Genomic DNA, 55,744 nt, shown 5'->3' on the forward strand with positions numbered 1-55,744 from the left:
TGTACGTGCGCAAGGAAGCCAGGGGGCTCGGCCCGGCTTCGCAGGTCGAGGGATTGCTGGCCACGGGCGACCGCGTGCTGCTGGTCGACGACATGATGGCGGCGGCCCGCTCCAAGCGCATCTTCTGCGCGGCGCTTGGCGCCGCCGGCGCCACCGTGAAGGATATCTTTGTGCTGTTCGACTACGGCACCTTCCCCACCGCGCAGGCGCTCGCGCCCTGGCAGGTGACGGTGCACGCGCTCGCGGGCTGGCGCGACATCCTCGACGCCGCACAGGCCTCAGGCCATGTCGGCCAGCGCAGCCTCGACGAGCTGCGCCGCTTCCTCGACGACCCCGTGCGCTGGTCGCAGGACCACGGCGGCATCGGCACGCCGCCGACCTAGCCTCGCCTTTCGCCCCGCAGAGCAATCATCCGGCCGCCCGCCGCAGCAGGCGGGCGGCGGGGCCCCTTTTGCCGTCAGCCGGCGGGCAGGGCACGGACAAACGCCGGCGGCCAGGCAAGCCAGGACAACAAGCAAGAGCCGCAAGCAAGAGACACACACAAGAGCCACACACAAGAGCCACACACAAGAGCCACACGCAAAGACAACAACGACGAGGAGGAAACACATGCGGAAGATCGCGAAGAGAACGTCAATGGCCAGGAGCAAGGCAGCGCTGCTGCTGTTCGGCACGCTGTGCGTGGCCGGCACAGGGCACGCGCAGTCCGGCGTCACGCTCTACGGGCAGGTGGACAGCTTTGTCGGCAGCAACCGCGCCGCCGGCGGCGACCGCGCCTACGTGCTCGGCGCCGGCGGCATGCAGACTTCGTACTGGGGCATGCGCGGCAGCGAGGAACTCGGCGGCGGCCTCAAGGCGATCTTCGATCTCAACGGCTTCCTGCGCGTCGATGCGGGCAAGTCGGGCCGCTCCGATACCGATCCGATGTTCACGCGCAACGCCTTCGCAGGCCTGCAGAGCAACAGCTATGGCACGCTCAAGCTGGGCCGCAACACCACGCCGTACTTTCTCTCCACCATCCTGTTCAACCCGCTGGTGGACTCGTACAACTTCGCGCCGTCGATCTTCCAGACCTACAAGACGGCGGGCAGCGGCGCGCTCTATGATCCCGGCATCATCGGCGACTCCGGCTGGAGCAACTCGGTGGTCTACTCTACCCCGGTGCTGGCCGGGCTGACGGTCAACCTGATCTATGCCTTCGGCGAGCAGCCCGGCAGCGGCGGCCAGAACAAGTGGGGCGGCAACGTCCTGTACTTCAACGGGCCGTTCGCGGCGACGGTGGCGTTCCAGCAGGCGAAGTTCAACGGCGCGCCAGGCGATGTCAACGCGCCGGCGGCGCTGGCCGGCTTCGGCAGGCAAAATGCGGTGCAGGGCGGGCTGAGCTACGATTTCAAGGTGGTCAAGCTGTTCGCGCAGGGCCAGTACATCAAGACCGGCGTCGACAGCGCCAGCGGCGATATCCGGCACGCCAACGGGCAGTTCGGCGTGTCGGTCCCGCTCGGCGCCGGCAGCATGCTGGTGTCGTATGCCCACGCCAGGACCAGCAGCAATGCGGGCGAATTCCGCCGCAACACGGCCGGGCTGGCGTATGACTACAACCTGTCGAAACGCACCGACGTGTACGCCGCGTACTTCTATGACGGGCTGACGGCGCAAGCGCACGCGGACACCCTCGGGGTGGGCGTGCGCCACCGCTTCTGAACGCGAACGGTGGGGAGGCCGGCGCGCGGCCGACTTACTTCAGGTCGTCACTTCAGGTCGCGGAACGACTTGCCCTGCGCCACCAGGTCTTCGAGCAGCCTGGCGGGCTTGAAATCCGCACCGAAGCTGGCCTCGAAGCGCTTCATGGCCGCCAGCACCTTGTCCAGCCCGATGGTGTCGGCATAGCACATCGGGCCACCGCGATAGACCGGCCAGCCATAACCGTTCACCCACACCACGTCGATGTCGGAGGCGCGGATGGCCTTGCCTTCCTGCAGGATCTTGGCGCCTTCATTGATCATCGGGTAGATGCAGCGCTCCAGGATCTCCTGCCGGGACACCTCGCGGCTGGTCTTGCCCTGCTGCGCGGCGAAGGCGCGGATGATCTGCTCGACCTTGGGCGAGGGCACGGCGTTGCGCTTCTCGTCGTAGTCGTAGTAGCCGGCGCCGGTCTTCTGGCCGCGCCGGTCCATCTCGCACAGGATCTCGCGCAGCGTGGAGCTGCTCGATGCCTCGCGGCTCCAGCCCAGGTCCAGGCCGGCCAGGTCGCTCATGGCGAACGGGCCCATCGGGAAACCGAAGTCGTAGAGCACGCGGTCCACATCCCACGGCAGCGCGCCTTCCAGCACCAGCTTCTGTGCCTCGCGCTGGCGCTGGGCCAGCATGCGGTTGCCGACAAAGCCCGGGCATACGCCCACCAGCGCGGCGACCTTGCCGATCTTGCGGGCAAGCTCCATCGCGGTGCGGATGACGGGCTTGGCCGTCTTCTCCCCGCGCACGACCTCGAGCAGCTTCATCACGTTGGCGGGTGAGAAGAAGTGCAGGCCGATCACGCTCTCGGGGCGCGCGGTGGCGCCGGCGATCTCGTCGACGTCCAGCGCCGAGGTGTTCGTCGCCAGGATGGCTCCCTGCTTTGCGATCTTGTCGAGCTTGCCGAAGATGTCCTTCTTCACCTCCATGTTCTCGAACACGGCTTCGATGATGAGGTCGGCGTCGGCGAGCTGGCCAAGGTCCAGCGACGGCGTCAGCAGCGCCATGCGCTTGTCGACGTCGGCGGCGGTGATGCGGCCTTTCTTCGCGGTGTTGTCGTAGTTGGCGCGGATGGTGCGCAGGCCGCGGTCCAGTGCTTCCTGCGCGGTTTCCACGATGGTGACGGGGTAGCCGGCGTTGAGGAAGTTCATGGCGATGCCGCCGCCCATGGTGCCCGCGCCGATGATGCCGATCTTCCTGACCGGGATCAGCGGCGTGTCGGCCGGCACGTCAGGCAGGTTCCATACCTGGCGCGAGGCGAAGAAATAGTAGCGCTGCGCGGCCGATTGGGTGCCGCCCATCAGCTCCAGGAAGAGCTTGCGCTCCACCTTCATGCCTTCGTCGAACGGCAGGTTGACAGCCGCCTCGATGCAGCGGATGTTGTACTCGGGCGCGTCGAAGCCGCGGAAGCGGCGCGCATTGGCCTTGCGGAATTCGGCGAACAGCTCCGGCTGGCCGCGCGCGGCCTGCACCTTCTCGTCGAGGTCGCGCACCTTGCGCAGCGCACGTCCCTCGGCGATCACGCGGCGGGTGAAGGCGATGGCGTCCTGGCGCAGCGTGGCGTCGTCGGTCACCAGGTCGAACAGGCCCATTTCGGCGGCCTCGGCCGCGCCGATGTGCGCGCCGGAGGTCACCATCTCGAGCGCCTTGGCGGCGCCCACGATGCGCGGCAGGCGCTGCGTGCCGCCCGCGCCGGGCAGCAGCCCGAGGTTGACTTCGGGCAGGCCGCATTTTGCGGTCCTGGCCGCCACGCGATAGTGGCACACCAGCGCAGTTTCGAGCCCGCCGCCCAGGGCGGTGCCATGGATGGCGGCCACGACGGGCTTGGGCGCGTCCTCGATGGCGGCCTGCACTTCGGCGAGCGCCGGGCCCGACGGCGGCTTGCCGAACTCGGTGATGTCGGCGCCGGCGATAAAGGTCTTGCCTGCACAGATCAGCACGATGCCCTTGACCGCGGCGTTGGCCACGGCCTGCGCGATGCCGTCGCGCAGCCCCGCGCGCACCGCCGCGGACAGGGCGTTGACGGGGGGCGAGTCGAGCGTGAGGATGGCGATCTCGCCTTCGATGGCGAGATCGGCTACGGCGTTGATGGCTGTCATGAGGGTTGGCTCCCGGAAAGTGGCTCGGAAAATCGGTTTCAGAAAATTTCGAAGAGGCCCGCGGCACCCATGCCGCCGCCAATGCACATCGTCACCACGCCGAACTTCGCGCCGCGGCGCTTGCCCTCGATCAGCAGGTGGCCCGCCATGYGCGCGCCCGACATGCCATAGGGATGGCCGATGGAGATCGCGCCGCCGGAGACGTTCAGGCGTTCGTCGGGAATGCCCAGCGTGTCGCGGCAATGCAGGACCTGGCTGGCGAAGGCTTCATTCAGTTCCCACAGGCCGATGTCGCTCACCGACAGGCCATGCTGCTTGAGCAGCCTGGGGATGGCGAAGACCGGGCCGATGCCCATCTCGTCCGGGTCGCAGCCGGCCACGGCCATGCCGCGGTAGGCGCCCAGCGGCTGCAGGCCACGGCGTTCGGCCTCCTTTGCCTCCATCAGCACCATGGCGGAGGCGCCGTCGGAAAGCTGCGAGGCATTGCCGGCGGTGATGAAGGCGCCCTGGGCCACGCGCTGGCCATTCTTGAAGACCGGCTTGAGCGCCTGCAGGTCAGCCAGGGTGGTGCCCGGGCGGTTGCCCTCGTCCTTGCGCAGGGTGATCTGTTTCTCGCTGACCGCGCCGCTTTCCTTGTCGGTCACCAGCATGGTGGCGCTCATCGGCGCGATCTCGGTATCGAAGCGGCCGGCTTCCTGCGCGGCGGCGGTACGCTGCTGCGATTGCAGGGCGTAGGCATCCTGCGCCTCGCGCGAGACGCCATAGCGCGCGGCCACGATCTCGGCCGTTTCCAGCATGGTCATGTAGATCTGCGGCAGCATCTGCACCAGCTGCGGGTCGGCGGCGCGATAGCGGTTGATCTTGTCGTTCTGCACCAGCGAGATCGACTCCAGCCCGCCCCCCACGGCGACCTGCATGCCGTCCACGATGATCTGCTTGGCGGCCGTGGCGATGGCCATCAGGCCGGAGGCGCACTGGCGGTCCAGCGACATGCCGGGCACCGTTACCGGCAGGCCGGCGCGCAGCAGCGCCTGGCGCGCCACGTTGCCGCCGCTGCTGCCCTGCTGCACGGCGCAGCCGAGGATCACATCGGCGATCTCGGCGGGGTCGATCCCGGCGCGCTGCACCGCATGCGAGATGGCATGCGCGCCCAGTTCCTGCGCCTGGGTGTTGTTGAACGCGCCGCGATGGGCCTTGCCGATCGGGGTGCGCGCGGTGGATACGATGACGGCTTCACGCATGGGTGGTCTCCTGTCTGGTTTTGAATCGATGCTCAGCCATGCCGGGACGAGACGTCCCTGGCAATGGCGAGGAATTTGTCGAGATCGTCGCGGATCTGCTTCTTGTTGAACTTGCCCACGCTGGTCTTGGGGATGTCGCGCGTGATGGCGACCAGCTTGGGCAGCATCCAGCGGGTGATCTTGCCGGTCTCCACGCCGTGCACCTTGAGGAAGTCGATGACGCTTTCCTCGGTGGCCTCGAACCCGGTCCGCACGCTCACCAGCGCCATGGGCTTTTCGCCCCACACCGGATCGGGCACGCCGACCACGGTGGCCTCGTGCACGAAGTCCGCCATGGCGATCAGGTTTTCCAGCAGCACGGTGGGCACCATCTCGGCGCCGCTGCGGATCACGTCCTTCATGCGGTCGGCAACGGTGATATAGCCCTCGGCGTCGACGCGGGCGATATCGCCGGTGTGCAGCCATCCGTCCTGCCACAACTCGGCGCTCTTCTCGGGATTGCGGAAATATTGCTCGGTGGCCCACGGCGCGCGTACCACGATCTCGCCCACGGTCTGGTCGTCCTGCGGCACGGGCTTGCCTTGCCCGTCGACCACCTCCACTTCCACGCCGAGGATCGGCAGGCCGGCCTTGACCAGCACGGCGTCGGTCGCCTCGCGACCCTCCTGGACCATGGTCTTCTTGATAAAGGAGCTGACGATGGTGGGCGCGGTTTCCGTCATGCCATAGCCGGAACTCATGCGGAAGGTGGGGATCAGCGCCTCGAGCTTGCGCTTGAGTCCCAGCGGCAGCGCGCCGCCGCCCACGCTCACGCGCACCAGGCTGCTGAGGTCGTACTTGCCCAGGTCCGGGTACTCCAGCAACATCGCCGCGATGGTGGCGACGATGCCCACCGAGGTCACGCGCTCGCGCTGCACCAGCTCGCAGAAGCCCTGCACGGTGAAGGTGCCGTGCAGCACGATCTTCTGCGCGCTGTAGACCGCCACGAAGGGCTGGCCCCAGCCGTGCACGTGGAACATCGGGGTATTGAGCAGCGGCACCGCGCCTTCGCCCAGGCGCGTGCCCAGGCCGTCGGCGATGTCCTGTTCCGGGGTGTTGGCGATGGCCGTCTGCGCCATCATGTGGACCGTCATCAGGTAGAGCTGGCGATGCGTGAAGGTGGCGCCCTTGGGCTGGCCGGTGGTGCCGGTCGTGTAGCACAGCGTGGCGTTCACGTCTTCGTGCAGCGCCGGCCATTCGATGGTGTCAGGCTCGCCGGCGAGCAGGTCTTCGTAGCTGATCAGGCCGGGGATGCGGCTGTCCGGCAGGCCTGGCTTGTCGGACATGTAGACCACTGTTTCCACCACATCGCTGATCTGCTCGTAGATGCCTTCGAGCAGGGGCATCAGCGTATCGTCGACGAAGATCACGCGGTCCTGCGCATGCCGGATGGTGTAGACGATATGCTGCGGCGACAGCCGGACATTGATCGGGTGCAGCGTGGCGCCGACACCCGTCACGCCGTAGTACAGCTCCAGGTGGCGGTGCGTGTTGAGCGCCATGGTGGCGATGCGGTCGCCAGCCTCGCCCGGCACGCCCGGCCGCACCTTGAACCGCCCGCGCAAGCCGTTGGCCAGCCGCGCCACGCGCCGGTACCACTGCATCCAGGTGAAACGGAAATACTCGCCGCTGACATGGTTGCGGTACACCACGCCGGTCTGGTCGGGGTACATCCGCACCGGGCGCTTCATGATGGTGGTGAGCACAAGCGGGTAGTGCGTGCTGAACTCCGGATAGGTCTTGTTCGCCATTAGGTCTCCTGAAGATCCCGGTATGTCCCGCGCAGGCGGGCTATGCGTTGGGCTCGCGCTGCGGCCGCGGCCGGCGGCGTGGCTCCTGCACCCGCAACGCGAGCAGGAAGGCCATGGCCAGTACGGCGATGGCGGCCACGAACACCAGCGAAAAACGCACGCCCTGCGCCAGCAGCCCGCCAAGGACCGGTCCGCACGCCATCATGGCGAAGGTGGCCGTGTCGGAGACCGCGAGCAGCATCGGGCGGTCGCGCCGGTTGCCGAATTCGAGCGCGAAGTTGTCGGCGGAAAGGAAATAGCCGCCGAAGCCGGCGCCCAGTCCGCAGAACACCAGCAAGAAGGCGGGCAGGCTGTCGCACAGCATCAGCGCCGCGGTGGACACCGCCCAAAGGCCGATGCTGGACAGGAACACCAGGCGGTAGCCGTGGCGGTCGGCAAGGCGGCCCCACGCCAGGTTGCTGGTGGTCTGCGCCAGCAGGTAGGCGATGCTCAGGTAGCCCAGCGTGGCGCCCGACAGCGGCAGGTGGCTGCCGACGAAAATGGCGTAGAACGGCACCGCCATCATGCTCAGCGCCACCAGGGCGCGCGCCACGAAGAAGCGCACATAGTGCTTGTCCGCGCGCAGCAGGGCCGGCACTTCGCGCAGGCGCTGGCGAAAGCCCGCCTGCGCGCGCACGTCGTGCAGCACCGGCTCGCGCATGCGCGTCAGCGCCGAGATGCCCAGGCTGGTGAGCACGAAGGCGGACAGGAAGGTGGTGGCGTAGCCGTTGCCGAACACATTGCCGCCCACCAGGTAGCGCCCGCCCAGGTAGGCCACGGCGGCCGCGATCAGCCCGCCGAGGAAGTTGCGCAGGGCACTGAGCGTGCCGCGCCGCTCCAGCGGGATGATCTTCGACGTCAGGTAGTTGAAGGTGACGTTCTGCACCCCGTTGAACAGGCCGAACAGCAGCAGGAACACCGCCGCCGCGCCCAGCGCGCCGGCGCCGGAGAGCAGGAAGGCCGACAGCGCCAGCCCGAGGATCTGCAGCCGCACCATCCAGCCCACCAGGTAGATCAGCGGCATCACGCGCTGGCGATGCTCGATCTGCGTGGCGCCCCAGATGGAGGACAGCGCCATGCCCGCGTACTGTGCGGACAGCACGCAGCCCACCACCAGCTTGGAGCCGGACAGCAGGTAGATATAGGCGGGCACGAAGGTGGGCGCGGTCACCAGCCGGAAGCCGGTCATGCCGAGCATGCCGTGGATCAGGTAGGCCTGGGCGTTGCGCGGCAGGTTGCGCCGCACGTGGGCGAGGAAATCGTCTTCCGCCAGCGCGTGGGCCGAGGACGCATCGTGTTGTACCGTGCCGGGCATGGCGGCGCCTTCGGTGGCAAGGCCGCCTTTCATGCCGCCGCGCCCCCGGCCTGCGCGGGCAGCGATGCGTAGCGCTGCAGCGCCTGCGCCAGATCCGCCTTCTCCAGCGAGAGCAGGTCGATCACCGCCTTGAGCCAGTCGGGCCGCTCGCTGGTGCATATCGAGATCGGTTGCGGCGTGGCGGAGTGCTGCGCCGCCAGCATGGCGTAGTTGGCCGCATAGCTGGGCGGGCGCACGTCGGTGGCCAGGTCGGCGATGGCGTAGGGATCGGGCGGGCCGCTGCGCGCGGTGTCGACGATCGGGATATATGGGTTGCGCGCGGCCGTGCCGCCGCCGGCCAGGCCCGGCCCGTCGCGCAGGATTGCGCCACGCACCTCGTGCGGCCGCGCGCCCGCCAGCAGCAGCGCGATATAGCCGCCCAGCCCGCGCCCGGCCACGGTGCAGGGGCCAAGGTGGGCCAGTGCGATATCGGCGTCGGCCATCAGGAACTCGCAACTGTAGCCGCCGCCGCGCGGGATGTCCGACTGGCCGTGTCCGGTGAAGTCGAGAGCATGCACGGCGCCGGGCCACGCCGCGTACTCGGGCGGCAAGGCCTGCGGCGAGCGCTCGCCCAGGCCGTGCAGCAGCAGCAGCGAAGGGCCGTCGCCGGCCTTGAGCGGATGCAGTGCCAGCCGCAGGCGGTTGTGGCGCAGGCGGATGGGCGTGTTCATGGACGCAGGAAGCCCAGGATCAGCGCCGCGGTCTCGTGCGGCTGCTCGATATGGATGAAGTGCCCGGTATCGCGCATCACGTGGACCTGCGTCGACGGCGGGAAATAGGGCGCCAGGTCGGCGGCGGTGGCATCCCAGCCCATCGGCTCGCGCTCGGTGCCGAAGATGGCCAGCATCGGCACCGGAAAGCCGGGCAGCCGGTCGGTCATCCAGCGCGCGCGCATGGGGCCAAAGCCCGAGGTGCCGATCACCGGATCGAGCTTCCAGCGCCAGCCGCCGGCATCCTGGCGCGCGCCCAGCGCGGCAAGGTAGCGCAGCCAGTCATGGGACAGGCGCGGGTTCATGCGCGCGCGCCGGCGCGCCAGGTCTTCCAGCGTGCCGGGCTTGCGTGCCAGCGTGGCGCTGCGGCGGCGCGTGTCCAGCCAGTGCGTGATGATCTCGGCGGTCATCGACTTCTTCTCTCGCACCGCGCTGTCCGCATGCGGATTGCGAAAGGGCAGCCCGTCGATGGCCACGAAGCGGGTGAAGCGGTGCGGCAGCGCCTGGATGGCATGCACCAGCAGGGACCCCCCCTTGCTGTGGCCGATCACCGCGAAGGGCTCCCGCGTGACCGAGTCCGCCACCGCGAGCAGGTCGCGTTCGTCGGCGACCCAGCTATACATGTCGGTGTGCTCGGAATCGCCGTGGCCGCGGTGGTCGTAGGACACCACGCGGTAGCCGGCGTCCGCCAGCAGCGGCGCGAACACGTCGAAGGTGCGCGCGAAATCCATCGCGCCGTGCACCAGCAGCACCGGGGTTGCGCTTGCGTCGCCCCATTCGTAGACGGCGATGCGGATGCCGTCGGCGTCGACGGTGCGCATGCGGTCCGGCGCGCGGGCGCCCGGATAGCTGGCGTGCGCGGGCGGCGCAATGACGGCGGCAGCCGGCGGCGTGCCGTTGGCTTCAGCCTTCACTCGGTCTCCTCGTCTTCCACGCTGCTGCGGCGAACATGGTTCGCCGGTCAGGTTTCGTGGTTTTGGTATGTTTTTTCGATGCTATCACAGCAGCGCCGGGGAGGGGCGGGGTCACCCCCGGTCAAGCGCTACAAATGCGCGGGATTCTTTCAATACTGCTGTGCAGAACGCGGCAAACACTGCGGTTTTGACAGGCGACATCATGCACGAGGCGGGCGGGACGTCATGCACGACGGTCATGGCCAGCAAGCGGGGGATTATCTCCGTTTCGGAAATGGAGTATTGACGTTGACCGATGCGGATTATATAAACCAGCTACGCCGGCCGCGCCTGTGCCGCGGGCAGCGGGCAAGAAAACCAAGAACAGGACAGGAGACAAGCGTGGATGACCTGGAAACCTTCCGGCAGGAGGTACGTGCCTGGCTGGAAGCGCAATGCCCGCAGGAAATGCGGCAGCCGGTGCGCAACGACGACGATATTTGCTGGGGCGGGCGCAAGTTCAGGTTCCAGTCCGAGGCGCAGCGGCAGTGGCTGGCGCGCATGGCGGACAAGGGCTGGACCGTGCCGGAATGGCCGCGCGAGTACGGTGGCGGGGGCCTGGGCCGCGAACAGGCCAAGGTGCTGCGCCAGGAAATGCAGGCGCTCGGTTGCCGCGCGCCGCTGCAGAGCTTCGGCATCTGGATGCTCGGGCCGGCCTTGCTGAAGTACGGCTCGGAAGCGCAGAAGCGCGAGCACCTGCCCAGGATCGCGCGCGGCGAGATCCGCTGGTGCCAGGGCTACTCGGAGCCCAACGCGGGTTCTGACCTTGCCTCGCTGCAGACCCGTGCGGATGACCGCGGCGATCATTTCGTCGTCAACGGCCAGAAGATCTGGACGTCGTATGCCGACAAGGCGGACTGGATCTTCTGCCTGGTGCGCACCGATTTCTCCGCGCAGAAGCACACGGGCATCAGCTTCCTGCTGTTCGACATGGAGACGCCGGGCGTCTCCACGCGCCCCATCGTACTGATCTCCGGCAAGTCCCCGTTCTGCGAGACCTTTTTCGACGATGTGGTGGTGCCGCGCGCCAACCTGGTGGGCGAGCCCAACGGCGGCTGGGCCATCGCCAAATACCTGCTCACGCACGAGCGCGAGATGATCAGCGGCATTGGCAGCCGCGGCGTGCGCCAGCCGCTGGGCAAGCTGGCGGCCGAGACGATCGGGCGCAATGCCGGCGGCGAGATCGACGCGCCCATGCTGCGCGCGCAGATCGCCGCCTTCGAGATCGACGAGGCCGCTTTCGGCCTGGCCGCGGAGCGCGCGATGGATCTCGCCCGCCAGGGCGAAGGCATTGCCGCGTTCTCGTCGGTGCTGAAGTACTACGGGTCGGAGCTCAACAAGCGACGCTACGAACTGCTGATGTCGATCGGCGGCAGCGCCGCGCTGGAGTGGGAAAGCGAGCGCAGCCAGGAGGGCGCGACCGCGCGCGGATGGCTGCGCAGCAAGGCCAACTCGATCGAGGGCGGTACCAGCGAGGTGCAGCTGAATATCGTGGCCAAGCGCCTGCTCGGCTTGCCCGGCGCCTGAGGCTTCCCCGAATCCACGCAGAGAGATCGAACCCATGGCAATCGTACTGAACCAGACGCAGGAAATGTTGCGCGAGAGCGCGCTGGCATTCCTGCGCGAGAGCGCGCCGGTTTCCACGCTGCGCAAGCTGCGCGACACGCGCGATGAGACCGGCTTCTCGCCGGACCTGTGGCACAGCTTTGCCGAACTCGGCTTCGCCGGCGTGCTGGTGGCGGAAGAGTTCGGCGGCAGCGGCCTCGGCGCGGTGGAGGCGGGCGTGATCATGGAGGCCCTTGGCCGCACGCTGGCGCCCACCCCGTTCTTTTCCACCGCGGTGCTTGGCGCGCTGCTGATCTCGCGCTGCGGCAATGCGGCACAGCAGGCGCAATACCTGCCTGCCATTGCCGCGGGCAAGCACCTGACCGCGCTGGCCATCGACGAGCAGGGCACGCACCGGCCCGAGCGGCAGGCATTGCGCGCGGCGCGCCAGGATGGCGGCTTCGTGCTGGACGGCGACAAGATGTTCGTCATCGACGGGCACGTCGCCGATACGCTGATCGTGGCCGGGCGCACCGCCGGCGGCACCGACGATGCCGACGGCATCTCGCTGTTCCTGGTGCCGCGCGGCAGCGCGGGCGTCTCGGTCGAGCGCACCGTGATGGCGGATGCGCGCAATGCGGCGCGCATCCGGTTGCGCGACGTGAGGGTGGGCGACGATGCCGTGCTCGGCCCGGTCGGCGCCGCCGCAGGGCCGCTCGGGCAGGTGCTGGACCTGGCGCGCGCGGCGCTGGCTTCCGAGCTTGTGGGCATTGCCGACGAGGCATTCGAGCGTACCGTGCAGTACCTGAAGGAGCGCAAGCAGTTCGGCAAGATCATCGGTGAGTTCCAGGCGCTGCAGCATCGCGCCGCGCACCTGTTCAGCGAGATCGAGATCACGCGCGCGCTGGTGCTGCGCAGCCAGCAGACGCTGGACGAAGCCCCGGCCGGGCCGGCGGCGCTGGTGTCGGCGGCCAAGGCGCGCGCCGGCACCACGGCGCTGCTGGCCGTGCAGGAGGGCGTGCAGATGCACGGCGGCATGGGCATGACCGATGAGTTCGAGATCGGCTTCTACATGAAGCGGGCGAGCGCGGCGCAGGCGCTGCTGGGCGACAGCCACTTCCATACGCAGCGCTGGGCCGTACTGCGCGGCTACTAGCCATCTCCTTGCTCGCGGCGCGGTACGCAGGCGCGTGCCGCGCTGCGCAACTTCCTCTCCATCCAGCCAGCCCCGGGGCCGCGGCGCGCGAGCGCGGCGTGGCCCGTGCTCGTGCGTTGCCGGCGTTCGCGCCGCCGGTTTGCAGCGCACAAGCGGCCGCCAGGCCCCGCATCAGACCTAGGTAAATCCACTAGACATTCAGGGCCCGCTTTGGTTGTCATGAATTAGAACTCTGAGTATGCTGGTTGCGCGATCTTCGAGAAAAGCAGGGCGCCAGATGGAAGAGCGCATGACCAAGGCTGGAGGCAAAGCGAATACGCAAATATCGCTTGATTAAGCCATCAGATGACGCAGGCGCGATTGGAGTCGATGATCACACGAAGCACCGGACAGGAGACGGAATGGTCGGCGCGGAAATCGTTATCGTGATTGCGGTATCTTCTGTCGGGGCGGTGCGCCCGAGATCGGCGGCAGCCGGGGCGCGGACATCATGAACGCCTACATCGCACGCCGCGTGATGGCGCTGATTCCCACGCTGCTGTTCGCCAGCCTGATCGTCTTCGTGATCGTGCGCATGGTGCCGGGCGATGTGGTGGACCTGATGCTGAGCCAGAACGACATCAGCGCCGACACCAAGAGCCGCGAGGACCTGGTCCGCCTGCTGGGCCTGGACCAGCCGATGTGGCGCCAGTACCTGCACTGGGCCGGCAATATCGTGCTGCACGGCGATCTCGGCCATTCGCTGTGGCAGGGCGAGCCGGTGCTGAAGATGGTGCTGGCGCGCATGCCCGCCACCTTCTCGCTGGGCGTGATGGCGCTGATCGTGGCGCTGTCGGTGGCGCTGCCGATCGGCGTGCTGTCGGCGATCCGGCAGGACACCGCGGCCGACTACGTGGCGCGTTCCTTCTCCATCCTCATGCTGGCGGTGCCGAGCTTCTGGCTGGGCACCATGGTGATGGTGTTTCCCTCGGTCTGGTGGGGCTGGTCGCCCGAGGTGCGCTACGTGCCTTTCCTCGAGAACCCGCTGCAGCATGTCGTCAACATGCTGGTGCCTGCCGTCATCCTGGGCATGGCGCTGTCGGCCATCACCATGCGCATGACCCGGACCATGATGCTGGAGGTGCTGCGCCAGGACTACATCCGCACCGCCTGGGCCAAGGGGCTGGACGAGCGGCTGGTGATCCTGCGCCATGCGCTGCGCAATGCGCTGATTCCCGTGGTGACCCTGATCGGCCTGCAAGCGCCGCTGCTGATCGGCGGCGCGGTCGTGATCGAGCAGATCTTCGTGCTGCCGGGCATGGGCCTGCTGCTGCTCGATGCCGTCAACCAGCGCGACTACCCCGTGATCACCGGCGTGTTCCTGGTGGTCGGCGTTGCCGTGATGCTCATCAATCTGCTCGTGGACCTGAGCTACGGGCTGTTCGATCCGAAAGTGAGGCACCGCTGATGGCCCCTCCAGTCGCCAACGCGCCCGCAATCGAGCCGGCGCAAGCCGCACGGCCCGCACCCGGGCGCCGCGCGCCTGCCGCCATCGCGCTGGCCGGGCGCCTGTTCCGCGAGAAGCCGCTTGGCGCGGCCGGCGCGGTGATCTGCCTGGTCTTCCTGTTCTGCGGCATCTTCGCCGGCTGGCTGGCGCCATACGGCGTCAACGAGATCAGCATGATGAAGCGGCTGCAGCCGCCATCGTGGGCCCACCCCTTCGGCACCGACAACCTCGGCCGCGACATGCTCTCGCGCTGCCTCTACGGCGCGCGGCTCTCGGTGATCATCGGGCTGTCGGCGGCCACGCTGGCCACCGCGATCTCGGTGCTGGTGGGCATCCTGAGCGGCTATCTCGGCGGCAAGTTCGACATGATCGTGCAGCGCATGGTGGATGCGTGGATGAGCTTTCCGGACCTGGTGATCCTGATCGTGGTGGTCGCGGTGCTCGGCCCCGGCAGCTGGCAGATCATCGGCACGCTGGGCCTGCTGCTCGGGGTGGGCGGCTCGCGCATCATCCGTAGCGCGGTGGTATCGGTGCGCGAGAACATGTACGTGCATGCCGCCCGCTCGATGGGCGCGTCCACCGGGCGCATCCTGTGGCGCCATATCCTGCCCAATGTCCTGCCGCCCATCATCGTGCTGTTCACCACGCGCGTGGGCACCGCGATCCTGGCGGAGTCCGGCCTGTCTTTCCTGGGCCTCGGCGTGCCGCCGCCCGCGCCGACCTGGGGCGGCATGCTGTCGGGCAACGGCCGCACCTTCATGTTCCAGGGGCCGTGGCTGGCGCTGGCGCCAGGCGTGTGTCTCACGGTGGTGGTCTACGCCATCAATGTCTATGGCGATGCCTTGCGCGACCTGCTCGATCCGCGCATGCGCGGATCCCGGTAAGCGCGCGCCGCCGCAGGAAGACCAAGCAGAGGCCGGCGCCATGACGCCAGGCCCGGGAGGATCCGGCGCGCGAGCCGACGGCACGCGCGGCCCACTTGACGAGACCAAAGACGGAGGGACGCGGTTTGAACAGAACTGGCTCGAACGGAACGGCAGCCTTGCTGGCCGCAGGCATGGCGCTGGCGCTGGCAGCGGGCGGCGCATGCGCGCAGGCCGAAGCGCCGAAGTATGGCGGCAATCTCGAAATCGGCTCGATGTACCCGACCATCTCGGCCCTGTCCTGGGACCTGGCGGACTGGAACTGGAAGCAGAACTACGATACCGGCCAGGTCTACGAGCAGCTGTTCGTGGCCGACCTCTCCAAGGCGAAGCGCAACGGCGGCAAGTACGCCTTCCATGCCGATGCCTGGCTGCCCGAGGATGCCATCCGCGGCGAGCTTGCCGAGAGCTGGAAATGGCTCGATCCGCTGACGCTGGAAGTCAGGCTGCGCAAGGGCGTGAAGTTTCCCGCCAAGCCCGGCGTGATGGCCGAGCGCGAGCTGACCGCGGAGGACGTGGTCTACAGCTATGGCCGCCAGAACAGCAGCGCCAAGAAGATCCCGACCTACTACGACCACCTCTCCAAGGTCGAGGCGACCGACAAGTACACGGTCATGTTCCGCTTCAAGGAGTTCAACGCCGAGTGGGACTACCGCTTCGGCTGGGGCTACTACTCCGGCGTGATGCCCAAGGAAGTGGCGACGGCCGGCGCCGGCAACTGGAAGAACGTCAACGGCAGCGGGCCCTTCGTGCTGAGCAACTTCGTGCAGGGCAATGCCACCACCTATGCGAAGAACACCCTGTACTGGGACAGCGACAAGATCGGCGGCAAGGACTACAAGCTGCCTTTCGTCGACAAGGTGGTGCTGCGCACGGTCAAGGACGAGGGCACCCGCAACACCATGCTGCGCACCGGCAAGATCGACGTGCTGGAGAACATCGGCTGGAGCGCGGTGGATGAACTCAAGAAGAACGCGCCCGCGCTGAAGTGGTCTCGCTGGTTGTCCACCAACGGGCAGTACCTGGCGCTGCGTGTCGATACCAAGCCGTTTACCGACCTGCGCGTGCGGCGCGCGCTGAACATGGCGGTCAACAAGGAGGAGATCGTCAAGCAGTTCTACGGCGGCAACGCCGAGCTGTTCGCTTATCCGCAGCACCCGGAGTACGCAGGCTATTTCGAGCCGCTCAGCGCCATGCCGGACTCGGTCAAGGAGCTGTACACCTACAACCCGGACAAGGCGCGCAAGCTGCTGGCCGAGGCCGGTTACCCGAAGGGCTTCACCTTCAAGGTGCAGGTGTGCGCCTGCCAGCCAGACCACCTGGAGCTGCTACCGCTGATCGGCGCCTACCTGGAGCAGGTGGGCGTGAAGATCGAGATCCAGCCGATGGAGTACGGCGCCTTCCTCTCGGCCATGACCACCAGGACCAACGCGCCCGGCTACCTGATGAGCAACGGCCACACCAACCCGACCACCACGATCCGCAAGAGCTTCGTGCTGGGCCAGGTCTGGAACGCCGCGCAGTGGGGCAACCCGAAGTACGAGCAGCGCGTAGGCGAGGCGTTCCAGATGCGCGACCTCGGGCGCCGCCAGGAAGCGCTGCGCGCGCTCACGCGCGACGTGCTGGCCGATGCGCCGTATATCTGGCTGCCCACGCCCTACCAGTACACCGCGTGGTGGCCCTGGGTGAAGAACTACAACGGCGAGCTGCGCGCCGGCGCGGTGCGTCCCGGCCCGATCTACGCGCGCATGTGGATCGACCAGGACATGAAGAAGAAGATGGGGTTCTGAAGCCGGTTCGTCCCGCGATGCCAACCCGCGGGCCGCCGGCGCAACGCCGGTCCCGCGCCACCGAAGCCACTTCATGGAGGCCCGCATGACGCAGCCGATCCTGCAGGTGAACAAGCTGACCACGCGTTTCCGTACCGACCGCGGCGTGGTCACCGCGGTGGACCAGGTCTCGTTCGGCGTGGCGCCGGGCGAGACGCTGGCCATCGTCGGCGAATCCGGCTCGGGCAAGAGCGTCACGGCCCTGTCCATCCTGGGGCTGATCCCCAGGCCGGCCGGCCGCATCGAGTCCGGCGAGATCCTGTTCGACGGGCAGGATCTGCTCAAGCTCAGCGCCGCGCGCATGCGCGCCATCCGCGGCAACCGCATCGCCATGATCTTCCAGGAGCCGATGTCCTCGCTCAATCCCGCGCTCACCGTGGGAAAACAGATCGCGGAGCCGGTCAACCTGCACCAGGGCATGCCGTGGAAGACCGCGCTCGGCATTGCCGGCGAGCTGCTCGCCAAGGTGCAGATCCCCGAGCCGCAGAGCCGCCTGGGTGCCTATCCCCACCAGTTCTCCGGGGGCATGCGCCAGCGCGCCATGATCGCCATGGCGCTGGCCTGCAAGCCGCAGCTGATCATCGCCGACGAACCCACCACCGCGCTCGACGTGACGGTGCAGGCCCAGATCCTGGACCTGCTCAAGGCGCTGGCCGCCAGATCGGACACCGCGCTGATCCTGATCACGCACGACCTCGGCGTGGTGGCGCGCTATGCCGACCGCGTCGCCGTGATGTACGGCGGCCGCATGGTCGAGACCGCCTCCGCGCGCGACCTGTACGCGCGGCCGGCGCACCCGTACACACGCGGCCTGATGGCGTCGGTGCCACGGATCGACGGCGATACCCGCCAGCCGCTGGTGCCGATCGACGGCCAGCCGCCGGACCTCACCGCGCTGCCGCCGGGCTGCGCCTTCATGCCGCGCTGCCGGCTGGCCGCCCAGCGCTGCGGCGTCTCGCGCCCGGCGCTGCAGCCCGTACGCTCGAACCACAGTCACCTCAAGGCGTGCTTCCTCCATGACCATGACTGATACCAGCGCCGCCGGTGCCGGCAATGCCACGCGCGCGGCCGCCCGCCGCGGCGACGAGATCCTGCGCGTCGAGAACCTGAAGGTCCATTTCCCTGTGACCAGGGGTGCGTTCGTCAAGCGCCAGGTCGGCTCGGTGAAGGCTGTCGACGGCGTCTCGTTCGCGCTCAGGCGCGGCGAGACGCTGGGCCTGGTGGGCGAGAGCGGGTGCGGGAAATCCACCACGGGGCTCGCCATCATCAAGATGCTTGCCGCCAGCAGCGGTCGCATCACCTTCGAAGGCGAGGACTTCGCCAGCTTCGGCAAGGCGCAGGAGAAACATTTTCGCCGCAGCGTGCAGATGGTCTACCAGGATCCGTTCGGCTCGCTCAACCCGCGCATGAAGGTGCGCGATATCATCGGCGAGCCGCTCGAGGTGCACGGCATGGCGCGCGACCGCGAATGCTGTCGCGCGCGGGTTGCGTCATTGCTGGAGATGGTCGGCCTGCTGCCCTATATGGCCGACCGCTACCCGCATGAGTTTTCCGGCGGGCAGCGCCAGCGCGTGGGCATCGCGCGCGCGCTGGCGGTGGAACCCAGCCTGATCGTCTGCGACGAGCCGGTCTCCGCGCTGGACGTCTCGATCCAGGCGCAGGTGGTCAATGTGTTCATGGAGCTGCAGCGGCGCCTGGGCCTGACCTATGTCTTCATCGCGCACGACCTCGCGGTGGTGCGCCATATCAGCGACCGCATCGCGGTGATGTACCTGGGGCGCATCGTGGAGATCGCCGGGCGCGACGAGCTGTACGCCAACCCCCGGCATCCCTATACGCAGGCGCTGCTGTCCGCGGTGCCGGTGGCCAGCGTGGAAGCCGAAGCGAAGCGTGAGCGCATCGTGCTGCGCGGCGAAGTGCCGAGCCCGCTGACCCCGCCGGCCGGATGCCGCTTCCATCCGCGCTGCCCGCGCGCGATGGCCCGCTGCGGCACGGAAGATCCCGTCTTGCGGGACCGCGGCGGCGGGCAGATGGTGGCCTGCCACCTGGAAGACTAGCGCCGCCCCGGCAACACTCAGCGGCCCGAGAAGATGCCCATGAAGAGGGGCCGGATGAAGAGGTCGGCGGCATTCTCGCCCGACGCATCCGGCACCCAGCGCCGCAATTCCACCGCCGCGTTGATCATGCCGTTGACCTGCAGCGATGCGATCGACTGATCCAGCGGCCGGATCGAGCCGTCCTGCATGCCCAGCACCAGGAAGCGCACGAAGCGCGTGGAAAGGCGGCTCATGACGAGCATCTTTTCCTTGCGCATGTCCTCGGGCAGCGCACCGTAGATGGTCAGCCGCAGCAGCGGGCCCTGTCCGGAGAACTGGTAGCCGACCAGGGCGCGGGCGACCGCGCACAGCTTGTCCCAGCCGCTGCCCGGGCCTGCTTCCACGCGCGCCTGCGTATCGCGGATGACGGCGAACATGCGGTCGAAGCAGGCGGAGATCAGGTCGTCCTTGTTCTCGTTGTGGTGGTAGAACGAGCCTTTGGTGAGGTTGAGCCGCGCCGAGATGCGGTCCGCCGAGGCGCCGCGGTAGCCGAGTTCGTTGAGCAGGTCGGTGGCGGCGCGCAGGAAGGCTTCCTGCGTGCTTTCCTGCGGATCGGGCCCGGGCGGCAGCGGCGCTGCCACGCCCGCATCCCAGCGCGACCGCGCCGCGGCAAAGCCGTTGAGCAGGATGTCCACCACCGTGTCCGCCACCTTGGGATAGTCCTGCGGCTCGTAGCGCTCCAGCCACGTCATGGCGCCGCTGGTCAGCGACAGCAGCAGGTGGGCGGCGGCGCTGCGCGTGTTGCGCTCGGCCGCGTCGCGCGGGGCAGCGTCCCGCAGCAGCTTGCGGATGCGGCGGAACATATCCGTATAGGCCGCGAAGGCCACCTCGGCATGGCTTTCGGGCAACGCGCGGATCTCGCGGAAGCTCATCAGCTCCGGACGCTCGCCGGTGGCAGTGCGGGCCAGCCGCGCGAAGAACAGCGTGATGAAGCGGCGCACGCGCTCCTGCGGCAGGGGCTCGTCCGCGGTGGCGTCGGCGATGCCCGCAATCTCGTCGATGGTGCGCAGCAGGCAGGCCACCACAAGGTCTTCCTTCTTGCGGTAGTAGTAGGTGATGCTGTTGGTGCTCAGCCCGACTTCCTGCGCCACGTCCGAAAGCGTGGCGCCGCGCAGGCCCTTGCGGTTGAACAGCCGCGCGGCGGCGTCGAGGATCGCCTCGCGCTTCTCGACGTAGCGGCGTGTCGGGCGGGCTTCCGCTGTTTCCTTGAGCATGAGGGCAGTGATTGGCCGGGCGATGGCCATGATTGGCAGGGTGCGCGGATTATAGAGCCGCGCCGCGCCTGCGGGTGGCTCGCGTCGCGCGGGGGCGACAACGCGCGGGCACGCGGCATTGCCGGCTGCCCGTGCCCCGCCCCGCGCAGCCGATCCGCCGGCCTTTTCGCCCAGGCGCGTGAGAGCGCGGTGGCGCGGCTCCCGCCGCCCTGGCCGATTCTTGCGCCGGAATCAATTATCTTCTGCACGCGGGCCGGTTATTCCGCCGGCGGGGAGCGGGGATACTCTGGCCATGTACAAGGGCCGGCAGTCGTTCCGGCCACAAGGAGCCTTCCCATGCAAGTCTTCATTACCGGCGCCGCGGGGTTTATCGGGGGCTCGGTGGCCGCGCGCCTGCTCGCCGATGGCCACGCCGTGCGCGGCCTGGTGCGCAATCCGGCCCAGGCAGGGCTGTTTGCCGGGCGCGGCATCGTGCCCGTGGCCGGCACGCTGGACGACGCGGCCCTGCTGACGCGCGAAGCCGCGCGGGCGGATGCCGTCATCAACACCGCCAGCAGCGACCACCGCGGTGCCGTGGAGGCGCTGCTGGCCGGGCTGCTCGGCTCGGGCAAGCCCTTCCTGCACACCAGTGGCTCCAGCGTGATCGGCGACGATGTCGGCGGCAATGCCGTGTCCGGGCACATCTTCGACGAAGACACGCCGCTGGTGGTGGAGCCCGGCAAGCAGGCACGCCATGCCATCGACCAGATGGTGCTGGACGCGGCCGCGCACGGCGTGCGCAGCGCTGTGTTGTGCAACAGCATGATCTACGGCACCGGCGCCGGGCTGCATCCGCACAGTGTGCAGATTCCGCCGCTGGTGGCGCAGGCGCGGCGCAGCGGCGTGGTGCGTGTGGTCGGGGCGGGCGTGAACCGCTGGTCCAACGTGCATATCGACGACGCCGTCGCGCTCTACGCGCTGGCGCTGGAGCACGCACCGGCCGGCGCCTTCTACTTCGTCGAGAACGGCGAGGCGTCCTATGCCGAGATCGGCGCGGCCATCGCGCGGCGCCTCGGGCTTGGGCCGGTGCAGTCGTGGTCGGTGGCCGAGGCCGCGCCGGTCTGGGGCGAAGGGCCCGCACGCTACTCCTTCGGCTCCAACAGCCGCGTGCGCGCCCGCCGCGCGCGGGCCGAGCTTGGCTGGCAACCCGCGCATGGCTCGGTGACCGGCTGGATCGAAAACGCGATGCCGCTCGACTGAGCGGCGCGGGGCGATTGCCGCCAGTCCCGCAATCCATCCTGAACCCTTCGCGGCCGGGCTGCCGTCAGCCCCGGCTGTCAACCCTCTGACAATGGAAAGAACCATGAGCATTCCCGCACTCGGCCTCGGCACCTTCCGCCTGCAAGGCCAGACCGTCATCGACTCCGTGCGCAACGGCCTCGAGGTCGGCTACCGTGCCATCGACACCGCGCAGATCTACGGCAACGAGGCCGAAGTCGGCCAGGCCATCGCCGAGAGCGGCGTGGCGCGCGCCGGGCTGTTCCTCACCACCAAGATCTGGGTCGAGAACCTCTCGCGCGACAAGCTGGTGCCCAGCCTCAGGCAGAGCCTGGCCAAGCTGCGCACCGACCATGTCGACCTGACCCTGATCCACTGGCCGTCGCCCGGCGGCGCGGTGCCGGTGGCGGAGTTCATGACTGCGCTGGCCGAGGCCCGCGAACAGGGCCTGACCCGCCAGATCGGTGTCTCCAACTTCAATATCGCGCTGATGCGCGAGGCGATCGACGCCGTTGGCGCGCAGGCGATCGCCACCAACCAGGTCGAGTTGCACCCCTTCCTGCAGAACCGCAAGGTGGTGGAGTTCGCGCGCAGCCAGGGCATCCACGTCACGTCGTACATGACGCTGGGCTACGGCCGCGCGCTGCAGGATCCGGTGATCCTGGGGATCGCCGGGCGCCTGGGCGCGACTGCCGCGCAAGTGGTGCTGGCCTGGGCCATGCAGCTCGGCTACGCGGTGATCCCGTCGTCCACCAGGCGCGCCAACCTGCAGGGCAACCTGGGTGCGCCGGCGGTGCGCCTGAGCGATGCCGACATGGCCGCCATCGCCGCGCTGGACCGCGGCGAGCGCCTCACCAGCCCGGATGGCCTGGCACCGGCCTGGGACTGAAGCCCGTGCTTGCCGGGGTTCGCCCCGGCTTGCATCACGCGCGCCGCCGTCAACATCCGGCGGCGCGCGTTGTCTTGCCGGCGCCGGGCGCGCGGCCATCAGGCGATGGTCTGCACGGTGCCGCCCTCGGCCCGGATCGCCGCGCCGTTGACCACGGCGGCGCGCTCGCTGGCGAGGAAGGCGACGACGCTGGCGACTTCGGCGGGCTTGGCCAGGCGCAGGATCAGCGAGGACGGCCGGTTCTCGTTCATGAACTTGCGTTCCGCATCCGCATAGGACAAGCCGGGATTCACGGATTCGATAAAGCCCTTGAGGCTCTCCGTCTCGGTCGGGCCGGGCAGTACCGAATTCACGGTGACCGCCGTGCCCCTGGTCAGTTCGGCCAGGCTGCGCGAGATGGAGAGCTGGGTGGCCTTGCTGGCGCTGTAGTGCGCCATCGATGCCATCGGCGTCAGCGCGACCTCGCTGGAAATGAAGATCACGCGGCCGTGGCCGCGCTCCAGCATGCCCTTCATGTAGGTGCGCGCCAGCCGCACGCCGCTCCACACATTGACTTCGAACATGCGCTGCCAGTCCGCATCGGTGAGGCTGAAGAAATCGCACAGCGCGTAGGTGCCGATATTGTTGACCAGGATGTCGATGGCGGGATACGCGGCGGCGGCGACCTCCTCGCTGCCGGCCTCGCTCATGTCCGCCACCAGCGGCAGCGCCCGGCCGGCGCCGAAGCGCTCGTCGAAGGCCGACACCGCTTGCGCGACGCCGGCTTCGCTGCGTCCGTTGACGATCACGGTGGCGCCATCCTGCAGCAGTTGCGTGGCGATGGCGTGGCCGATGCCGGCGGTGGATGCGCTGACCAGCGCGGTCTTGCCTTGTAGATTCAGGTCCATGATGTGCCTCGGAGAATGCGTTGGGTTCGGCAAGCCGCGTGTGGCGGCTCTGCAATGCATTCTGGGTCGGTTTGATTCCTTTGATAAGGACGATCAATGGAATATGATTGCCGAATTGAATTCGTGAATTTCTTTGCCATGGACAGCCGCAGCGGCGAGATGCAGGTATTCGTCAAGGTCGTCGAGACGGGCAGTTTTTCCGGTGCGGCAAAGCTGCTCGACATCACCGCGTCGGCGGTCAGCAAGGTGGTGACGCGGATCGAGGAACGGCTCGGCGTGCAGCTGGTGCGCCGCTCGACGCGCCAGCTGCTGGTCACCAGCGAAGGCAAGCGCTTCTACGACAGCAGCGTGCGCATCCTCAACGACCTCGACGAGGCCGAGCAGGATCTCTCGCAGGGCTCGGCGGCGCCGCACGGCGTGCTGCGCGTGAATGCCTCGCTGCCGCTGGGCACGCACCAGCTGCTGCCGCTGTTGCCCGAGTTCCGCCGGCGCTACCCGGGCATCACGCTGGACATCTCGCTCACGGACGAACTGGTGGACCTGCGCCGAGAGCGGATCGACGTGGCGATCCGCATGGGCCCGCTGGCCGACGCCAGCTTTCGCGCGCGCATCCTGGGGGAAAGCCGGCGCGTGGTGGTGGCCGCGCCTGCCTATGTGGCGGCCCACGGCGCGCCGCACGCGCCACAGGCGCTTGCGCAGCACAACTGCCTGAATTTCAATTTCCGGCGCTCGGTGGACGAGTGGCCGTTCTTGATCGACAAGCAGACCGTCTACATGCCGGTGCGCGGCGACCTGCTGGCCAACAACGGCGAGACCATGCGCCAGCTCACGCTGGATGGACTGGGCATCAGCCGGCTGGGCATGTTCCACGTGGCCAGGGATATCGAGGCGGGGCGGCTGGTGCCCCTGCTGGAGGATTTCAACCCGGGCGACAAGGAAGAGGTCCACGCGATCTTCAGCAACCAGCGGCATATGCCGCAACGCGTGCGGGTCTTTATCGACTTCCTGGTGGAGCGCGTCGGCGCGGCGCTCAGGCGGGGAGCGCCGGGCGCGGGATAGCCGGCCGCTTACGCTGCAGCGTGCATCTCGTACAGCGAGAATTCGCCGATGCAATCGCCGGCCGCGCTGCGGAACGCATTCATGTAGGGGCTCTCCATGTGATCGCGCCATTGCGCGGCCGATGCCCATTGCTCGACGAAGATGACGAAGCCCTCTTCGGTATTGGACTGGTGCAGCTCATAGCGCAGGCAGCCGCGATGCTGCCTTGCCGCGGCCACCAGACCGACTTGCGCGGCGAGCAGGCGCGCCTGCGTGCCGGGCTTGGCGCGCACGTGGGCGATGATGGTCAGTGGCGCGGATGGCGCAGCTTGCGGGGCGGGATTCGTTTGCATGATGGATTCCTGGTGAGGGTGTCGGGCGGGGGCGGCGGATGCCATGGAGGCAGTATTGGCGGGAGCCGCGCGCGCGACTAGCCGGTGCGGCGGAAAAGGATTGCGGAATCGCTTTCCGCACGGCTCGCCCGCGACGGTTTTTTCCCCCTCTCGCGTGGAACGGGAGAGGGGCCGGCGAAGACAAGCCGCGGCAGGTTTTTCTTGCCGCCTGGCATCCCCGGGCTCAGGCCGCCAGCGCGCCTTGCGGCGCATTCCCGGCGGTCTGCGCATCGCCATGGAAATGCGGCAGCACATGCGCCGCGATTTCCTCCATCGCTTCGCCCACTGGCCGGTGACTGCGGCGAAAGTGCAGGCCGATATGCGCGGCGCCTGCCGCGCGCATGGCCTCCAGCTCGGCAACCAGCCCCTTGCGCCCGACCGCCGCGCCAAAGCGGTGACGGCGGATCGGCGCATCGGGATCGTCCAGCAGGTCCAGGTGGATAAAGCTGACATAGGGTTTGGCGCCGGCCGCGCCGCGCCACATTGCGCTGCGGCGCGCGTGGTCCTCAGGCGTGCCGGGGTAGGCCAGCCAGCCATCCATGTGCTCGCCGACCCAGGCAGGCGATTGCTGCGCGAGCCCGGCCACCAGCAGCGGCAGCGGTGCGTCCAGGCGCGGCAGCATGCGCACGCCTTCGGGCAGGCGTGCCGCGCCGGCATCGCGCAGCAGCGCCACCTGCTCGCGGAACGCTTCGCCGCGGCGCGCGAAGTCGCGGCCGAAGACCGGGTATTCGACCGGGCGGTCGCCGCTGGCGACGCCGAGCAGCAGCCGGCCGTTGCTGAGGTGGTTCACGGTGGCGGCGGATTTCAGCGTCAGCATCGGCTCGCGCAGGGGTAGTACCACCGCGGCGGTGCCGAGCAGGATGCGCTCGGTCACGCCGGCCAGGTAGCCCAGGTAGCTGAAGGTCTCGAAGACCTGCGCGGCGTCGCCGAACTGCGGGTCGTACAGCGGGACGTCGCGCACCCACAGCGCGCGAAAGCCCAGCCGGTCGGCGCGCCTGGCGAGTTCGCCATGGCGTGCCAGGTCGGGCTCGCCGGGAAGGCGGCCGGCCTGGCGTCGGGCGAGTTCGCCGGCGGGCGACCAGTCGTTGTCAAGCGGCAGTTCCACGCCGACGCTGAAGCCGCCCGCCGTCAGTTTGTCCAGTGCGCTGTGCATGGCGTTCTCCATCGCGGCGGGGTTATGCGGCATCGGCCTGGGGCGCGGCGTTGCTGGCGTGCCTCGGGTAATCGGTGTAGCCCGCCTCGCCGCCACCGAAGTACTTGGCGCGGTCGCCGGCGTTGAGCGGCAGGTCGTGCTGCAGGCGGTAGGGCAGGTCCGGATTGGCGATGAACGCGCGCCCGAAGCCGACCAGGTCGGCCCAGCCCCTGGCGAGCGCTTCCTGCGCGCGCGGCCCGGTGTAGTTGCCGGAGTAGATCAGGGTGCCGGGATAGATCGCGCGCAGCGCTTCCTTGAAGGCGGCTGGCATGACGGGTGCATCCTCCCAGTCGGCCTCGGCGATATGGATATAGCCCACGCCGATCTGGCCGAGCGCGTGCGCGGCGGCCAGGTAGGTGGCTTGCGGCGTGTCGTCCACCGCGCCCTGCAGCGTGGTCAGCGGCGCCAGGCGCACGCCGATGCGGTCCTTGCCGACCACGTCGGTCACGGCCTGCGCCACTTCCCTGAGGAAGCGCAGGCGGTTGGCCAGCGAGCCGCCGTAGGCGTCGGTGCGGGCGTTGGCCTGCGAGTCGATGAACTGGTTGATCAGGTAGCCGTTGGCGCCATGCAGCTCGACACCGTCGAAGCCGGCCGCCAGGGCATTGCGCGCGGCGTTCGCGTAGTCGGCCACGATGCCGGGGATCTCGTCGATCGACAGCGCGCGCGGCGCCGAGTGCTGGATCATCTCGCCCACGCCGCCCTGCGGGCCTTGGCCGCTGGCGTCGACGAACACTTTCACGCCTTCGGCCACCAGCGCGGACGACGACACCGGAGCGGCCTCGCCGGGCTGGAGCGAATTGTGGGAGACGCGGCCCACGTGCCAGAGCTGCGCGAAGATCTTGCCGCCGGCGGCATGCACCGCGTCGGTCACCTTGCGCCAGCCGCGTACCTGCGCGTCGGTATAGATGCCGGGCGTCCAGGCATAGCCCTGCCCTTGCCGGCTGATCTGCGTGCCTTCGGAAATGATCAGGCCGGCGCTGGCGCGCTGCGCGTAGTACTCGGCCATCAGGTCCGTTGCCACATCGCCCGCGGCAGCGCGCGAACGGGTCATCGGCGGCATCACGATGCGGTTGCGCGTGGTGATGTCGCCAAAGGTGTAGGGGGTGAACAGCATGGTTGCCTCGCTCGTCGGATATCGGTTGGATGAAGCGATTATCGGGACGGGCGGGCTTTGCAAAAACCCCGCGGCCGGCAAATGATTCTTGCGGCGGGATCAAGGATGACGTGCGGGCCACGGTGAGGCAGAAAGCACACGGCCGCCGTGGAAGCGGGCTGGAAGCAGCTCATGCCTATTTTGCATAACCAGGCGATGCGGCTTGTGGAAGAATGCCCCCATGCGCTGCTTGTGCTCGATGCGCGCATCGCACCCCATCCACGCTGGAACCTGCCCGAAGCCTGCCCCCATGAACGAAGACATTGTCTACCTCAACGGCGAACTCACGCCCCTGTCCGAAGCCCGCGTTCCCGTGCTGGACCGAGGCTTTATCTTTGGCGACGGCGTGTATGAAGTCGTGCCCATCTACAACGGCAAGCCCTTCCGCCTGCCGCAGCACCTGGCGCGGCTGGCCCGCAGCCAGGAAACCATCGGCATTCCCAACCCGCACACCGATGCAGAGTGGATCGCCCTGATCGACCGCGTGGTCAAGGCCAACGGCCTGTCCGACCAGATGATCTACATCCAGGTCACGCGCGGCGTGGCGCGGCGCACCCATGCCTTCCCGAAGGAGGTGACGCCCACCGTGCTGATCATGACCAACCCGATGACGCCGCCGTCGGCCCAGATGCGCGAGCAGGGCGTGTCGTGCGTGACGCAGGAGGACAAGCGCTGGCTGCATTGCCAGGTCAAGTCCACCTCGCTGCTGGGCAATGTGCTGGCGGCGCAGAACGCGGTGGAGCACGACGCCACCGAGAGCATCCAGTTCCGCGACGGCTTCCTGACCGAGGCTTCCGCCTCCAATGTGTGGATCGTCCGCAAGGGCCGCGTCGCGGCGCCGCCGAAGGACAACCTGATCCTCGAAGGCATCCGCTACGGCTGGATGGAAGAGCTATGCGCGGCGCTGGATATCTCGCTGGAGGCCCGCCGCATCACGTTCGATGAAGTGATGGCGGCGGACGAAGTCTTGCTGACCTCGGCCAGCAAGGAGATCCTGCCGGTGGTGCGCATCGACGGCAAGACCGTCGGCACGGGCGTGCCGGGGCCGGTGTTCAAGCGCCTGTACGCGGCCTATCAGGAGGCGAAGACCGCGTCGTGACGGGCATGCCCTAAGCGGAGCGCCGGGCCTGCGCCAGCGCCGGCGCGTGCGCGGCGGGCTGAGCGGCTTCGCCACCCGCATGCATGGCCGAGGCCGAGCGCCGGTGATCGATCAGCAGCACCGCCACCACGGCGATCACCGCCGGCACCGCGATTGCCATGAAGTTCTGCTGTAGCGGCAGCGCCATGCCCACCAGGGCACCGATCACGATCGGCGCCAGGATGGCGCCGCTGCGGCCCACACCCGAGGCCCAGCCGATGCCGGTGGCGCGCACCGCCATCGGATAGAACTGCCCCGCATAGGCATAGGTCACGATCTGCGTGCCGATGGTCGACGCGCCGGCCAGCGCCACCAGCAGGAACAGCACTTCGGTGGGCACCTTGAAGCCCAGCAGCGTGATGGATACCGCCGCCAGTGCATACATCCCCACCAGCACGTACTTGATATTGAAGCGGTCGGCCAGCCAGCCGCCGCCGATCGCGCCGATCATGGCGCCGAAGTTCAGCACCAGCACGAAGGTCAGCGCCGAGCCCAGGCTGTAGCCGGCGCTGGCCATCAGCTTGGTCAGCCACGAACTGAGCGCGTAGACCATGAAAAGGCACATGAAGAACGCGACCCAGAACATCACGGTGCTGAAGCCGCGGCCGTCCTGGAACAGCTTGCCGATCGGCGCGTCGCCGGCCTTGTCGGTGGCGGGCAGGGCGAACTGGTCATCGGGCCTGGGCTGGTAGGCCGGCTCCAGGCGCGACACGATGCGCTTGAGCGTGTCGAGGCGGCCGGTCCTGACCAGGAAGGGCATGGATTCGGGCATGACCTTGAGCACCACGGGGATCAGCAGCGCCGGCAGCGCGGCGGCGACGAATACCGACTGCCAGCCATAGCTTTCGATCAGTCCCTTGCCGAGCAGCGCGGCCAGCATGCCGCCCACGGAGTAGCCGCTGAACATCAGCGTGACCATGGTGCCGCGGATCTTGCGCGGCGAGTACTCGGTCATCTGCGCCACCACATTGGGCATCACGCCGCCGATGCCCAGCCCCGCCAGGAAGCGCGTGACGCTGAAGCTGACCGGGTCGCTGGCGAAGCCTGCCGCCGCTGTGAACACGCTGAACAGCGCAATGCAGATGGCGATGGCGACGCGCCGGCCGAGGCGGTCCGCCACGGTGCCCATGACGACGGCGCCGAACATCATGCCGAACAGCGCCGAGCTGACCATGAAGCCGGCGCTGGTAGCGTCGACGCCCATGCTCTTCATGATGGAAGGCAGCGCAATGCCGACCACGGCAAGGTCATAGCCGTCGAAGATGATGATGAGGGCGCACCACAACAGCACCTGGCCGTGGAAGCGGTTGAAGCGGGCCTCGTCGGCCAGCTTGTGGACATCGATCTGACGCATGGTTGTCTCCGTTGTGTTTTTCGCCGCCGCGTGGCCGCGGCGGTCGGGGTGTGGCACGCGGCGCGGGCTTCAGGCCGGCGCGCCTTCCAGTTCGCGCAGCCGGAAGCGCTGGATCTTGCCGGTGGCGGTCTTGGGCAGCGCGGCAACGAACTCGATGACGCGCGGGTACTTGTAGGGCGCCAGGCGCTCCTTGACGAAGGCCTTCAGTTCCGCCTCGCCGGCCTGCGCGCCGGCCTTCAGCACGACGAAGGCCTTGGTCCTGGTCAGGCCCGCGTCGTCGGGCACGCCGATCACGGCCGCCTCCAGCACGGCCGGATGCTGGGCCAGCGTGGCTTCCACTTCGAACGGCGACACATAGATGCCGCTGACCTTGAGCATGTCGTCGCTGCGGCCGGCGTAGCAGTAGCTTCCGTCGGGGTTGCGCACGTACTTGTCGCCGCTCTTGGTCCAGCCGCCGCGGAAGGTCTCGCGCGATTTCTCGCGGTTGCCCCAGTACATCAGCGCCGCGCTCGGGCCCTGGATATACAGCTCGCCCACCTCGCCATCCGGCACGGGGTGGCCTTCCTCGTCGCGCAGCTCCACCGCGTAGCCCGGCACCGGCCAGCCGGTGGTGCCGTAGCGCACCTGGCCGGGGCGGTTTGACAGGAAGATGTGCAGCATCTCGGTGGAGCCGATGCCGTCGATGATGTCGCAGCCGAAGTGCGCGGTGAAGCGTTCGCCGAGGTCGGCGGGCAGGGCCTCGCCGGCGGAAGAGCAAAGGCGCAGCGCCACTTCGCCGCGCGCGGGCAGGGCGGGCGAGGCCAGCATGCCCGCATAGCCGGTCGGCGCGCCGAAGAAGACCGTGGGCCGATGCGCCAGCCAGCGCCTGAAGGTGGCCTCCGGGGTCGGGCGCTCGGCCATCAGCACCACGGTGGCGCCGACGCTGAGCGGAAAGCTCAGCGCGTTGCCGAGCCCGTAGGCGAAATACAGCTTGGCCGCGGAGAAGCAGGTGTCGTGCTCGTCCAGCCCGAGGATGGGTTTGGCGTACAGCTCCGCCGTCCAGTACGGGTTGGCGTGGCTGTGCAGCACGCCCTTGGGGCGGCCGGTGGAGCCCGAGGAATACAGCCAGAAGCCGGGGTCGTCGGGCCCGGTGCCGGCGGGCGCGGGCAGCGGCGCGTGGCCGCCGAGCAGCGCGTCGAGCGCAAGCGCGCCGCCGTCGGGGGCGCCGTCGGGACGGGAGACGATGACCGTCTTCACTTCGTGGCCGCCCTGTGCCATGGCCTGGCGCAGCACCGGCAGCAGCGCCGCCGATACCAGCACCGCCTGGGCGCGGCTGTGCCCCAGCATATAGGCATAGTCCTCGGCGGTGAGCAGGGTGTTGACCGCCACCGGCACGATGCCGGCGTACATCGCGCCGAGGAAGGACACGGGCCAGTCGTTGCAGTCGTGCATCAGCAGCAGCACACGCTCTTCGCGGTGGATGCCGCAGCCCTGCAACGCGGCGGCCAGGCGGCGCACGCGCTCGGCCAGCGCGCCGTAGCTCAGGCTGCCGTGGTCGTCGACAAAGGCGGTCTTGGTCGCGCGCAGCGCATTGCGCTCGATCAGGTGCTGCGCGAAATTGAAGGGCGCTCCGGGCGGCTGGACTTGTGTTTCGGCGGTCATGCTTGTCTCCCCGTATCGGTGGGTTTGTCGCGCGCTGGCTTACAGGTGTGCGAGCACGTCGGTGCCGGCCTGCACGGCGCTGCGGCGGTGATAGAAGTTCAGGGCGCGCAGTCCGCCCAGCTCTTCGCCGCCGCCCGCGCGCCCCGGGCCGCCATGCAGCGATTGCGGCATGACGTTGCCGTGGCCGGTGTGGAGCTGCCCCACTTCGGGCGAGATCACGTGGACGCGGCCGTGGCTGTCGGCCAGTTCCACGGCCGTGGCAGCCAGCGCGGCGCTGTCGCTGCCGTACAGCGACGCCACCAGCGAGCCCTGGCCACGCCGCACCAGCGCCAGCGCGTGAGCGGCGTCGCGGTAGGGCACCAGCGTGGCCACCGGGCCGAAGACCTCGGTGTCGTGCACGCGGTCGGCGCCGTCGGCGTCGCGCGTGCCCAGCAGGGTGGGGCCGACGCAGCACGCCACGGCCGCGTCGGCATCCACCGGCGCGTGCGTGGCGCCGTCGTGCAGCACGTCGGCCTGCGAGCGCAGATAAGCCAGGCCTTCGCGCACCGCGCCAAGCTGTGCGCGGCTGACCAGCGCGCCCATGCGCACCGCATCGTTGCGCGGGTTGCCCACGGTGATCTTGCGCAGGCGCGCGCCGATGGCCTCGGCGGCGGCGTCGTAGAGCGGTTCCGGGACGAAGATGCGGCGGATGGCGGTGCACTTCTGGCCGGACTTGACCGTCATCTCGCGCACGGCCTCGCGCGCCAGCAGGTCGAAGGCTTCGCTGCCGGCTGCCTCGCCGGGCAGCAGCAGCGCGGAGTTGACGCTGTCGGCCTCGATATTGACGCGCACGGAGCGTTGCGTCACCGCCGCATGGGAGCGGATCAGCGCGGCGGTATCGGCCGAGCCGGTGAAGGACACGACGTCGAACGGCTGCAACTGGTCGAGCAGGCCGGCCGCGCTGCCGCATACCACGGAGAGGGCGCCGGGCGGCAGGATGCCGGCCTCGACCACGTCGCGCACCATGCGCTGCGTGAGCCAGGCGGTGGCGGTGGCGGGCTTGACGATGACCGGCACGCCGGACAACAGCGCGGGCGCGGCCTTTTCCCACAAGCCCCAGCCGGGGAAGTTGAAGGCATTGATCAGCAAGGCCACGCCGCGGGTGGGCGTGAGCACGTGCTGCGACTGGAATAGTGGCTCCTTGCCGAGGCGCGCGGCCTCGCCGTCGAGCAGGAAGCGACGCTCGCCGAGCGCGTCGCCCATCTTCGCGTAGGTGCCGAGCGTGAAGATGCCACCGTCGATATCGACCGCCGAATCGTTCCTGACCGTGCCGCTGTTGGCCGTGGCGATGTCGTAGTAGGCGTCGCGGTTGGCCTGCAGCACCTTGACGATGGCCCCCAGCATGGCGGCGCGCTCGCGGTAGGTGAGCGCGCGCAAGGCCGCGCCGCCCTGTTCGCGGGCGAAGGCGAAGCCGGCGGCGAGGTCGAGCCCGGTGGCGTCCACGCGCACCAGTTCGTTGCCCAGCACGGGATCGAGCAGCGCCGTGCCGGCGCCGGTCCCGGCCTGCCAGCGGCCGCCGAGATGGTTGGAAAGCAGTTCGGTCATGGTGCGGTTCCTGCGGGTTGCCTAACGGGTGAATTCGATGCGCCCGGCGGGCAGCAGATAGAGGACCAGGGCGCGGCCCTGGGTGACGGTGGGCCGGTGCGCGCTGCCGGGCGGGCAGACCAGCCAGCCGGCGGGTCGCCCGTCGAATCGCGCTTCGCCTTCGACGGGCATGATCAGGTCGATCTCGCCATCCGGATGCACGTGGTGCGGCCCGGCGATGTCCTGCATGTCGACCACGTCCACCGAGAAGCCGTGCAGTTCGTCGTCCGGCTTGAAGATGCGGCCGTAGCGGATGCCGCCGCCTTCCCGGTTGCACAGCCAGCCTTCGGCCACGCCGGTCTCGCAGGCGGCCTTGAGTTCGCGGTAGGTGGGGCTGGTGGCGCCATGCTCTGCGTTGAGCCAGGCGTCGAGGCTGGCATCGAGCGGGCGGCCGGCGATCTGCGCCGTCAGCCGCGCGATCTGCGCACGGAATTCGGTTGGGGACATCTGGGGGGCTCCATTAGACTTAGCCGGGTTGCATACCGACGATTCATGCATTATTGTGCATGTGTGAAACATAGAGCCGACAAGAAATCATGTCAAGCAATATATTGCATGTTCCCGGGTTAACTCCGACCGGGCAGCCTGCGCCCGGGGGCGAGGGCGAAGCCGGCGGCACGCAGCCGGCCAACGCCGCCGCGGGCGAGAAAAACGCGCTGCTGGTCTCGCTTGGCGAGCGCGTGCGCGACCTGCGCGCGCGCCGCGGCCTGACCCGCAAGGCCACCGCGCAGGCCGCGGATGTCTCGGAGCGGCACCTGGCCAACCTGGAGTACGGCAGCGGCAACGCTTCCATCCTGGTGTTGCAGCAGGTCGCGACGGCGCTGCAGTGCTCGCTGGCGGAACTGCTCGGCGACGTGTCCACCTCGTCGCCGGAGTGGCTGCTGATCCGTGAGCTGCTGGAACATCGCGACGAAGCCACGCTGCGGCGCGTGCGCATTGCCATCGGCGAGATGCTGGGCACCGGCGGCGGCAACGCCGCGCGCAGCCCGCGGGTGGCGCTGATCGGCCTGCGTGGCGCCGGCAAATCCACGCTGGGCGCCATGCTGGCGGAGGATCTCGGCTTCCCGTTCGTGGAGCTGAGCCGCGAGATCGAGCAGTTCGCCGGCTGCAGCATCTCGGAAATCCAGGGCCTGTACGGCATGAACGCCTACCGCCGCTACGAGCGGCGCGCGCTGGAAGAGGCCATCCAGATCTATCCGGAAGCGGTGATCGCCACGCCGGGCGGGCTGGTGTCCGATCCGGCCACCTTCAACCTGCTGCTGGCCCACTGCACCACGGTCTGGCTGCAGGCCGACCCGGAGGACCATATGAACCGCGTGCGCGCCCAGGGCGACCTGCGCCCCATGGCCGCCAGCAAGGAGGCGATGGAAGACCTGCGCCATATCCTGGCCGGTCGCGCGGCCTTCTATTCCAAGGCGGAGTTCAGCGTGGACACCAGCGCCGAGCCGCTGGATGCGACCTTCGCGTCCCTCCGGGACGTCGTGCGCAGGGCCTTGCAGCTACCGCTCTAGCCGTCGCATGGCCTGCGGGTCTCTTCCGCGAAAAGATGCACAATAGTGCTTGACGTAAATTCAGTGCATGAACTATATTTCGTTGCACTGGATTCCGATCAATGCACTATCGTGCTTCATCGCTGAGGAGACACAGCATGACTACCGCCCCCCGCGTCGACTACCAGACCGACCCGTCCCAATACAAGCACCTGAAGCTGACGTTCGACGGCCCCGTTGCCACGCTGGCGGTGGACATTGACGAGAATGCCGGCCTGCGCCCGGGCTACAAGCTCAAGCTCAACAGCTACGACCTCGGCGTCGACATCGAACTGAACGACGCGGTCAACCGCATCCGCTTCGAGCATCCCGAAGTGCGCACCGTGGTGGTCACCAGCGGCAAGGACAAGGTGTTCTGCTCCGGCGCCAACATCTTCATGCTGGGCGTGAGCAGCCACGCCTGGAAGGTGAACTTCTGCAAGTTCACCAACGAAACCCGCAACGGCCTGGAAGATTCCTCGACGCATAGCGGCCTGAAATTCCTCGCCGCGGTCAACGGCGCCTGCGCCGGCGGCGGCTACGAGCTGGCCCTGGCCTGCGACGAGATCATCCTGGTCGACGACCGCTCCTCCGCCGTGAGCCTGCCCGAAGTGCCGCTGCTGGGCGTGTTGCCGGGCACCGGCGGCCTGACCCGCGTGACCGACAAGCGTCACGTGCGCCACGACCTGGCCGATATCTTCTGCACCACCACCGAGGGCGTGCGCGGCCAGCGCGCCAAGGACTGGCGCCTGGTGGACGATATCGCCAAGCCCGCGGTGTTCGCGCAGAAGGTCCAGGAGCGCGCGCTGGCGCTGGCGGCGCAGAGCGACCGGCCGGCCGATGGCCGCGGCGTGGCGCTGACCCCGGTCGAATGCAGCGTGGAAGCCGACGCCCTGCGCTACACCCACGTCACGGTGGAGATCGACCGTGCGGCCCGCAAGGCCACCTTTACCGTGAAGGCGCCGTCGGCCACCCAGCCGCAGACGCTCGGCGCCATCGCCGAAGCCGGCGCCGCCTGGTATCCGCTGCAACTGGGGCGCGAACTGGAAGACGCCATCCTGTCGATGCGCACCAACGAGCTCGACATCGGCACCTGGCTGATCAAGACCGAAGGCGACGCCGCCAACGTGCTGGCGATGGACGCCACGCTGCTGGCGCACAAAGACCACTGGCTGGTGCGCGAGACCATCGGCCTGCTGCGCCGCACGCTGTCGCGCCTGGACGTGTCGTCGCGCAGCCTGTTCGCGCTGATCGAGCCGGGCTCGTGCTTTGCCGGCACCTTCCTCGAGCTTGCGCTGGCCTGCGACCGCAGCTACCACCTCGCGCTGCCGGACGATGAAGCCCGCGCGCCGAAGATCACCGTGGCCGAGACCAACTTCGGGCTCTACCCGATGGTGACGGGCCAGAGCCGCCTGGGCCGCCGCTTCTACGACGAGCAGCCCGCGCTGGAAGCGGTGCGCGCCCGCGCCGGCCAGGCGCTCGACGCCGACGCCGCCCATGCGCTCGGCCTGGTCACCGCCAACCCGGACGACATCGACTGGACCGATGAAGTGCGCATCGCGCTGGAAGAGCGCGCGGCCATGTCCCCCGACGCGCTCACCGGCATGGAAGCCAACCTGCGCTTCAACGGCCCGGAGAACATGTTCACCCGCATCTTCGGCCGGCTGACTGCCTGGCAGAACTGGATCTTCCAGCGCCCCAACGCTGTCGGCGAGAAGGGTGCGCTCAAGGTCTACGGCAAGGGCGACAAGGCGGCATTCGACTGGAACCGCGTCTAGACCTCACGCCCCCGCGTCGCGGCGCGTTTCCCGGTGGGGGCGCCGCGACCGACACCGCCCCTGCTCCACCAATGCCAATGCACAGCCAGCCACGGAGACCATGATGTCCGGCATCAACTACAGCGAAAAGATCCCCAACAACGTCAACCTCAGCGAAGACCGCACCCTGCAGCGCGCGCTGGAGCAATGGCAGCCGAACTACCTGAGCTGGTGGAACGACATGGGCCCGGACGGCTCGCAGAATTTCGACATCTACCTGCGCACGGCCATCAGCGTGGATCCGCAGGGCTGGGCCCACTTCGGCCACGTGAAGATGCCGGACTACCGCTGGGGCATCTTCCTCAATCCCGCCGAGGCCAACCGCAAGATCCATTTCGGCGACCACAAGGGCGAGGATGCCTGGCAGGACGTGCCCGGCGAATACCGCGCCAACCTGCGCCGCATCATCGTCACCCAGGGCGATACCGAGCCCGCCTCGGTGGAGCAGCAGCGCCATCTCGGCCTGACCGCGCCCAGCATGTACGACCTGCGCAACCTGTTCCAGGTCAACGTGGAAGAAGGCCGCCACCTGTGGGCCATGGTCTACCTGCTGCACAAGTACTTCGGCCGCGATGGCCGCGAAGAAGGCGAGGCACTGCTGGAGCGCCGCAGCGGCCAGCAGGACAACCCGCGCATCCTGCAGGCATTCAACGAGGAAACGCCTGACTGGCTGTCCTTCTTCATGTTCACCTACTTCACCGACCGCGACGGCAAGTTCCAGCTGTGCGCGCTGGCGGAGAGCTCGTTCGATCCGCTGGCACGCACCACCAAGTTCATGCTGACCGAGGAAGCGCACCACATGTTCGTGGGCGAGAGCGGCGTGTCGCGCGTGATCCAGCGCACCTGCCAGGTCATGAACGAACTGAAGACCGACGACCCGGCCCGCCTGCGCGCGGCCGGCGTGATCGACCTGCCCACGCTGCAGCGCTACCTGAACTTCCACTACAGCGTCACCATCGACCTGTTCGGCGCGGACGAGTCCAGCAACGCCGCCACCTTCTACAGCACCGGCCTCAAGGGCCGCTACGAAGAAGGCAAGCGCACCGACGACCACGTACTCAAGGGCCAGAGCTACAAGGTGCTGCAGGCCGTGGGCGGCCAGCTCGTGGAGAAGGAAGTGCCGATGCTCAACGCGCTCAACGAAGTGCTGCGCGACGACTACATCAAGGACAGCGTGGGCGGCGTGGAGCGCTGGAACAAGGTCATCGAGAAGGCCGCGATCCCGTTCCGCCTGAAGGTGCCGCACAAGGCGTTCCACCGCAATATCGGCGCGCTCTCGGGCGTGAAGATCTCGCCGGACGGCCGGGTGATTTCCGAGGCGGAATGGAAGGCCAACGTGGACCACTGGCTGCCGAGCGAAGCCGACCGGCTCTTCGTGGCCAGCCTGATGGGCCGCGTGGTCGAACCGGGCAAGTTCGCCAACTGGATCGCGCCGCCGGTGATGGGCATCAACCGCCAGCCGGTGGACTTCGAATACGTGCGTTTCAACTGAGCGAAGCATCGCCCGCGCGCACGAGCGGTACCCACGACAGGCGCCCGCATGGCGCCTGTCATCGAAAGGAAAGGGGAAGGCCCTGGCTACAGGGGTCGCATCACCCGGAGATCGCCATGGACATGTCCGACATCCAAGTCATCAGGCAGCACCTGATCGACCCCGAGATCTGCATCCGCTGCAATACCTGCGAGGCTACCTGCCCGGTTGCGGCCATCACCCACGACTCGCGCAACTATGTGGTCGATGCGGATAAGTGCAACGGTTGCATGGCCTGCATCTCGCCGTGTCCCACTGGCTCGATCGACAACTGGCGCACCATGCCGCGCGCCAAGGCCTACGGCGTCGGCGAACAACTCGGCTGGGACGAGCTGCCGGCCGAACTCACGCCCGAGCAATTGTCCGCGGCCGGCGTGGCCGCCGGTGCGCAGATGCCGGCCGAACCCGTGGCCGTGTCGCTGCCCGCCGCCGCCAGCGGCGAAGACGCCTTCGACAGCGCGCAGTTCGGCGCCACCGTGCCGCCGTGGTCGGCCGCGCATGCCTACACCAACCTGTATGGCGCCAAGGCCGCCAGGACCGTCACCGCCACCGTGACCGGGAACGTACGCGTCACCGGGGTGGGCCGCGACTACGACACGCACCACATCGTGCTGGACTTCGGCACGGCGCCGTTCCCGGTGCTCGAAGGCCAGTCCATCGGCATCGTGCCGCCCGGCGTGGATGCCGGCGGCCGTGCGCACCACGCGCGCCAGTATTCGCTGGCCAGCGCGCKCAACGGCGAGCGGCCCGGCTACAACAATATCTCGCTGACCATCAAGCGCGTGCTCGAAGACCACCAGGGCAATCCGGTGCGTGGCGTGGCGTCGAACTATATGTGCGACCTGCAGGTGGGCGACAAGGTGGAGGTGATCGGCCCGTTCGGCAGCAGCTTCCTGATGCCCAACCACCCGCGCTCGAATATCGTCATGATCTGCACGGGCACGGGCAGCGCGCCGATGCGCGCGATGACCGAATGGCGCCGCCGGCTGCGCAAGTCGGGCAAGTTCGAGGGGGGCAAGCTGATGCTGTTCTTCGGCGCGCGCACGCGCGAAGAACTGCCTTACTTCGGCCCGCTGCAGAACCTGCCGAAGGATTTCATCGACATCAACATGGTGTTCTCGCGCACGCCCGGCCAGCCCAAGCGCTATGTGCAGGACGCCATGCGGGAGCGCGCCGCCGACCTGGCCGCGCTGCTGGCGGACGCGAACACGTATTTCTACGTGTGCGGGCTCAAGAGCATGGAGGAAGGCGTGGTGCTGGCCCTGCGCGACGTGGCGCAGCAGGCCGGGCTGTCATGGGAGACGGTGGGCGCCGACCTGAAGCGGGAAGGGCGGCTTCATCTCGAGACGTATTAGACGTATTAGACGTATCAGACGTATTAGTCGTATTGAATGAGCGAGGCACGCCGTTGCCGGTGCGAGCCGACGCAAGCGGCCGGCGCTCTGCTCAATAGCCGTGCGACGTGCCGCCTGCCGGCGCCTTGCCGGCCCGCATCTGCGTCACCACCTGCCTGGCCCCGGCTGCCATCAGGCGGGCATCCGAGCCCACCGTGACAAAGCGGAAGCCCTGCTCGATGCGGCGCAGTGCCGCCTCCGGCGCGCCGTTGTGGATGCCGGCGACCACGCCGTGCGCCTTGGCGCGCGCCACCACGTGCGCGATCGCGTCCGCCACCGGCTGGTCGACATCGTCGAAGGTGGGCCGGCAGCCAAGCGCGAGCGACAGGTCGGACGGGCCGATATAGACCGCGTCCAGTCCCGGCACGGAGAGGATCTCGTCGAGGTTGTCCAGGCCTTGCCGGGTTTCGATCATGGCGAAGGTGACGATGGTCTCGTTGGCGCGCTCCGGATAGTCGGCGCCGCCGTAGAGCAGCCCGCGGATGGGGCCGAAGCTGCGCGACCCCTGCGGCGGGTAGTGCGTGGCGGCCACGAAGCGCTGCGCATCCTCGCGCGTGTTGATCATGGGGCAGATCACGCCATACGCGCCTGCATCCAGCACCTTCATCAGGATGCCGGGTTCGTTCCAGGGCACGCGCGCCACGGGCACGGTGTCGGTGGTCGAGACGGCGGTGAACAGCGCCAGCGCATCGCGATAGTCGAGCGCGCCGTGCTGCAGGTCGACGGTGAGGGAGTCCCAGCCCTGGTGGGCCATGGTCTCGGCCGCGAAGCTGCTGGGAATGGAGAGCCAGCCATTGACGACGGCCTGGTCGGCCGCCCACATTTTTCGAATCCGGTTTTCGCGCATGGGCTTTGTCTCCTGTCTTGTCCTCGCCGGGCAGCGTGCCACCTTGGTCTATAGGTTGTCGTACAAGGTTGGGCAAGTATAAGCCCACAAAGCAAAGGCGGGCCCACTTGTGTATCGGGGCCCGCCTTGGTTCCTGCCGTGGTCCGGTACTAGCGCTTGCCGACCGTGAACGCGATCTCGCCGATGCCTTCGATACCCGCGGTCACCGAGTCGCCAGGACGCAGTTCGCCCACGCCGGCCGGCGTACCGGTGAAGATCAGGTCGCCGGGAGCCAGGGTCACGCTTTGCGAGACATAGGCAATCACGTCGGCCACCGGCCAGATCAGCTCGTTCAGGTCGCCGTCCTGGCGGGTCTCGCCATTGACCGCCAGCCAGATGCGTCCCTTGGCGGGATGCCCGACGTCGGCCACCTGGTGCAGCGGGCCGCACGGGCCGGAAGCATCGAAGCTCTTCGACCAGTCCCACGGCCGGCTCATCTTCTTGGCCACGTCCTGCAGGTCGCGGCGGGTCATGTCCACGCCCACGCCGTAGCCCCCCACCAGGTCCAGTGCCTGTTCGGGCGTGACGTTGGCGCCGCCCTTGCCGATCGCCACCACCATCTCGATCTCGTGGTGGAGATTCTCGGTCAGCGGGGGATAGGCCACCGTGCCTTCGGCCGGCACCACGGCGTCGGCCGGCTTGGTGAAGAAGAAGGGCGGATCGCGGTCCGGGTCATTGCCGAACTCGCGCGCATGCGCCGCGTAGTTGCGGCCCACGCAGAACACGCGGCGGATGGGAAAGCGGGCGTTGCTGCCGGCCACGGCGACGCTCGCCTGCTCGGCGGGCTGGATCACGAAATCGGTCATCTTTGAATCCGTAGTGAGGGGCGTGAAAAATGGCTGCGTGCTTACTTGGCAAAAACCTGGCTCAGATCGCCGAAGGCCTTGAACTCCAGGGCATTGCCCGACGGGTCGAGGAAGAACATGGTGGCCTGCTCGCCCACCTGGCCCTTGAAGCGCACATGCGGCTCGATCACAAAGCGCGTATTGGCCGCGCGCAGCCTGCCGGCCAGCGCTTCCCATTCTTCCATCGGCAGGATCGCGCCGAAGTGCCGTACCGGCACGTCGTCGCCATCCACCGCGCTGGTGGCGCGATGGCCGCATTCCTCGGGCGCCAGGTGCGCCACCACCTGGTGGCCGTAGAAATTGAAATCGATCCAGGCGTCGGAGCTGCGGCCTTCGGGGCAGCCGAGCAGGCCGCCGTAGAAACGGCGCGCCTCTTCGAGGTCGTTGACGGGAAAAGCCAGGTGGAAAAGCGGGGTGGCGCTCATGGGGGGCTCTTTCGGGGGAGGGATTGTCGGACTCAGCCGCGCGCAGGAAAAACCGCGGCGGCGCTGGTGCGTTGATTGTAATCAGCAGAACTCGTAATATGAAACGAATGTTTTACGCGCTAAGCATCAAAAATTAAGATATATGATCCGCTACTTCCAGACCTTCCTCGTCGCCGCGGAGACGGCCTCCTTCTCCGCTGCCGGGGCGCGGCTGGGCCTGACCCAGTCGGCAGTCAGCACACAGATCCGCCGGCTCGAGGAAGACCTTGGCTGCACCCTGTTCGACCGTGCCGGCAAATCCGTCACACTCAGCGAGGAGGGCCGCAAGCTGCTGCCGGAAGCCCGGCGCTTCATCGAACTCTATGCATCGATGAAAGGCCGCGCGCAGTCCGCCTCCGACACCACGCCGCTGGATCTCGGCGCGGTCTCCACGGTGCAGGCCACGCTGCTGCCCAAGGCGATGAAGCGCTTTCGCGAGGGCTTTCCAAAGACCCACGTCAACATCATCCCCGGCATGTCCACCCAGCTGCTCACGCAGGTGGACGCCCGCGAGCTAGATATCGCCGTCCTGATCAAGCCGCGCCTGGGCATCCCGCCTGAACTCAAATGGGTCCACCTGATGCGCGAGCGCTTCGTCGGCATCGTCCCCAAGGGCGCCCCGCGCGAACTCAAGGCCGCGCTGGCCGCCTTGCCCTTCATCCGCTACAACCGCCACTCCATGGGCGGCCAGCTGGTGGACCGCTACCTGCGCCGGCACCGGCTCTGGGTCGAAGGCGGCATGGAGCTGGACGAACCCGCGGTCATCCTGCAGATGGTCAGCGAGGGCCTGGGCTGGGCCATCATCCCCGCCGAGCTGGTGCCGCTCAGGCAGACCCGCAACGTGGTGGAGATCCCGTTGCCGGGCGAGCCGATCTTCCGGGAGATCGGCGTGCTGGTGCGGCAGACGGCGCTCAAGCGAGCGCCGGTGGCGGGGCTGATCGAGGCGCTGGTGGGGGAGGCGGCGGGGCGGGAAAGTTAGTACAGGCAGCACAGGCGGCAATCGCTGCCGGTTCGAAGAGGCGCTCTGCGTGGCGTCGCGTCACCACGACGTCTGGTGTCGCCGGCCGTGCTGCGCGTCCGGGCGGACGGGCGGGTGGAAGTGCAACGATGATCATGCCGCGGCGGCATGATCGCAATCGCTGTCGCAATCACCGTCGCAATTCCTCCCGTATGCCGCGGCATCGTCCGGCGCGCGTGGCTTGCGTCCTACCGCTCCCATTTTCCCGTGGGACTTGACGCCAGGTACCTGTCGGGCCTGGCGATGCCCAGCCGGGCGCGCGCCGCATCGAGCGGTTCGTGCAGCAGGGTCTCGTAGTCCTCGCCCAGCAGCCACTTTGCCTTGCGGCCATGCCGGTAGCCCTCGATCACGGCGCGGGCAAAGGCGGTGCTGCGGGAAAGGCGCAGGCTGTGCAATGTGGCGGAGACCGCGATGAAGCCCCAGCCGAGACCGCCGGTCTGCGCGTAGCTGAACGCAACCAGCGCCGCTTCGCCCAGGGTCTCGTCCGCGCTGTAGCCTGTCAGTACGTGCCAGATGTCGTGGATGTCGCGCGTTCGTCTGCCGAACCAGGCGTAGGGGTCTTCGACCAGCGGCTCGCGGTTGAGGTTCGAGATCTTGGCGAGGTCGGCGGCGCTGTATCCGGTCTCCTCGAGGAACGAGCGATAGGCTGCGCCGAGCGTGCCCGGCGCGAAGCTTGCGACGAATGCCGGGTCGGAGAGGCGCTCCGCCAGCTCCACGCGAAGATAGGCCAGCCGCCGCCCGGCCGGGGTCTTCATGAGCCGGGAGAAATTCCTTGGCGCCGCCGGCCCGTTGAGGGCGCGCATGATGAGAAACACCTGTGTGGTGTCGTCTCCGTTCGCGAGCAGCTTGCGGATCGCGCGGAATGCGGTCGGCAGGTCACGCTTGTACAGATCGGGGGAGGTCGCGATAGCCATTGGCTCGTTCCTGTTGACGAGGTGGTTGTCATGACGGTGGGGACTGGTCAGTCCACGCGGGCCAGCGTCGGAGCCGGGTCGGTCAAGTGCAGCGCCCCGCATACGAGGGTATTCATCTACACCACCGGGCTCCAGGGGAAGATCTTTGCAGCGAACGGCCGATTACAATGTCGTCTTCCCGACATAAGTCCACGATTGACGCTGTGTCTAAGCCATTCACCGCTCAGGACCGCCTGCCTGCCCTGAAATCCAGTGCCTGGTTTGCCGGTCTTGCGCCGGCGCTGCAGGCATGGATTGCGCAAGCCGCGAGGGTCAGGACCCTGGCGGCGGGCCAGCGGCTCTTTGCGCCTGGAGACGTATCCGACGGGCTCTATTTCGTCGTGAAGGGCGCAATCCGGATGACAAGCTCGTCGGCGGACGGCAGGCAGGCGCTGCTGGCGATTGCCGAGACACCGCAGTGGTTCGGCGAAGCCAGCCTGTTCGACGAGCTGCCGCGCACCCACGATGCCTGGGTGGAGAGCGACGTGCTCCTCCTCCACTTGCACCAGCATGACCTGATTGACTTCCTCGAGCAGAACCCTTCGCACTGGCGGGCGTTCGGGCTCTTGCTGACGCAGAAGCTTCGCCTGGCATTCGAAGCCATCGAAGGGTCGGTGTTGCTGCCCGTGGCGGTCAGGCTGGCCCGCCGGCTGCTGGCCATCGCCAGCGGCTACGGTGAGCGCAGCGGCAGCAGCAAGCGCGTGATCAGCGTGCAGCAGGAGCAGCTCGGCTCGATGCTCTCGATATCCCGGCAGACCGTGAACCAGATTCTCAAGGATTTCGAGGAGCAGGGCTTTCTGCGCCGCACGCGAGGCGCGATCGAGATTCTGGACATCGATCAATTGCGCTCGTTCGCGGCGACCCGCTAGCGAGCCGTGCCGCTACTGGTACGAATGCAAATAGGCCAGCAGGTTCTCGATTTGCTGCTTGTCGCTGATGCCCCAGAAACGCATCCTGGTGCCCGGCACGACCTTGCCGGGCGCTTCGATGAACGCCGCCAGTGTCTGTTGAGACCATACGATGCCCGACTGCTTCATCTGCGCGGAATACTTGTAGTCGCTGGTGGCGCCGGCCACCCTGCCAAAGATGGCATTGAGCTGCGGGCCGAACGCAGCGCGCGCGGAGGGTCCCACGCTGTGGCAGGACGCGCATTTCGATGCGAACACGGCCTTGCCGGCCTGTACGTCCCCGGCAGCGTGCGCGGCTGCATGGAACGCCGATGCGAGAATCAACAATGCCGCTTTGTTCATGCGCGGCCCGGGAAGGTATCGTCGCGCCGGACGGCTTCGAGCAGGCGCTCCTCTTCATCGGTGTCCGCGTCGATCTGGGTGACCAGCGTCCAGAGCCCGTCGTCCGCGCCGATGGCCGCGAACGCATGGCTTTGTTCGAGGCGCACCATCACGCGGCGCAGGCTTTGCAGGAAGCCCTCTTCGAAGGCGTCGAGCGCGTCGTAGTCGTCGCCGAAGTCTTCCACCTGCTGCACATAGGCGGTCTCCACCGCCGCGTACCCGGCTCTCCAGAGCGCGGCGATCTCGGGCACGTCGCTCTCCACCAGTTCGTAGTCCCAGTCGGGCGGATACAGCTTCTGTTCGCGGCGATCCGCCTGGGTAGACAGGCTGAGCAGGACGGAGCCATCTGCCGCGCCCACGTTGAACGCAAAGCAATGGACCGGCTCGTCGCCCAGCGCCGACTGGGCGATCAATGCCAGCGACTGGCGAGTCAGGTCGAAGACGGTCTGCTCCACCTGGTAGTTTTGTTCGAAGTCGTTCCAGTACATTTTGCGGTCCATGGTCAGTGCCGGGCGTGCCGCGTCGATCCGTCGTGCCCGCTGCGGGGCGTGGACCAGCGTCACCGCTAGCGGGCGCGCGGCGGGAAAAACGCAGGAATTGTACTTTGCCCGCGGAACCGCCGCCGCAAAAGGGGGCCGGCCCGGGCCTCCCTCGTGAAAGCGGTGCATCCCGCGCCGTTCGATGCTATTTTCCAGCCTCGGCCGGCCGGCGCGTCGCCGGCCTCGAGTCGCATCCGCTTTCCCTATCCGGCTTTCCTTACCCGAACAGAAATGACAATCCAACGCGTATTCATGACCGCGGTGCTCGCCGCGCTGGTCGGCAACGCCATTGCCGCCGACGACCGAATGCCACCGATCCCGGCCGACAAGCTGACCGACGCACAGAAGAAATCGATCGAACTGCTGTCCGAAGGCGCGCCCGCGGGCGGCGCGCCGCGCAATATCGGCGCGGGTCCGTGGGTGCCGCTGATGCGCAGCCCCGAACTGCTGAACCGGCTGCAACGCATGGGCTCGTACCTGCGCTACGAGAGCGCCTTCGAGCCGCGCCTGAGCGAGTTCGTGATCCTCCTGACGGCGCGTGACTGGGGCAACCAGTACGAGTGGTACGCGCACCAGAAGCTTGCGCTGAAGGCCGGTGTCGCACCGGCGGTCGCGCAGGCCATCGCCGAGGGGCGCAGGCCGGCGGGCATGAGCGCCGAGGAGGAGATCGTCTACGACTTCATCGACGAGCTGATCCGCAACAAGAGCGTGAGCGACCCGACCTATGCGCGCGTCAAGGACAAGTTCGGCGAGCGCGGCGTCATCGACCTGATTGCGATCAACGGCTATTACAGCATGCTGGCGGCGGTCCTGAACGTGGCGCAATCGCCATTGCCGGGCAACGCGCCGCAGCAGCTCCCGGCACTGCCGCGCTGAAGCAGGGCGAGGCCGCTTCCAGAACCCTCCGTGCGGCCTGGCGGCATCATCGTTTCCACGCGATGGCCGGCCGTTCCCCGCGGTGTCCCGGACGGTACATGCCCGGCCTGCCGGCCGGACAATCGGCATGCAAGCCGGCGCGGCGCTGGACTAGACTAGGTAAACCGGAAGCCCGTCACGACTTGCTTCGGAGGTGACATGAACGCGCCTATTACCAAAGAACGGCGGACACCAAGACGCCCTTCCGAGCGGATGCTGAACGTGCTCGCGGTGCTCGTCGGCCTGCTCACCCTGATACTGGGTATCGCCTGGCTCATCTACACGCACTACGTCGACCGGGAAGTGCCGATGTTCGCGATTCCGCTGGTGCTCTCCATGCCGGTGATCGTCGCTGCGGCGTTCCGATGTCTGTGGGATTGAAGGGCTGGCCGGCGCAAAGCCGGATGCCGGCAGCAGCGCAGGCAGGCTGTCTGCGGCGTTCCCCGGAACTGGCGTTCGGGGAGTGGGCGGCGCGTGTCATGGGAAGCACATCGCGGCCGCCTCGATACTGCAGGGATTGCCCGCCGGCAGGGAGCCGGCGGGGACGCGCCCGGACAGGCAGCGCCGGATCAGGCAACGCCCGGACAGCATGAGCGCGGGTGCCGCCCCGACTGGCGGGGCGGCTTGTTCGGCTTAGGCCTGCACTGCATCCAGCGCGGCATTCAGCGTCTTGCTCGGGCGCATCACGCTTTCCAGCTTTGCGAAGTCGGGCCAGTAGTAGCCGCCGATGTCCGCCGGCTTGCCCTGCACGTCCGACAGCTCGCCGACGATGGTCTTCTCGTTGTCGGTCAGCTTCTTGGCCAGCGCCTTGAACTGCTCGGCCAGTGCCGCGTCGCCCGTCTGTGCCGCGAGTTCCTGGGCCCAGTACATGGCCAGGTAGAACTGGCTGCCACGGTTGTCGAGCTGGCCGGTCTTGGGCGACGGGCTCTTGTTGTTGTCGAGCAGCTTGCCGGTGGCGGCATCCAGCGTCGTGGCCAGGATCTTGGCGCGAGCGTTGCCGGTCTTGATGCCCAGGTCTTCCAGCGACACGGCCAGCGCGAGGAACTCACCCAGCGAGTCCCAGCGCAGGTGGTTCTCTTCCACCAGTTGCTTGACGTGCTTGGGAGCCGAGCCGCCCGCACCGGTTTCGTACATGCCGCCGCCGGCCATCAGCGGGACGATCGACAGCATCTTGGCGCTGGTGCCCAGTTCCATGATGGGGAACAGGTCGGTCAGGTAGTCGCGCAGGATGTTGCCGGTCACCGAGATGGTGTCCAGGCCGCGGATCACGCGCTCCAGCGTGTAGCGCATGGCGCGTACCTGCGACATGATCTGGATGTCCAGGCCCTTGGTGTCGTAGTCCTTCAGGTAGGTCTCGACCTTCTTGATCAGCTCGGCTTCGTGCGGACGGTACGGGTCCAGCCAGAACACGGCCGGCATGCCCGAGTTGCGCGCGCGGGCGACGGCCAGCTTGACCCAGTCGCGGATCGGCGCGTCCTTGACCTGGCACATGCGCCAGATATCGCCTTCTTCGACGTTTTGCGTCAGCAGCACTTCACCGGTGGCCAGGTCGACAATGTTGGCCACGCCGTCTTCCGTGATCTCGAAGGTCTTGTCGTGCGAGCCGTATTCCTCGGCCTTCTGCGCCATCAGGCCGACGTTCGGCACCGTGCCCATGGTGGTCGGGTCGAAGTTGCCGTTGGTCTTGCAGAAGTTGATGATCTCCTGGTAGATGCGCGCGAACGTGCTTTCCGGGATCACGGCCTTGGTGTCCTTCGGACGGCCGTCGGCACCCCACATCTTGCCGCCGATACGGATCATGGCCGGCATCGAGGCGTCCACGATCACGTCGTTGGGCGCGTGCAGGTTGGAGATGCCCTTGGCCGAATCCACCATCGCCAGCTCGGGGCGGTGTTCGTGGCAGGCGTGCATGTCGCGGATGATTTCTTCGCGCTTGGAGCTGGGCAGCGTTTCGAGCTTCTCGTACAGGTTGACCAGGCCGTTGTTGACGTTCACGCCCAGTTCGTCGAACAGCGCGCCGTGCTTGGCGAAGGCTTCCTTGTAGAAGATCTTCACGGCGTGGCCGAACACGATGGGGTGCGAGACCTTCATCATGGTGGCCTTGACGTGCAGCGACAGCATCACGCCGGTCGTGCGCGCATCTTCGAACTGCTCTTCATAGAAGTCGCACAGCGCCTTCTTGCTCATGAACATGCTGTCGATGATCTCGCCGTCCAGCAGCGAAACCTTGGGCTTGAGCACGATGGTCTTGCCGCTCTTGGTGACCAGCTCCATCTTCACGTCGCGTGCGCGGTCCAGGGTCATGGACTTTTCGCCGTGGTAGAAGTCACCGTGCTTCATGTGCGCCACATGGGTGCGCGAGGCCATGCTCCACTCGCCCATGCTGTGCGGGTTCTTGCGCGCGTAGTTCTTCACGGCGGCGGGAGCGCGGCGGTCCGAGTTGCCTTCGCGCAGGACCGGGTTCACGGCGCTGCCCAGGCATTTGGAATAGCGCTGGCGGATGGCCTTTTCTTCGTCGGTCTTCGGGTCTTCCGGGTAGTCGGGCACCTTGTAGCCCTTGGCCTGGAGTTCCTTGATCGCGCTGCCCAGCTGGTGCACCGAGGCGCTGATGTTCGGCAGCTTGATGATATTGGTGTCCGGCAGCAGCGTCAGGCGACCCAACTCGGCCAGGTTGTCCGGCACGCGTTGCTCTTCGGTCAGGAATTCGGGGAATTCGCCCAGGATGCGCCCAGCCACCGAGATATCGCTGGTCGTGACGTTGATACCTGCCGGCGCGGTGAAAGTGCGGATGATGGGCAGGAAGGCACTGGTCGCCAGCAGCGGGGCTTCGTCGGTCAGCGTGTAGATGATGGTGGGTTGCTGGGTACTCATTGCTTACCTCAAGGTCAGAAATAGTAGGGAAACGCTGCCGCCTGGATCGCAAACCGGCAGTAAGGATCGAATTTTGCCTGATTTTGCTTTCATCAGTCTGTCGAGGGCGCGGTTTTCCTGTTCTGTAATCGAATAATTACCGCTCCCGGAAGCAGGCGGTCGCGCTCCTCGCGCAGGTTTTCATTCCTAACGTCCTGTTTTTTCTGGATTTCCCGTTAATGCTTCGGCTGCGGCTGCCAATTGACCCTCCGGCCATCGGGGGGCGTCAAGCGTGCCCTTGCCGCCGGACAGCCGGCCGGGGTGACCGGCGCGTTCCCAGCCCCGATGCGATATCTCCGGGGCACTTCGCCGCCCGGAGGAGGCCGACGGCGCACTTGGGTCAATCGCGCGCCATGCCGGTGGCGTTCGATCGCCTTGGCAAAAAGTGCGGCATGCGCCTGCCGGCATTGGGTGCGTTCATGGCGGAAGGTGGGGGGGTGCGCCGCGCCGGCAGGATAAAAAAATCGCCCTGCGCAGCGGGAACGGGCGCAGGGCGATTCAGGACCACAGAAGCATGAACAAAAGCACCGGAACGTACTGCCGATGCCGGCGCGGCGCCGGGAGCGCAGTGCAGCTTGTCCTCCCGTGCGGCACGGCGCCGTGCCGGACAGCATTGCGCAATGGATTGCCGGGTGACATTGCAACGGGTTGCATGGCCCGCGGGACTGCAGCGATGCGTGCCGTGCCGCGTTTGCGTTTCGACAGGTACATCGCAATCTTACGCAGCGGCGCTGCGCTTCAAAACGCGGAGGACGGCGGGCAATGCGGCCCAATCCCGGCGTTGAAAAAAATACCGGCGGGCTGGTCGCCAGACGTATTTTTTGCGACGCGGCAGGCGGCCATCGCGGGGCGGGGCGCGCAGCGCCAGCCAGCCCTTCGGCCTGCCTTGGTCATGTCGCAGCGTATGTCCGGGGCAGCTCAGGCGGGCGGCGGCGTGTTGCTGGTGAAGCGGGCCGGCATCTTGTCCGCCAGCGGGAACAGATGGAAGTAGGGGCGCGCTTCGGCAAGGACGCGCTGCACGCTCGGCCGGCTCAACAGCCGCTCGAAATAGGCGGCGAGGTGCGGGTGCGTATCGGTGAACGGCATCGCGATGCCCGCGTAGAACAGCGCCGGCGTGGCCGCGCAGTCGGCCAGCGTGAAGTCTTGCCCGGCGGCCCAGGTGTGGTCCGCCATGTGCTTGTCGACCAGATCGTAGGCCGTGCGCAGGGTGGCCCGCGCGTCCGCCACGCCGCGCGGGTCGCGCTCGGCCTCGGGCCGCAGGCGGTCGTTGACGATCTTCTGCATCTGCAGGTGCACGTAGAGATCGAAGAGGCGGTCCCACAGGCGCGCTTCGCGTTGCGCGTCCTCGGCGGCGGGCAGCAGCGGCCGGGCACCCGGGTAATGGCGATCCAGATATTCGATGATGGTGGTGCTTTCCGGCACGGTCAGCCCGCGCGAGTCGTCGCGCAGCACCGGGAACTTGCCGAGCGGCCACAGCGCCGCGAAGGCGGCACGGTCGGCGGGGTCGCCAAGGTCGACAATGCGGCCGGTGAAAGGGGTGGCGTTCTCGTAGAGCGCGATCAGCACCTTGTGGCAGAACGAAGACAGGGGATGGTAGTGCAGCGTCAGGGCCATTGATGACTCCTCCTTTTCGTTCAGCGCAGGCGGGGCTTCCGGGCGCCGTTATGTCGCCGCCATCTGCGGCGGGCGCGGCCGCGTGACGACCGCAAAGGTGATCTGTACCAGCCCGGCGGCCAGCCCCAGTGCCACGCCGATCTGCCAGGCCAGGGTGTAGGACCCCAGCCTGTCATAGACCAGCCCGCCGCCGAAGGCCCCCACGAAGCTGCCGATCTGGTGGCTGAAGAAGGCTACGCCGCCCAGCATGGCCTGCCAGCGCAGGCCGAAGGTCTCGGCGATCCAGCCTGCCACCAGCGGCGCCACGCCCAGCCACAGGAAGCCCATCACGGCGGCGAAGACCAGCGTACTGCCTGGCGTGGGCGGCGAGGTGAAGTACCAGGTCAGCGCGAGCGAGCGGATGGTGTAGATGCCGCCGAGCAGCAGCAGCTTGTTGACGCGCCCGCCGGCCCAGCCGAAGAACAGGCTGCCCAGCACATTGAAGCCGCCGATCACGCCCAGCGCCTTGGCGCTGAGCATGGGGTCCATGCCGCAGATGTCCAGGTAGGAAGGCAGGTGCGTGGTGAGGAAGACCAACTGCATGCCGCACACGAAATAGGCCGCGCCCATGACCAGGAACGGCGTATGGTGCAGCGCGGTACCAAGCGCCTCGCGTGCATTCTGCTGCACGCCGCCGGGCGGCGTGGGCAGCGGCATCCGGTCGACGCGCCCGGCGAACCACGCCGCCGGCAGCATCACCAGGGCGAGCACCACGAAGGCCGCCAGCCCCACGCGCCAGCCATGGGATTGCGCCACCACCTGCCCGATCGGCGCCGCTACCAGTGCGCCCAGCGAACCGGCGCCGGACACGATGCCGAGCACCGTGCTGCGCAGCGCGGCCGGCACCGGCCGCGCCGAGACCGCCATGGCGATGGCGCTGCCGGTGCAGGCCATCGAGGCGCCGATGGCCACGCCCGCGCCGAGCGTGACGCCGACAATGCCTTGCGCGGTAGCCAGCATGACCAGCCCGAGCACGTAGAGCAGCGAGCCGGCCATCATCAGCGGCCGGAAGCCCGTGCGCGCGGCCCACGCGCCCGCGATGGGCTGCAGCAGGCCCCAGGCCAGGTTCTGCACCGAGATGGCGGCCGTGAAATCGGACACCGAGATGCCGATGCCCTTGGTCAGCGGTGGCATGAAGATGCCCAGGCTCTGCCGCAGGCCCATGGCCAGGCTCAGCATGACGGAGGCGCCGAGGAGGATCGGCAGGACCGGGCGAAGTTCGGAAAGGCGGGATGGCGCGGGGGTGCTCACGAGGATTTTGTCTCTGTCTTTGTATTGTTCTTATTGTTTTGTTCTTGTGTCCCGGCGCAGCGCGCCGCGCGCGCCGGAGGCTCGGGCGAGCGTAAGCCCGAACCAGGTTCAAGTCAATGCGGGGGCAAAGCCGCGCCGGCCCCGGGCATCGTCGTGTGCGGTCGGGCGGCGGCGCCCGCTCCGGGTTTTGCCCGGCGGCGCGGCGACCGGCAAGGCGCGTATGCTTTGCAGACTGCCCATTCATCCGCATCCCCATGCCGATCGTCCGCAAATCCACGCTTGTCCTGGGTCTGGCGCTGGCCGTGGTGCTGGCCGGCTGCGTGACCCGCTACCGGGTCGAGACCGGTACGCCAGCCTCGCGCGTGCGACTGGTGACCAATACCGACGACAACACGACCTTCAGCGTGGTGGACGCCGGCAAATGTCCCAAGCCGCCCAAGCCGGCGCTGCTTGCGGCCACCGGGCTCCAGGCCACGGCGATGGGCAAGGAGGCGGACCTGGGCATGTGGGGCATCTCGCCGGAGCCCGCCGGCCGCACGCGCGAACGCTGGCTGGTGGCGAGCCACCGCATCTACCTGACGGCCGCGGCGACCTCGGCGGCGGGCGACGAGCCGTACCGCTGCGCGATCGGCGTGTCCTTCGTGCCGCTGCCGGGCTGGCAGTACGAGTTGCGCTACCAGCGCAACGCGCAGACCAGGAATTGCGCCGCACAGGTCCTGCGCCTGTTGCGCGCACCGTCGGGCGAGATCGTGACCACGCCCGACCCGACACAGCAGACCTTCCGCGGCTTCGAGCCCGATGGCGTGTGCGCGTCGCTGTGAGCCCCGGGGCGGGCCGCGCACTCAGCGTCCGTTGGCCACCGGCATCGCGTTGACATAGGGCGCATCCGTCAGCGTGCGCAGGAAGGCGGTGATGTCGTCGATCTCCGCTTCGGTCAGCGCGGGCGTGCTGCCAGCGCGCCGGTTCATCGGCATCGAGTTGATATTGATATTGCCGCGGTAGGCGGCGGGCACGTCGTCGAATGGCTTGCCGCCGCGGTACCACTTGCCCGGATCGGTCGAGCGCGTGTTGTAGAACGCGACCGCATCGCGCAACGTGGTGAACACCCCGTTGTGCATGAAGCTCTGGCGCACCGCCACGTTGCGCAGGCCGGGGGTGCGCAGGTAGCCGCACCATTGTTCCGGCTCCGGCCAGCGCAGGCGGCGCGCGGTGTCGCACAGGCCGTTGTCGAAATGCCCGGGGTCTCGGTTGGCGGGCAGGGCCCGGTTGCGCGGCACGGCGATGGCGTCGTAGCCGAAGTCCGTAAACAGGGAGCGCTCGGGCCGGCTGGCGGTGTCCGCCAGCGTGTGGCAGCTCATGCAGTTGCCCTTGTCGGGGTTCTTGAACAGCGCCAGGCCGCGCGTTTCCTGCGGCGACAGCGGCGTGCGCCGGCGCAGGTAGTCGTCGAAGCGCGAACTGAAGGGTGCCATCTCGTCGCTTTGCAGATAGGCCTCCAGCGCGCGGCCCAGCGCCACCATCATCTGCCCGGGATCGCGCTGCGCCGCCGCGCCGAAGCGCGCGGCCAGCGCGGGCGCCAGCTCCGTGCCCTTTACCTTGCGCAGCAGGCTGGCCGGGCTGCCGTTATTCATCTCGCCGGGATCGAGCAGCGGGCCGCGCACCTGCTCGGCCAGGGTATCGGCACGGCCGTCGGCGAACAGGCCGCCGAACGGCGAGGCATATGGCGCGTCGTCGTCCTGGTAGAAATGCCGGCGCGGGATATAGCGCACGTACAGCAGCGAGGGCGCGTTGCGCAGGCTGAAGTGCCCGGGCCGGCTGCCCTGCGGCACGTGCGGCCCGGCCAGCGCGGCGGGCGAGAGCGTGGGCGCGAACGCACGCGCGGGGTCGTGGCAGCCGGCGCAGGACATGCCGCGCGGCTCGGACAGGCGCGTGTCGAAGAAGATGCGCTTGCCCAGCGCGGCGAGCGCCGGGTCGGGGCGGAAGACGGCGGCGGTGGGGTCGACCTTGGCGGAGACCTTGGGCGTGCCGTTGCCGATGGTATCCACCACGGTGGCGGGCGGCGCGCCCGGCGTCAGCACGGTAGTGGCCACGGTGGCTGGAAGGGCCGGCGGGGCCGGCGGGGCCGAAGAGGCCAATGAGGCGGCCGGCGCTGGCGCGCTGGCGCAGAGGCCGGCGGCCAGGACGGCGCAATGCACGGCGCAAAGTACGGCAAAGCGGGCGGCAATCCGCGCCGCCGCCGGCGCCATGCGGAGGATTGCCGCGCGCCACCCGGCGAGCCAGGCCGCGCAGGCAGCGGGGAACGCTGCCATCACGGCGTCAGGAAGCCCGTCTTGTCGCAGGCCAGCGTGGTGCCGGTCTGCGCGCAGGAGGCCATCAGCTTGCCGGCCACGCTGTAGGCCTTGAAGGTCCAGCCGGTGGCGGGCGCCGGGCTGCGCTCCATCATCAGGAAGCCGAAGGTGCTGTGATGGGTGATCTTGTCGATGACGGTGCCCGGCGCGGGCACGGCGCCCGGCGTCAGCGGGTCGGGCAGCGCCACGTCCAGGTTGTCGCCGCCGTTGCCGGATACGATGGTGGCCGGGTGGCTGGAGGCGAAGCTGATGGCCTGGAAGTCATGCACGTGGCCGTGCAGCGCGACCTGGATGCCCGGCGGGTAGTAGGCCTGGGCGTTCAGGTTGCTCATCACCGACTGCAGCGCCAGGTTGCCCGGCGCGGGCGCGCTGCCGGCCACCGGGGCGAAGCCCAGCACCGGATGATGGTTGGTGAACATGGTATTGACCATGCCCGGCTTGCCGGCCAGCCAGCCCACCGTCTGGAACTGCTTCTGGTAGGCAATGAACTGCGGGTCGTTGGTGGGCAGCGCGGCCTTGCCGGCCTTGGCCGAGTCGAACACGATGACCTGGGAGCCGGTGCCGAGCGCCACCGTGTAGGGCTCGGAATAGTTGGCGTTGCCGTCGTTGGCCGGATCGTTGCACGAGCGGGCGTCGGCGTACGGGCGCGGGTCGAGGAAGCGGAACCAGCCCTGGCCGGCGCGCGCGCACTCTTCATGATTGCCGCGCACCATCACCCACGGCGCCTTGGCCATCAGGGCGGCGGCGGGCTTGAACAGGTCGGCCTGCCAGGTGTCCCAGCCATAGCCCCACGGCGTGCCCTGGCAGCCGGCGATATCCGGCGGACATGCGTTTTCGCGGTAGTGGTAGTCGCCGATATGCAGCACCAGGTCCGGGTTCATGGCGGCAGCGGTGGCGGCGAGCGTGGCGAACGGCCAGGCGGCGGCGTCGCTGCAGGGCTGGTAGGCGTTGTCGGCTTTCTTCAGGCGGCAGCCGGTATCGGCCAGCACCAGCACGCGCTGGGGATTGGCCTTGGGCAGCGGCAGGGTCTGGCCGGCGACGCTGGCGGCAGCGGCGTTGGCCGGCAGGGTCGTTTCGCACACCGAGACGGGGAAATCCGAGGGCTTGGAATCGGCGGCGGCGCTGGCGGTGGTGCGCAGCGCCATGGTGCCGCTGCCTGCGCGCAGCGCCATGCGTTGCTGCACGCCGTCGACTGTCAGCAGCGGGCACAGGGTATTGGAGGGCAGCGCGCTGCCGGCGGCGGCGGCCGGCGCCACGTAGCCGGTGATCACGCGGGCGATGGCCTGGTTGCTGTCGCCGATCTCGACCCAGGCAGCCTGGATATTGGCGCTGGCGCTGGCGGCGTCGCCTGCCGGCGTGACCGGTGCGGCGGGGGTGGCCGGCGCGGGGGCTGCATCGTTGCCGTCGCTGCCGCAACCGTGCAGCACCGCGGCGGTGGCCAGCACGGCCAGGATGGCGCCCATGCCGAGGCGCACATGGTGATTTCTCTTGCAAGTGCCCATTGTTATCTCCCTGTTGGTGGCGAGCCGGACTATAGGGAGGGGATATTGCGCAGCGATGACGCTTCTATGTCAGCGGGGTGGGTCGGGGGCACGATCCGGGCCATCGGCGCGCCGACCTGGTCGGAGTACAGGCGGCATACCGGGGGGGCGAGCCGATCGGGATAGGGCCATCA

48 protein-coding genes (1 of these 48 running past the window's edge) are annotated in these 55,744 nt (G+C 68.1%); 22 read left to right on the top strand and 26 right to left on the bottom strand.

Features of this window, described 5'->3' with window-relative positions; translation table 11 throughout:
* Both AB4Z48_RS10565 and AB4Z48_RS10570 read left to right on the top strand, forming a co-directional pair.
* Nucleotides 1–383: the 3' portion of an orotate phosphoribosyltransferase gene (locus AB4Z48_RS10565; protein WP_441613878.1), read on the top strand. 304 nt of this gene lie to the left of the window's left edge; 383 of the gene's 687 nt are visible here — the last part of the coding sequence; its start codon lies off the left edge, out of view; its stop codon occupies nucleotides 381–383.
* A 253-nt stretch (nucleotides 384–636) separates the two neighbouring features.
* Nucleotides 637–1,701 carry a porin gene (locus tag AB4Z48_RS10570; protein WP_441613879.1) on the top strand — a complete coding sequence of 355 codons (1,065 nt, stop codon included), beginning with the start codon at nucleotides 637–639 and terminating at the stop codon, nucleotides 1,699–1,701.
* 47 nt (nucleotides 1,702–1,748) lie between these two features.
* On the opposite strand, the gene AB4Z48_RS10575 is transcribed toward AB4Z48_RS10570, so the two are convergent.
* From AB4Z48_RS10575 to AB4Z48_RS10600, 6 genes are read right to left on the bottom strand one after another with little or no spacing between them, the layout of a single operon-like run.
* Nucleotides 1,749–3,830 (bottom strand): 3-hydroxyacyl-CoA dehydrogenase NAD-binding domain-containing protein, encoded by a 2,082-nt coding sequence (locus AB4Z48_RS10575; RefSeq protein WP_441613880.1) that lies wholly within the window; start codon nucleotides 3,828–3,830, stop codon nucleotides 1,749–1,751.
* Nucleotides 3,831–3,868: 38 nt separating this feature from the next.
* Nucleotides 3,869–5,071, bottom strand: a complete 1,203-nt coding sequence (locus AB4Z48_RS10580) for an acetyl-CoA C-acyltransferase (protein WP_441613881.1) — start codon at nucleotides 5,069–5,071, stop codon at nucleotides 3,869–3,871.
* Nucleotides 5,072–5,103: 32 nt separating this feature from the next.
* Complete coding sequence (locus AB4Z48_RS10585) at nucleotides 5,104–6,861, bottom strand: long-chain-fatty-acid--CoA ligase (protein ID WP_441613882.1); 1,758 nt, start codon at nucleotides 6,859–6,861, stop codon at nucleotides 5,104–5,106.
* A gap of 40 nt (nucleotides 6,862–6,901) precedes the next feature.
* On the bottom strand, nucleotides 6,902–8,248 hold the full coding sequence (locus tag AB4Z48_RS10590) for an MFS transporter (RefSeq protein WP_441613883.1): 1,347 nt from the start codon (nucleotides 8,246–8,248) through the stop codon (nucleotides 6,902–6,904).
* Nucleotides 8,245–8,925, bottom strand: a complete 681-nt coding sequence (locus tag AB4Z48_RS10595) for an alpha/beta fold hydrolase (RefSeq protein ID WP_441613884.1) — start codon at nucleotides 8,923–8,925, stop codon at nucleotides 8,245–8,247. The genes AB4Z48_RS10590 and AB4Z48_RS10595 overlap by 4 nt, the downstream gene beginning before the upstream one ends.
* Nucleotides 8,922–9,878, bottom strand: coding sequence for an alpha/beta fold hydrolase (locus AB4Z48_RS10600; RefSeq protein WP_441613885.1), 957 nt, complete (start codon nucleotides 9,876–9,878; stop codon nucleotides 8,922–8,924). Before AB4Z48_RS10600 ends, AB4Z48_RS10595 begins: the two co-directional genes overlap by 4 nt.
* Nucleotides 9,879–10,259: 381 nt before the next feature.
* On the opposite strand from AB4Z48_RS10600, the gene AB4Z48_RS10605 reads away from it, so the two are divergent.
* The 7 genes from AB4Z48_RS10605 to AB4Z48_RS10635 all read left to right on the top strand — a co-directional run bounded on the left by AB4Z48_RS10605 (nucleotide 10,260) and on the right by AB4Z48_RS10635 (nucleotide 18,913).
* Nucleotides 10,260–11,444 carry an acyl-CoA dehydrogenase family protein gene (locus AB4Z48_RS10605; RefSeq protein ID WP_441613886.1) on the top strand — a complete coding sequence of 395 codons (1,185 nt, stop codon included), beginning with the start codon at nucleotides 10,260–10,262 and terminating at the stop codon, nucleotides 11,442–11,444.
* Between the two features lie 34 nt (nucleotides 11,445–11,478).
* A complete protein-coding gene (locus AB4Z48_RS10610) occupies nucleotides 11,479–12,618 on the top strand; it encodes an acyl-CoA dehydrogenase family protein (RefSeq protein WP_441613887.1) in 1,140 nt (379 codons plus the stop codon).
* A 490-nt stretch (nucleotides 12,619–13,108) separates the two neighbouring features.
* Complete coding sequence (locus AB4Z48_RS10615) at nucleotides 13,109–14,065, top strand: ABC transporter permease (RefSeq protein ID WP_441613888.1); 957 nt, start codon at nucleotides 13,109–13,111, stop codon at nucleotides 14,063–14,065.
* Entirely contained in the window at nucleotides 14,065–14,988 is a 924-nt protein-coding gene (locus AB4Z48_RS10620; RefSeq protein WP_441613889.1) for an ABC transporter permease, read from the top strand. The genes AB4Z48_RS10615 and AB4Z48_RS10620 overlap by 1 nt, the downstream gene beginning before the upstream one ends.
* Nucleotides 14,989–15,161: 173 nt before the next feature.
* On the top strand, nucleotides 15,162–16,817 hold the full coding sequence (locus AB4Z48_RS10625) for an ABC transporter substrate-binding protein (RefSeq protein WP_441614068.1): 1,656 nt from the start codon (nucleotides 15,162–15,164) through the stop codon (nucleotides 16,815–16,817).
* A gap of 85 nt (nucleotides 16,818–16,902) precedes the next feature.
* Complete coding sequence (locus AB4Z48_RS10630) at nucleotides 16,903–17,886, top strand: ABC transporter ATP-binding protein (RefSeq protein WP_441613890.1); 984 nt, start codon at nucleotides 16,903–16,905, stop codon at nucleotides 17,884–17,886.
* Complete coding sequence (locus tag AB4Z48_RS10635; RefSeq protein WP_441614069.1) at nucleotides 17,879–18,913, top strand: ABC transporter ATP-binding protein; 1,035 nt, start codon at nucleotides 17,879–17,881, stop codon at nucleotides 18,911–18,913. The genes AB4Z48_RS10630 and AB4Z48_RS10635 overlap by 8 nt, the downstream gene beginning before the upstream one ends.
* A 17-nt stretch (nucleotides 18,914–18,930) precedes the next feature.
* Here the strand turns inward: AB4Z48_RS10635 and AB4Z48_RS10640 are convergent, their stop codons facing one another.
* Nucleotides 18,931–20,166 (bottom strand): TetR/AcrR family transcriptional regulator, encoded by a 1,236-nt coding sequence (locus AB4Z48_RS10640; RefSeq protein WP_441613891.1) that lies wholly within the window; start codon nucleotides 20,164–20,166, stop codon nucleotides 18,931–18,933.
* 336 nt (nucleotides 20,167–20,502) lie between these two features.
* On the opposite strand from AB4Z48_RS10640, the gene AB4Z48_RS10645 reads away from it, so the two are divergent.
* Nucleotides 20,503–21,405 carry an NAD-dependent epimerase/dehydratase family protein gene (locus AB4Z48_RS10645; protein WP_441613892.1) on the top strand — a complete coding sequence of 301 codons (903 nt, stop codon included), beginning with the start codon at nucleotides 20,503–20,505 and terminating at the stop codon, nucleotides 21,403–21,405.
* A 103-nt stretch (nucleotides 21,406–21,508) separates the two neighbouring features.
* Nucleotides 21,509–22,312, top strand: coding sequence for a 2,5-didehydrogluconate reductase DkgB (gene dkgB, locus AB4Z48_RS10650; RefSeq protein ID WP_441613893.1), 804 nt, complete (start codon nucleotides 21,509–21,511; stop codon nucleotides 22,310–22,312).
* Nucleotides 22,313–22,410: 98 nt separating this feature from the next.
* Here the strand turns inward: dkgB and AB4Z48_RS10655 are convergent, their stop codons facing one another.
* A complete protein-coding gene (locus tag AB4Z48_RS10655) occupies nucleotides 22,411–23,199 on the bottom strand; it encodes an SDR family NAD(P)-dependent oxidoreductase (RefSeq protein WP_441613894.1) in 789 nt (262 codons plus the stop codon).
* A 123-nt stretch (nucleotides 23,200–23,322) separates the two neighbouring features.
* On the opposite strand from AB4Z48_RS10655, the gene AB4Z48_RS10660 reads away from it, so the two are divergent.
* Nucleotides 23,323–24,258, top strand: a complete 936-nt coding sequence (locus AB4Z48_RS10660; protein WP_441613895.1) for a LysR substrate-binding domain-containing protein — start codon at nucleotides 23,323–23,325, stop codon at nucleotides 24,256–24,258.
* Nucleotides 24,259–24,266: 8 nt separating this feature from the next.
* On the opposite strand, the gene AB4Z48_RS10665 is transcribed toward AB4Z48_RS10660, so the two are convergent.
* From AB4Z48_RS10665 to AB4Z48_RS10675, 3 genes are all read right to left on the bottom strand, one after another.
* Nucleotides 24,267–24,590 carry a putative quinol monooxygenase gene (locus tag AB4Z48_RS10665; RefSeq protein WP_441613896.1) on the bottom strand — a complete coding sequence of 108 codons (324 nt, stop codon included), beginning with the start codon at nucleotides 24,588–24,590 and terminating at the stop codon, nucleotides 24,267–24,269.
* A gap of 223 nt (nucleotides 24,591–24,813) precedes the next feature.
* A complete protein-coding gene (locus AB4Z48_RS10670; RefSeq protein ID WP_441613897.1) occupies nucleotides 24,814–25,782 on the bottom strand; it encodes a TIGR03571 family LLM class oxidoreductase in 969 nt (322 codons plus the stop codon).
* A 22-nt stretch (nucleotides 25,783–25,804) separates the two neighbouring features.
* Entirely contained in the window at nucleotides 25,805–26,935 is a 1,131-nt protein-coding gene (locus AB4Z48_RS10675) for an alkene reductase (protein ID WP_441613898.1), read from the bottom strand.
* A 289-nt stretch (nucleotides 26,936–27,224) separates the two neighbouring features.
* Between AB4Z48_RS10675 and AB4Z48_RS10680 the strand changes: the two genes are divergently transcribed.
* Nucleotides 27,225–28,073, top strand: coding sequence for a D-amino acid aminotransferase (locus tag AB4Z48_RS10680; protein WP_441613899.1), 849 nt, complete (start codon nucleotides 27,225–27,227; stop codon nucleotides 28,071–28,073).
* 10 nt (nucleotides 28,074–28,083) lie between these two features.
* Here AB4Z48_RS10680 and AB4Z48_RS10685 read toward each other — a convergent pair whose 3' ends face one another.
* The 4 genes from AB4Z48_RS10685 to AB4Z48_RS10700 form a co-directional block, all read right to left on the bottom strand.
* Nucleotides 28,084–29,466 carry an MFS transporter gene (locus AB4Z48_RS10685; RefSeq protein WP_441613900.1) on the bottom strand — a complete coding sequence of 461 codons (1,383 nt, stop codon included), beginning with the start codon at nucleotides 29,464–29,466 and terminating at the stop codon, nucleotides 28,084–28,086.
* Between the two features lie 69 nt (nucleotides 29,467–29,535).
* Nucleotides 29,536–31,107 (bottom strand): benzoate-CoA ligase family protein, encoded by a 1,572-nt coding sequence (locus AB4Z48_RS10690; RefSeq protein ID WP_441613901.1) that lies wholly within the window; start codon nucleotides 31,105–31,107, stop codon nucleotides 29,536–29,538.
* 39 nt (nucleotides 31,108–31,146) lie between these two features.
* A complete protein-coding gene (locus AB4Z48_RS10695) occupies nucleotides 31,147–32,691 on the bottom strand; it encodes a 3,4-dehydroadipyl-CoA semialdehyde dehydrogenase (protein WP_441613902.1) in 1,545 nt (514 codons plus the stop codon).
* Between the two features lie 21 nt (nucleotides 32,692–32,712).
* Nucleotides 32,713–33,177: a DUF4863 family protein gene (locus AB4Z48_RS10700; RefSeq protein ID WP_441613903.1), complete on the bottom strand. Its 465-nt coding sequence runs from the start codon at nucleotides 33,175–33,177 to the stop codon at nucleotides 32,713–32,715.
* Nucleotides 33,178–33,266: 89 nt separating this feature from the next.
* Between AB4Z48_RS10700 and AB4Z48_RS10705 the strand changes: the two genes are divergently transcribed.
* The 4 genes from AB4Z48_RS10705 to boxA all read left to right on the top strand — a co-directional run bounded on the left by AB4Z48_RS10705 (nucleotide 33,267) and on the right by boxA (nucleotide 38,962).
* Nucleotides 33,267–34,241 (top strand): helix-turn-helix transcriptional regulator, encoded by a 975-nt coding sequence (locus AB4Z48_RS10705; protein ID WP_441613904.1) that lies wholly within the window; start codon nucleotides 33,267–33,269, stop codon nucleotides 34,239–34,241.
* A 137-nt stretch (nucleotides 34,242–34,378) separates the two neighbouring features.
* Nucleotides 34,379–36,037, top strand: a complete 1,659-nt coding sequence (gene boxC / locus AB4Z48_RS10710) for a 2,3-epoxybenzoyl-CoA dihydrolase (RefSeq protein WP_441613905.1) — start codon at nucleotides 34,379–34,381, stop codon at nucleotides 36,035–36,037.
* A gap of 103 nt (nucleotides 36,038–36,140) precedes the next feature.
* Nucleotides 36,141–37,568, top strand: a complete 1,428-nt coding sequence (gene boxB / locus AB4Z48_RS10715; protein ID WP_441614070.1) for a benzoyl-CoA 2,3-epoxidase subunit BoxB — start codon at nucleotides 36,141–36,143, stop codon at nucleotides 37,566–37,568.
* Between the two features lie 116 nt (nucleotides 37,569–37,684).
* Nucleotides 37,685–38,962 carry a benzoyl-CoA 2,3-epoxidase subunit BoxA gene (boxA, locus tag AB4Z48_RS10720; protein ID WP_441613906.1) on the top strand — a complete coding sequence of 426 codons (1,278 nt, stop codon included), beginning with the start codon at nucleotides 37,685–37,687 and terminating at the stop codon, nucleotides 38,960–38,962.
* A gap of 91 nt (nucleotides 38,963–39,053) precedes the next feature.
* Here boxA and AB4Z48_RS10725 read toward each other — a convergent pair whose 3' ends face one another.
* The 3 genes from AB4Z48_RS10725 to AB4Z48_RS10735 all read right to left on the bottom strand — a co-directional run bounded on the left by AB4Z48_RS10725 (nucleotide 39,054) and on the right by AB4Z48_RS10735 (nucleotide 41,157).
* Nucleotides 39,054–39,848, bottom strand: coding sequence for an HpcH/HpaI aldolase family protein (locus AB4Z48_RS10725; RefSeq protein WP_441613907.1), 795 nt, complete (start codon nucleotides 39,846–39,848; stop codon nucleotides 39,054–39,056).
* A 149-nt stretch (nucleotides 39,849–39,997) separates the two neighbouring features.
* Complete coding sequence (locus tag AB4Z48_RS10730) at nucleotides 39,998–40,693, bottom strand: fumarylacetoacetate hydrolase family protein (protein WP_441613908.1); 696 nt, start codon at nucleotides 40,691–40,693, stop codon at nucleotides 39,998–40,000.
* Nucleotides 40,694–40,734: 41 nt separating this feature from the next.
* Nucleotides 40,735–41,157, bottom strand: a complete 423-nt coding sequence (locus AB4Z48_RS10735; RefSeq protein ID WP_441613909.1) for a VOC family protein — start codon at nucleotides 41,155–41,157, stop codon at nucleotides 40,735–40,737.
* A gap of 142 nt (nucleotides 41,158–41,299) precedes the next feature.
* Between AB4Z48_RS10735 and AB4Z48_RS10740 the strand changes: the two genes are divergently transcribed.
* Nucleotides 41,300–42,175: a LysR substrate-binding domain-containing protein gene (locus AB4Z48_RS10740; protein ID WP_441613910.1), complete on the top strand. Its 876-nt coding sequence runs from the start codon at nucleotides 41,300–41,302 to the stop codon at nucleotides 42,173–42,175.
* Nucleotides 42,176–42,402: 227 nt separating this feature from the next.
* On the opposite strand, the gene AB4Z48_RS10745 is transcribed toward AB4Z48_RS10740, so the two are convergent.
* Nucleotides 42,403–43,128, bottom strand: a complete 726-nt coding sequence (locus AB4Z48_RS10745) for a Coq4 family protein (RefSeq protein WP_441613911.1) — start codon at nucleotides 43,126–43,128, stop codon at nucleotides 42,403–42,405.
* Between the two features lie 167 nt (nucleotides 43,129–43,295).
* Here AB4Z48_RS10745 and AB4Z48_RS10750 point away from each other — a divergent pair, with 167 nt between their 5' ends.
* On the top strand, nucleotides 43,296–44,036 hold the full coding sequence (locus AB4Z48_RS10750) for a Crp/Fnr family transcriptional regulator (protein WP_441613912.1): 741 nt from the start codon (nucleotides 43,296–43,298) through the stop codon (nucleotides 44,034–44,036).
* Between the two features lie 12 nt (nucleotides 44,037–44,048).
* Here the strand turns inward: AB4Z48_RS10750 and AB4Z48_RS10755 are convergent, their stop codons facing one another.
* Nucleotides 44,049–44,417: a c-type cytochrome gene (locus AB4Z48_RS10755; RefSeq protein WP_441613913.1), complete on the bottom strand. Its 369-nt coding sequence runs from the start codon at nucleotides 44,415–44,417 to the stop codon at nucleotides 44,049–44,051.
* Nucleotides 44,414–44,956 (bottom strand): hypothetical protein, encoded by a 543-nt coding sequence (locus AB4Z48_RS10760; protein ID WP_441613914.1) that lies wholly within the window; start codon nucleotides 44,954–44,956, stop codon nucleotides 44,414–44,416. The genes AB4Z48_RS10755 and AB4Z48_RS10760 overlap by 4 nt, the downstream gene beginning before the upstream one ends.
* 270 nt (nucleotides 44,957–45,226) lie before the next feature.
* On the opposite strand from AB4Z48_RS10760, the gene AB4Z48_RS10765 reads away from it, so the two are divergent.
* Together AB4Z48_RS10765 and AB4Z48_RS10770 are read left to right on the top strand one after the other, a co-directional pair.
* Nucleotides 45,227–45,871 carry a carboxymuconolactone decarboxylase family protein gene (locus AB4Z48_RS10765; RefSeq protein WP_441613915.1) on the top strand — a complete coding sequence of 215 codons (645 nt, stop codon included), beginning with the start codon at nucleotides 45,227–45,229 and terminating at the stop codon, nucleotides 45,869–45,871.
* 198 nt (nucleotides 45,872–46,069) lie between these two features.
* Nucleotides 46,070–46,291, top strand: coding sequence for a hypothetical protein (locus tag AB4Z48_RS10770; protein ID WP_441613916.1), 222 nt, complete (start codon nucleotides 46,070–46,072; stop codon nucleotides 46,289–46,291).
* 252 nt (nucleotides 46,292–46,543) lie between these two features.
* Here AB4Z48_RS10770 and AB4Z48_RS10775 read toward each other — a convergent pair whose 3' ends face one another.
* From AB4Z48_RS10775 to AB4Z48_RS10785, 3 genes are all read right to left on the bottom strand, one after another.
* A complete protein-coding gene (locus tag AB4Z48_RS10775) occupies nucleotides 46,544–48,781 on the bottom strand; it encodes an NADP-dependent isocitrate dehydrogenase (protein ID WP_441613917.1) in 2,238 nt (745 codons plus the stop codon).
* A gap of 957 nt (nucleotides 48,782–49,738) precedes the next feature.
* Complete coding sequence (locus AB4Z48_RS10780; RefSeq protein ID WP_441613918.1) at nucleotides 49,739–50,434, bottom strand: glutathione S-transferase family protein; 696 nt, start codon at nucleotides 50,432–50,434, stop codon at nucleotides 49,739–49,741.
* 48 nt (nucleotides 50,435–50,482) lie between these two features.
* A complete protein-coding gene (locus tag AB4Z48_RS10785) occupies nucleotides 50,483–51,724 on the bottom strand; it encodes an MFS transporter (protein WP_441613919.1) in 1,242 nt (413 codons plus the stop codon).
* Between the two features lie 254 nt (nucleotides 51,725–51,978).
* Between AB4Z48_RS10785 and AB4Z48_RS10790 the strand changes: the two genes are divergently transcribed.
* Complete coding sequence (locus AB4Z48_RS10790; RefSeq protein WP_441613920.1) at nucleotides 51,979–52,545, top strand: hypothetical protein; 567 nt, start codon at nucleotides 51,979–51,981, stop codon at nucleotides 52,543–52,545.
* Between the two features lie 21 nt (nucleotides 52,546–52,566).
* Here the strand turns inward: AB4Z48_RS10790 and AB4Z48_RS10795 are convergent, their stop codons facing one another.
* Together AB4Z48_RS10795 and AB4Z48_RS10800 are read right to left on the bottom strand one after the other, a co-directional pair.
* Nucleotides 52,567–53,967: a cytochrome-c peroxidase gene (locus tag AB4Z48_RS10795; RefSeq protein ID WP_441614071.1), complete on the bottom strand. Its 1,401-nt coding sequence runs from the start codon at nucleotides 53,965–53,967 to the stop codon at nucleotides 52,567–52,569.
* Between the two features lie 62 nt (nucleotides 53,968–54,029).
* Nucleotides 54,030–55,571 (bottom strand): metallophosphoesterase, encoded by a 1,542-nt coding sequence (locus AB4Z48_RS10800; protein ID WP_441613921.1) that lies wholly within the window; start codon nucleotides 55,569–55,571, stop codon nucleotides 54,030–54,032.
* Nucleotides 55,572–55,744: the final 173 nt, after the last annotated feature.

Source organism: Cupriavidus sp. 2TAF22 (assembly GCF_052115045.1).
Classification (GTDB): Bacteria; Pseudomonadota; Gammaproteobacteria; order Burkholderiales; family Burkholderiaceae; genus Cupriavidus.

What these genes read in the sequence shown, in the direction of transcription:
- AB4Z48_RS10575 (WP_441613880.1), bottom strand. Translation starts at nt 3,830, where the DNA reads ATGACAGCCATCAACGCCGTAGCCGATCTCGCCATCGAAGGCGAGATC.
- AB4Z48_RS10735 (WP_441613909.1), bottom strand. Translation starts at nt 41,157, where the DNA reads ATGAGCGCCACCCCGCTTTTCCACCTGGCTTTTCCCGTCAACGACCTC.
- AB4Z48_RS10755 (WP_441613913.1), bottom strand. Translation starts at nt 44,417, where the DNA reads ATGAACAAAGCGGCATTGTTGATTCTCGCATCGGCGTTCCATGCAGCC.
- AB4Z48_RS10695 (WP_441613902.1), bottom strand. Translation starts at nt 32,691, where the DNA reads ATGACCGAACTGCTTTCCAACCATCTCGGCGGCCGCTGGCAGGCCGGG.
- AB4Z48_RS10595 (WP_441613884.1), bottom strand. Translation starts at nt 8,925, where the DNA reads ATGAACACGCCCATCCGCCTGCGCCACAACCGCCTGCGGCTGGCACTG.
- AB4Z48_RS10680 (WP_441613899.1), top strand. Translation starts at nt 27,225, where the DNA reads ATGAACGAAGACATTGTCTACCTCAACGGCGAACTCACGCCCCTGTCC.
- boxB (WP_441614070.1), top strand. Translation starts at nt 36,141, where the DNA reads ATGTCCGGCATCAACTACAGCGAAAAGATCCCCAACAACGTCAACCTC.
- AB4Z48_RS10725 (WP_441613907.1), bottom strand. Translation starts at nt 39,848, where the DNA reads ATGCGCGAAAACCGGATTCGAAAAATGTGGGCGGCCGACCAGGCCGTC.
- AB4Z48_RS10630 (WP_441613890.1), top strand. Translation starts at nt 16,903, where the DNA reads ATGACGCAGCCGATCCTGCAGGTGAACAAGCTGACCACGCGTTTCCGT.
- AB4Z48_RS10640 (WP_441613891.1), bottom strand. Translation starts at nt 20,166, where the DNA reads ATGCTCAAGGAAACAGCGGAAGCCCGCCCGACACGCCGCTACGTCGAG.
- AB4Z48_RS10775 (WP_441613917.1), bottom strand. Translation starts at nt 48,781, where the DNA reads ATGAGTACCCAGCAACCCACCATCATCTACACGCTGACCGACGAAGCC.
- AB4Z48_RS10745 (WP_441613911.1), bottom strand. Translation starts at nt 43,128, where the DNA reads ATGGCTATCGCGACCTCCCCCGATCTGTACAAGCGTGACCTGCCGACC.
- AB4Z48_RS10645 (WP_441613892.1), top strand. Translation starts at nt 20,503, where the DNA reads ATGCAAGTCTTCATTACCGGCGCCGCGGGGTTTATCGGGGGCTCGGTG.
- AB4Z48_RS10800 (WP_441613921.1), bottom strand. Translation starts at nt 55,571, where the DNA reads ATGGGCACTTGCAAGAGAAATCACCATGTGCGCCTCGGCATGGGCGCC.
- AB4Z48_RS10730 (WP_441613908.1), bottom strand. Translation starts at nt 40,693, where the DNA reads ATGACCGATTTCGTGATCCAGCCCGCCGAGCAGGCGAGCGTCGCCGTG.
- AB4Z48_RS10790 (WP_441613920.1), top strand. Translation starts at nt 51,979, where the DNA reads ATGCCGATCGTCCGCAAATCCACGCTTGTCCTGGGTCTGGCGCTGGCC.
- AB4Z48_RS10655 (WP_441613894.1), bottom strand. Translation starts at nt 23,199, where the DNA reads ATGGACCTGAATCTACAAGGCAAGACCGCGCTGGTCAGCGCATCCACC.
- AB4Z48_RS10700 (WP_441613903.1), bottom strand. Translation starts at nt 33,177, where the DNA reads ATGTCCCCAACCGAATTCCGTGCGCAGATCGCGCGGCTGACGGCGCAG.
- AB4Z48_RS10665 (WP_441613896.1), bottom strand. Translation starts at nt 24,590, where the DNA reads ATGCAAACGAATCCCGCCCCGCAAGCTGCGCCATCCGCGCCACTGACC.
- AB4Z48_RS10765 (WP_441613915.1), top strand. Translation starts at nt 45,227, where the DNA reads ATGACAATCCAACGCGTATTCATGACCGCGGTGCTCGCCGCGCTGGTC.
- AB4Z48_RS10770 (WP_441613916.1), top strand. Translation starts at nt 46,070, where the DNA reads ATGAACGCGCCTATTACCAAAGAACGGCGGACACCAAGACGCCCTTCC.
- AB4Z48_RS10670 (WP_441613897.1), bottom strand. Translation starts at nt 25,782, where the DNA reads ATGCACAGCGCACTGGACAAACTGACGGCGGGCGGCTTCAGCGTCGGC.
- AB4Z48_RS10585 (WP_441613882.1), bottom strand. Translation starts at nt 6,861, where the DNA reads ATGGCGAACAAGACCTATCCGGAGTTCAGCACGCACTACCCGCTTGTG.
- AB4Z48_RS10760 (WP_441613914.1), bottom strand. Translation starts at nt 44,956, where the DNA reads ATGGACCGCAAAATGTACTGGAACGACTTCGAACAAAACTACCAGGTG.
- AB4Z48_RS10740 (WP_441613910.1), top strand. Translation starts at nt 41,300, where the DNA reads ATGATCCGCTACTTCCAGACCTTCCTCGTCGCCGCGGAGACGGCCTCC.
- AB4Z48_RS10675 (WP_441613898.1), bottom strand. Translation starts at nt 26,935, where the DNA reads ATGCTGTTCACCCCCTACACCTTTGGCGACATCACCACGCGCAACCGC.
- AB4Z48_RS10635 (WP_441614069.1), top strand. Translation starts at nt 17,879, where the DNA reads ATGACTGATACCAGCGCCGCCGGTGCCGGCAATGCCACGCGCGCGGCC.
- AB4Z48_RS10620 (WP_441613889.1), top strand. Translation starts at nt 14,065, where the DNA reads ATGGCCCCTCCAGTCGCCAACGCGCCCGCAATCGAGCCGGCGCAAGCC.
- AB4Z48_RS10705 (WP_441613904.1), top strand. Translation starts at nt 33,267, where the DNA reads ATGTCAAGCAATATATTGCATGTTCCCGGGTTAACTCCGACCGGGCAG.
- AB4Z48_RS10750 (WP_441613912.1), top strand. Translation starts at nt 43,296, where the DNA reads ATGTCGTCTTCCCGACATAAGTCCACGATTGACGCTGTGTCTAAGCCA.
- boxC (WP_441613905.1), top strand. Translation starts at nt 34,379, where the DNA reads ATGACTACCGCCCCCCGCGTCGACTACCAGACCGACCCGTCCCAATAC.
- AB4Z48_RS10690 (WP_441613901.1), bottom strand. Translation starts at nt 31,107, where the DNA reads ATGACCGCCGAAACACAAGTCCAGCCGCCCGGAGCGCCCTTCAATTTC.
- AB4Z48_RS10590 (WP_441613883.1), bottom strand. Translation starts at nt 8,248, where the DNA reads ATGAAAGGCGGCCTTGCCACCGAAGGCGCCGCCATGCCCGGCACGGTA.
- AB4Z48_RS10780 (WP_441613918.1), bottom strand. Translation starts at nt 50,434, where the DNA reads ATGGCCCTGACGCTGCACTACCATCCCCTGTCTTCGTTCTGCCACAAG.
- AB4Z48_RS10615 (WP_441613888.1), top strand. Translation starts at nt 13,109, where the DNA reads ATGAACGCCTACATCGCACGCCGCGTGATGGCGCTGATTCCCACGCTG.
- AB4Z48_RS10610 (WP_441613887.1), top strand. Translation starts at nt 11,479, where the DNA reads ATGGCAATCGTACTGAACCAGACGCAGGAAATGTTGCGCGAGAGCGCG.
- dkgB (WP_441613893.1), top strand. Translation starts at nt 21,509, where the DNA reads ATGAGCATTCCCGCACTCGGCCTCGGCACCTTCCGCCTGCAAGGCCAG.
- AB4Z48_RS10685 (WP_441613900.1), bottom strand. Translation starts at nt 29,466, where the DNA reads ATGCGTCAGATCGATGTCCACAAGCTGGCCGACGAGGCCCGCTTCAAC.
- AB4Z48_RS10570 (WP_441613879.1), top strand. Translation starts at nt 637, where the DNA reads ATGGCCAGGAGCAAGGCAGCGCTGCTGCTGTTCGGCACGCTGTGCGTG.
- AB4Z48_RS10625 (WP_441614068.1), top strand. Translation starts at nt 15,162, where the DNA reads ATGGCGCTGGCGCTGGCAGCGGGCGGCGCATGCGCGCAGGCCGAAGCG.
- AB4Z48_RS10795 (WP_441614071.1), bottom strand. Translation starts at nt 53,967, where the DNA reads ATGGCGCCGGCGGCGGCGCGGATTGCCGCCCGCTTTGCCGTACTTTGC.